At 66.7% G+C, this 56,904-nt stretch carries 53 protein-coding genes and 1 pseudogene (1 of these 54 cut by a window edge); 36 read left to right on the forward strand and 18 right to left on the reverse strand.

The genetic code is table 11. The features are described from left to right. The 15 genes and pseudogenes from TSH64_RS35930 to TSH64_RS18180 form a co-directional block, all read left to right on the forward strand. Positions 1-239, forward strand: a pseudogene (locus TSH64_RS35930) (HupU protein); the annotation flags it as partial. A gap of 52 nt (positions 240-291) precedes the next feature. Continuing rightward, positions 292-1,707, forward strand: coding sequence for a nickel-dependent hydrogenase large subunit (locus TSH64_RS18115; RefSeq protein ID WP_282188151.1), 1,416 nt, complete (start codon positions 292-294; stop codon positions 1,705-1,707). 623 nt (positions 1,708-2,330) lie between these two features. Further along, positions 2,331-3,626 carry a hypothetical protein gene (locus TSH64_RS18120; protein WP_247873012.1) on the forward strand — a complete coding sequence of 432 codons (1,296 nt, stop codon included), beginning with the start codon at positions 2,331-2,333 and terminating at the stop codon, positions 3,624-3,626. Between the two features lie 261 nt (positions 3,627-3,887). Beyond that, entirely contained in the window at positions 3,888-4,490 is a 603-nt protein-coding gene (locus TSH64_RS18125) for a HyaD/HybD family hydrogenase maturation endopeptidase (RefSeq protein WP_247873013.1), read from the forward strand. A gap of 19 nt (positions 4,491-4,509) precedes the next feature. Beyond that, positions 4,510-4,821: a HypC/HybG/HupF family hydrogenase formation chaperone gene (locus tag TSH64_RS18130; RefSeq protein ID WP_109447016.1), complete on the forward strand. Its 312-nt coding sequence runs from the start codon at positions 4,510-4,512 to the stop codon at positions 4,819-4,821. 4 nt (positions 4,822-4,825) lie between these two features. Continuing rightward, a complete protein-coding gene (locus TSH64_RS18135) occupies positions 4,826-5,254 on the forward strand; it encodes a hydrogenase (RefSeq protein WP_109447018.1) in 429 nt (142 codons plus the stop codon). Continuing rightward, positions 5,251-6,120 carry a hydrogenase expression/formation protein gene (locus tag TSH64_RS18140; RefSeq protein ID WP_109447020.1) on the forward strand — a complete coding sequence of 290 codons (870 nt, stop codon included), beginning with the start codon at positions 5,251-5,253 and terminating at the stop codon, positions 6,118-6,120. Before TSH64_RS18135 ends, TSH64_RS18140 begins: the two co-directional genes overlap by 4 nt. Beyond that, on the forward strand, positions 6,117-6,968 hold the full coding sequence (hybE, locus tag TSH64_RS18145; protein ID WP_109447022.1) for a [NiFe]-hydrogenase assembly chaperone HybE: 852 nt from the start codon (positions 6,117-6,119) through the stop codon (positions 6,966-6,968). Before TSH64_RS18140 ends, hybE begins: the two co-directional genes overlap by 4 nt. Beyond that, a complete protein-coding gene (gene hypA, locus TSH64_RS18150) occupies positions 6,961-7,302 on the forward strand; it encodes a hydrogenase maturation nickel metallochaperone HypA (RefSeq protein ID WP_109447024.1) in 342 nt (113 codons plus the stop codon). Before hybE ends, hypA begins: the two co-directional genes overlap by 8 nt. Positions 7,303-7,347: 45 nt before the next feature. Continuing rightward, on the forward strand, positions 7,348-8,835 hold the full coding sequence (locus tag TSH64_RS18155) for a sigma-54 dependent transcriptional regulator (protein ID WP_109447026.1): 1,488 nt from the start codon (positions 7,348-7,350) through the stop codon (positions 8,833-8,835). A 57-nt stretch (positions 8,836-8,892) separates the two neighbouring features. Then, a complete protein-coding gene (locus TSH64_RS18160; protein WP_109447028.1) occupies positions 8,893-9,441 on the forward strand; it encodes a HupE/UreJ family protein in 549 nt (182 codons plus the stop codon). A gap of 193 nt (positions 9,442-9,634) precedes the next feature. After that, positions 9,635-10,708 carry a hydrogenase small subunit gene (locus tag TSH64_RS18165; protein ID WP_199237598.1) on the forward strand — a complete coding sequence of 358 codons (1,074 nt, stop codon included), beginning with the start codon at positions 9,635-9,637 and terminating at the stop codon, positions 10,706-10,708. Positions 10,709-10,710: 2 nt separating this feature from the next. Beyond that, complete coding sequence (locus tag TSH64_RS18170; protein ID WP_109447030.1) at positions 10,711-12,525, forward strand: nickel-dependent hydrogenase large subunit; 1,815 nt, start codon at positions 10,711-10,713, stop codon at positions 12,523-12,525. Between the two features lie 25 nt (positions 12,526-12,550). Then, on the forward strand, positions 12,551-13,345 hold the full coding sequence (gene cybH, locus TSH64_RS18175; protein WP_109447032.1) for a Ni/Fe-hydrogenase, b-type cytochrome subunit: 795 nt from the start codon (positions 12,551-12,553) through the stop codon (positions 13,343-13,345). Positions 13,346-13,481: 136 nt separating this feature from the next. Beyond that, the gene (locus TSH64_RS18180; protein ID WP_146208048.1) at positions 13,482-13,844 is read left to right on the forward strand and encodes a hypothetical protein; all 363 of its coding nucleotides are present in this window, start codon (positions 13,482-13,484) and stop codon (positions 13,842-13,844) included. On the opposite strand, the gene hypF is transcribed toward TSH64_RS18180, so the two are convergent. Continuing rightward, on the reverse strand, positions 13,814-16,054 hold the full coding sequence (gene hypF / locus TSH64_RS18185) for a carbamoyltransferase HypF (protein WP_109447036.1): 2,241 nt from the start codon (positions 16,052-16,054) through the stop codon (positions 13,814-13,816). The two genes, TSH64_RS18180 and hypF, sit on opposite strands and share 31 nt — an antisense overlap. 140 nt (positions 16,055-16,194) lie before the next feature. On the opposite strand from hypF, the gene TSH64_RS18190 reads away from it, so the two are divergent. From TSH64_RS18190 to TSH64_RS18200, 3 genes are all read left to right on the forward strand, one after another. Then, complete coding sequence (locus TSH64_RS18190; RefSeq protein ID WP_109447038.1) at positions 16,195-16,428, forward strand: hypothetical protein; 234 nt, start codon at positions 16,195-16,197, stop codon at positions 16,426-16,428. Positions 16,429-16,762: 334 nt separating this feature from the next. Beyond that, positions 16,763-18,250 (forward strand): SulP family inorganic anion transporter, encoded by a 1,488-nt coding sequence (locus TSH64_RS18195; protein WP_109447040.1) that lies wholly within the window; start codon positions 16,763-16,765, stop codon positions 18,248-18,250. A 143-nt stretch (positions 18,251-18,393) separates the two neighbouring features. Continuing rightward, a complete protein-coding gene (locus TSH64_RS18200; RefSeq protein ID WP_109447042.1) occupies positions 18,394-19,413 on the forward strand; it encodes an SDR family oxidoreductase in 1,020 nt (339 codons plus the stop codon). 313 nt (positions 19,414-19,726) lie between these two features. On the opposite strand, the gene nirK is transcribed toward TSH64_RS18200, so the two are convergent. The 6 genes from nirK to TSH64_RS18230 all read right to left on the reverse strand — a co-directional run bounded on the left by nirK (position 19,727) and on the right by TSH64_RS18230 (position 26,147). Beyond that, positions 19,727-20,794, reverse strand: a complete 1,068-nt coding sequence (gene nirK / locus TSH64_RS18205) for a copper-containing nitrite reductase (RefSeq protein WP_109447044.1) — start codon at positions 20,792-20,794, stop codon at positions 19,727-19,729. A 147-nt stretch (positions 20,795-20,941) separates the two neighbouring features. Next, the gene (mog, locus tag TSH64_RS18210) at positions 20,942-21,490 is read right to left on the reverse strand and encodes a molybdopterin adenylyltransferase (protein ID WP_109447046.1); all 549 of its coding nucleotides are present in this window, start codon (positions 21,488-21,490) and stop codon (positions 20,942-20,944) included. A 19-nt stretch (positions 21,491-21,509) separates the two neighbouring features. After that, positions 21,510-23,426: a VWA domain-containing protein gene (locus TSH64_RS18215; protein WP_109447048.1), complete on the reverse strand. Its 1,917-nt coding sequence runs from the start codon at positions 23,424-23,426 to the stop codon at positions 21,510-21,512. A 25-nt stretch (positions 23,427-23,451) separates the two neighbouring features. Beyond that, positions 23,452-24,255, reverse strand: a complete 804-nt coding sequence (locus TSH64_RS18220) for an AAA family ATPase (protein ID WP_109447050.1) — start codon at positions 24,253-24,255, stop codon at positions 23,452-23,454. 76 nt (positions 24,256-24,331) lie between these two features. After that, positions 24,332-25,681: a cbb3-type cytochrome c oxidase subunit I gene (locus TSH64_RS18225; RefSeq protein WP_109447052.1), complete on the reverse strand. Its 1,350-nt coding sequence runs from the start codon at positions 25,679-25,681 to the stop codon at positions 24,332-24,334. 13 nt (positions 25,682-25,694) lie between these two features. Continuing rightward, entirely contained in the window at positions 25,695-26,147 is a 453-nt protein-coding gene (locus TSH64_RS18230) for a cytochrome c (RefSeq protein WP_109447054.1), read from the reverse strand. A gap of 230 nt (positions 26,148-26,377) precedes the next feature. On the opposite strand from TSH64_RS18230, the gene TSH64_RS18235 reads away from it, so the two are divergent. The 4 genes from TSH64_RS18235 to TSH64_RS18245 all read left to right on the forward strand — a co-directional run bounded on the left by TSH64_RS18235 (position 26,378) and on the right by TSH64_RS18245 (position 28,107). After that, on the forward strand, positions 26,378-26,992 hold the full coding sequence (locus tag TSH64_RS18235; protein WP_109447056.1) for a cytochrome c oxidase subunit 3: 615 nt from the start codon (positions 26,378-26,380) through the stop codon (positions 26,990-26,992). A gap of 11 nt (positions 26,993-27,003) precedes the next feature. Further along, positions 27,004-27,306, forward strand: coding sequence for a cytochrome C oxidase subunit IV family protein (locus tag TSH64_RS18240; protein WP_247873014.1), 303 nt, complete (start codon positions 27,004-27,006; stop codon positions 27,304-27,306). Positions 27,307-27,328: 22 nt separating this feature from the next. After that, on the forward strand, positions 27,329-27,484 hold the full coding sequence (locus TSH64_RS35935) for a hypothetical protein (RefSeq protein WP_199237599.1): 156 nt from the start codon (positions 27,329-27,331) through the stop codon (positions 27,482-27,484). Between the two features lie 92 nt (positions 27,485-27,576). Beyond that, a complete protein-coding gene (locus tag TSH64_RS18245) occupies positions 27,577-28,107 on the forward strand; it encodes an AAA family ATPase (RefSeq protein ID WP_247873015.1) in 531 nt (176 codons plus the stop codon). Between the two features lie 30 nt (positions 28,108-28,137). Here the strand turns inward: TSH64_RS18245 and TSH64_RS18250 are convergent, their stop codons facing one another. From TSH64_RS18250 to kynU, 3 genes are read right to left on the reverse strand one after another with little or no spacing between them, the layout of a single operon-like run. After that, positions 28,138-28,950 (reverse strand): alpha/beta hydrolase, encoded by an 813-nt coding sequence (locus tag TSH64_RS18250; RefSeq protein WP_247873016.1) that lies wholly within the window; start codon positions 28,948-28,950, stop codon positions 28,138-28,140. A 17-nt stretch (positions 28,951-28,967) separates the two neighbouring features. Next, a complete protein-coding gene (gene kynA / locus TSH64_RS18255) occupies positions 28,968-29,819 on the reverse strand; it encodes a tryptophan 2,3-dioxygenase (RefSeq protein ID WP_109447060.1) in 852 nt (283 codons plus the stop codon). Further along, a complete protein-coding gene (kynU, locus tag TSH64_RS18260; RefSeq protein ID WP_109447062.1) occupies positions 29,816-31,009 on the reverse strand; it encodes a kynureninase in 1,194 nt (397 codons plus the stop codon). Before kynU ends, kynA begins: the two co-directional genes overlap by 4 nt. Positions 31,010-31,203: 194 nt before the next feature. Here kynU and TSH64_RS18265 point away from each other — a divergent pair, with 194 nt between their 5' ends. Next, positions 31,204-32,376, forward strand: a complete 1,173-nt coding sequence (locus TSH64_RS18265) for an amino acid aminotransferase (RefSeq protein ID WP_109447064.1) — start codon at positions 31,204-31,206, stop codon at positions 32,374-32,376. A 31-nt stretch (positions 32,377-32,407) separates the two neighbouring features. Next, the gene (locus TSH64_RS18270) at positions 32,408-33,037 is read left to right on the forward strand and encodes a YitT family protein (RefSeq protein ID WP_109447066.1); all 630 of its coding nucleotides are present in this window, start codon (positions 32,408-32,410) and stop codon (positions 33,035-33,037) included. A gap of 23 nt (positions 33,038-33,060) precedes the next feature. Here the strand turns inward: TSH64_RS18270 and TSH64_RS18275 are convergent, their stop codons facing one another. Beyond that, positions 33,061-33,534, reverse strand: coding sequence for a YchJ family metal-binding protein (locus tag TSH64_RS18275; RefSeq protein ID WP_109447068.1), 474 nt, complete (start codon positions 33,532-33,534; stop codon positions 33,061-33,063). 33 nt (positions 33,535-33,567) lie between these two features. Beyond that, positions 33,568-34,209 (reverse strand): TetR/AcrR family transcriptional regulator, encoded by a 642-nt coding sequence (locus TSH64_RS18280; RefSeq protein WP_109447070.1) that lies wholly within the window; start codon positions 34,207-34,209, stop codon positions 33,568-33,570. 90 nt (positions 34,210-34,299) lie between these two features. On the opposite strand from TSH64_RS18280, the gene TSH64_RS18285 reads away from it, so the two are divergent. Both TSH64_RS18285 and TSH64_RS18290 read left to right on the forward strand, forming a co-directional pair. Further along, positions 34,300-35,418, forward strand: coding sequence for an efflux RND transporter periplasmic adaptor subunit (locus TSH64_RS18285; protein ID WP_109447072.1), 1,119 nt, complete (start codon positions 34,300-34,302; stop codon positions 35,416-35,418). Next, positions 35,415-38,537, forward strand: coding sequence for an efflux RND transporter permease subunit (locus TSH64_RS18290; protein WP_109447074.1), 3,123 nt, complete (start codon positions 35,415-35,417; stop codon positions 38,535-38,537). Before TSH64_RS18285 ends, TSH64_RS18290 begins: the two co-directional genes overlap by 4 nt. A 168-nt stretch (positions 38,538-38,705) precedes the next feature. Here the strand turns inward: TSH64_RS18290 and TSH64_RS18295 are convergent, their stop codons facing one another. The 5 genes from TSH64_RS18295 to TSH64_RS18315 form a co-directional block, all read right to left on the reverse strand. Continuing rightward, positions 38,706-39,860, reverse strand: coding sequence for an acyltransferase (locus TSH64_RS18295; RefSeq protein WP_109447076.1), 1,155 nt, complete (start codon positions 39,858-39,860; stop codon positions 38,706-38,708). A 265-nt stretch (positions 39,861-40,125) separates the two neighbouring features. Continuing rightward, entirely contained in the window at positions 40,126-41,559 is a 1,434-nt protein-coding gene (locus TSH64_RS18300) for a sodium:proton antiporter (RefSeq protein ID WP_247873017.1), read from the reverse strand. A 171-nt stretch (positions 41,560-41,730) separates the two neighbouring features. Continuing rightward, positions 41,731-42,108 carry a DUF1850 domain-containing protein gene (locus TSH64_RS18305; protein WP_109447080.1) on the reverse strand — a complete coding sequence of 126 codons (378 nt, stop codon included), beginning with the start codon at positions 42,106-42,108 and terminating at the stop codon, positions 41,731-41,733. A 1-nt stretch (position 42,109) separates the two neighbouring features. Continuing rightward, complete coding sequence (locus tag TSH64_RS18310) at positions 42,110-44,200, reverse strand: TRAP transporter permease (protein ID WP_109447082.1); 2,091 nt, start codon at positions 44,198-44,200, stop codon at positions 42,110-42,112. Positions 44,201-44,225: 25 nt separating this feature from the next. After that, the gene (locus TSH64_RS18315) at positions 44,226-45,200 is read right to left on the reverse strand and encodes a TAXI family TRAP transporter solute-binding subunit (RefSeq protein WP_109447084.1); all 975 of its coding nucleotides are present in this window, start codon (positions 45,198-45,200) and stop codon (positions 44,226-44,228) included. A gap of 345 nt (positions 45,201-45,545) precedes the next feature. Between TSH64_RS18315 and TSH64_RS18320 the strand changes: the two genes are divergently transcribed. From TSH64_RS18320 to TSH64_RS18355, 8 genes are all read left to right on the forward strand, one after another. Next, positions 45,546-46,046 (forward strand): (2Fe-2S)-binding protein, encoded by a 501-nt coding sequence (locus TSH64_RS18320; RefSeq protein ID WP_109447086.1) that lies wholly within the window; start codon positions 45,546-45,548, stop codon positions 46,044-46,046. Positions 46,047-46,125: 79 nt separating this feature from the next. Continuing rightward, the gene (locus tag TSH64_RS18325; RefSeq protein WP_109447088.1) at positions 46,126-48,522 is read left to right on the forward strand and encodes a xanthine dehydrogenase family protein molybdopterin-binding subunit; all 2,397 of its coding nucleotides are present in this window, start codon (positions 46,126-46,128) and stop codon (positions 48,520-48,522) included. A gap of 28 nt (positions 48,523-48,550) precedes the next feature. Further along, complete coding sequence (locus TSH64_RS18330) at positions 48,551-49,342, forward strand: xanthine dehydrogenase family protein subunit M (RefSeq protein ID WP_109447090.1); 792 nt, start codon at positions 48,551-48,553, stop codon at positions 49,340-49,342. A gap of 70 nt (positions 49,343-49,412) precedes the next feature. Beyond that, a complete protein-coding gene (locus tag TSH64_RS18335) occupies positions 49,413-50,336 on the forward strand; it encodes a MoxR family ATPase (protein ID WP_109447092.1) in 924 nt (307 codons plus the stop codon). Positions 50,337-50,343: 7 nt separating this feature from the next. Then, positions 50,344-51,561, forward strand: coding sequence for a VWA domain-containing protein (locus TSH64_RS18340; protein WP_109447094.1), 1,218 nt, complete (start codon positions 50,344-50,346; stop codon positions 51,559-51,561). After that, positions 51,558-51,887 carry an XdhC family protein gene (locus TSH64_RS18345; protein ID WP_174469352.1) on the forward strand — a complete coding sequence of 110 codons (330 nt, stop codon included), beginning with the start codon at positions 51,558-51,560 and terminating at the stop codon, positions 51,885-51,887. Before TSH64_RS18340 ends, TSH64_RS18345 begins: the two co-directional genes overlap by 4 nt. Further along, positions 51,884-52,600, forward strand: coding sequence for an XdhC family protein (locus TSH64_RS18350; RefSeq protein WP_109447096.1), 717 nt, complete (start codon positions 51,884-51,886; stop codon positions 52,598-52,600). Before TSH64_RS18345 ends, TSH64_RS18350 begins: the two co-directional genes overlap by 4 nt. A 126-nt stretch (positions 52,601-52,726) precedes the next feature. After that, positions 52,727-54,379: a molybdopterin-binding/glycosyltransferase family 2 protein gene (locus TSH64_RS18355; protein ID WP_109447098.1), complete on the forward strand. Its 1,653-nt coding sequence runs from the start codon at positions 52,727-52,729 to the stop codon at positions 54,377-54,379. Here the strand turns inward: TSH64_RS18355 and TSH64_RS18360 are convergent. Beyond that, positions 54,336-55,034, reverse strand: coding sequence for a type 1 glutamine amidotransferase (locus TSH64_RS18360; protein ID WP_109447100.1), 699 nt, complete (start codon positions 55,032-55,034; stop codon positions 54,336-54,338). The genes TSH64_RS18355 and TSH64_RS18360 overlap by 44 nt on opposite strands. Positions 55,035-55,214: 180 nt before the next feature. Between TSH64_RS18360 and TSH64_RS18365 the strand changes: the two genes are divergently transcribed. Together TSH64_RS18365 and TSH64_RS18370 are read left to right on the forward strand one after the other, a co-directional pair. Further along, positions 55,215-56,729, forward strand: coding sequence for a 5'-nucleotidase C-terminal domain-containing protein (locus TSH64_RS18365; RefSeq protein WP_109447102.1), 1,515 nt, complete (start codon positions 55,215-55,217; stop codon positions 56,727-56,729). 121 nt (positions 56,730-56,850) lie between these two features. Further along, positions 56,851-56,904: the beginning of a hypothetical protein gene (locus tag TSH64_RS18370; RefSeq protein WP_109447104.1), read on the forward strand. It continues 990 nt past the right edge of the window; only the first 54 of its 1,044 coding nucleotides appear in the window; it begins with the start codon at positions 56,851-56,853; its stop codon lies beyond the right edge, outside the window.

The following is a 56,904-nucleotide window of genomic DNA, read 5'->3' on the forward strand; positions in this document are numbered from 1 at the left end:
GTGGCGGGTACGCCTGCATCAATTGCACGGCACCGGGGTTCGAGGAGCCCGGACATCCGTTCCAGCAGACGCCAAAATTCGCAGGCATTCCCATCGGCCTGCCCACCGATATGCCGAAGGCGTGGTTCGTCGCGCTGGCCTCCCTGGCGAAGGCAGCGACGCCGGAGCGGGTGCGCCGGAACGCCGCCGCCGACCGCATCCTCGTCGCTCCCACCATCCGTCCCACCCGGAAAGGCTGATCGGGTGAGTGAAGCCCCAAACCGCCGTCTGATCGTCGGTCCTTTCAACAGAGTGGAAGGCGATCTTGAAGTCCGGCTTGAGATAAACGGCACAAGTGTCTCTGCCGCTTACGTAAATTCGCCGCTGTTCCGCGGGTTCGAGCGCATTCTGGAAGGGCGCGACCCAATGGATGCGCTGGTGGTCGCCCCGCGGATCTGCGGCATCTGCTCCGTCTCCCAGAGCCATGCGGCGGCGCTGGCGCTGGCCGGCGTCATGGGGCTGGAGGTGCCGCGCAACGGACTGCTCGCGACCAACCTGATGACGGCGACCGAGAATATCGCCGACCATCTGACCCATTTCCACCTGTTCTTCATGCCCGACTTCGCCCGCCCCGCCTACCAGGGCCGACCTTGGTTCGAGAGGGCGGAGGCGCGGTTCAAGGCCGCCCACGGCATTGCGGTGCGCAGTGCCACTGCGGCGCGGGCGGAGCTGTTCCATGTGCTGGGCATCCTGGGCGGCAAATGGCCGCACACCCTGACGCTCCAGCCCGGCGGCGTCACCCGTGCAGTGGATGCGCGTGACCGGGTGCGGCTGCTCGCCACCGTCCGCAGCTTCCGCCGCTTCCTGGAGGACAGCCTGTTCGGCGCGCCGCTCGACCGGGTGCTGGCCCTCGCAGGGCCGGAGGATCTGGAACGTTGGCGCATCTCCGGTCCGGCCGGCGACTTCCGTCTGTTCCTGGAGATCGCCGACGATCTGGAGCTTGCGGGCCTCGGCCGGGCCTATGGCCGGTTCCTCAGCCACGGCGCCTATGCCGAGCCGGAGGGCGGACATCTCTATCGCCGCGGCATCTTCGCCGACGGTCACGCCGGCCCCTTCGATCCGGATCGGGTGGCGGAGCATCACCGCTTCAGCTGCATGGCCGGGCAGGACCGCCCGCATCCGCCTTTCTCCGGTTCGACCGTTCCGGATGGCATGGACGAGACCGGCTACAGCTGGTGCAAGGCGCCGCGGCTGGATGGCATGCCCTATGAAACCGGTGCCATTGCCCGGCAACTGGTGGATGGCCATCCGTTGATCCGGGCGCTGACTGCACAGGATGGCGGTTCGGTGCGCAGCCGCGTGATCGCTCGTTTGCTGGAACTGGCCCGCACCACCGACGCGATGGAAGGCTGGCTGCGTGCCATCGATCCGTCCGCCTCATGGTGTGCGGCTTCGGAAATGCCGGACAGCGCGCAGGCGGTTGGGCTGACGGAGGCCGCGCGCGGCGCATTGGGCCATTGGCTGCGGGTTGAACGCGGGAAGATCGCCTCCTACCAGATCATCGCCCCGACCACCTGGAACTTTTCACCGCGTGATCTGGACGGAGTACCCGGTCCTTTGGAGAAGGCCCTTGTCGGAGCCCCAGTTAGGGAAGGAGAACGCACGCCGCTTTCTGTTCAGCACATCGTAAGATCTTTCGATCCTTGCATGGCATGTACCGTTCATTGATTATTTTTACTTAATTATACTATAGGTTCTAAGAATATCAGAAATCCGCATTGAGGTTTTTATTATGAGATGATGAAGGCAGCATAGGACATTACACTGACGAACATCAGCAGAGAGACCATCGGGGCCATTTTCAATCTCCTTGGGACCGGGGGTTCATTCCTTTCCAAAGGATCTACGCCTCGTCCGCATCGGGATAAACGCCCAGTTCCCGGATTCACCGTTCGGAGTTTTGGAACAATGAACGGTGCTTGCCGCCCGCCCCTGTCGACAGCGCGCCGACGATCCATCGCCCGCTGCGCCTCCCGCTCGCCGATGCCCAAAAAACGGGAAAAGAGCTAACCCTGCATCACGGCGACGGCGTCCCTGGAAGGTACAGGTTTTCACCTATGCTGACCGCGTCAGATTTTTAGAGGATTTCCTTCAACATTTGTTGGAACACTAAATCAGATGACGGATGAAGCGGACTTAGATCAGAAACAAAACCTCCTCTCCACACTTACATTATTCTAAATGATCGATGATAATTGTCATTATAAATCCTTGTTTTTTAAGAATCTGATTTAAAGTTTTGCATTGATCGGAAGCCCCGTTCCCGTGCGTCGATAAAAGGGGATGCTGCCATGACTGACCAGACATTCGCCGATCCCGCCCCATCGGTTGAAGAGACGCCGGCAATCCCGGAAAAGACGAAGGAACGCCTGCGGCACATTCTGGCTGGAGGACAGCGTCATTCGGCCGGTGCGGTCCAATTGATCGGACTGGGCACCCTGCGCGACCGGCTGGGCAAGCGCTGGGACATCGTCAAGGAGCGCATCTATGAGCAGACCGAACGACTGTTCGACCGCCATCTGCCTCCCACCGACGTCTGGCTGCGGGCCGACGAGGCGAACTATCTGGTGGTCTTCGCGACGCTCGACCGGCAGGCTGCCGAACTGATCTGCGGCAGGATCGTGTCGGAACTGCATCGGTTGATGCTGGGAAACAGCGACACGAGCCAGATAACCGTGCGCAGCATCGTGACCGAACTCGATGGCAACATCGCCGTCGAAGCGATGCAGCTCGATCAGTTGATTGCGAGAGCCGCCCTGCAGGGCGCCGCTTCTTTGCAAAACGAGGCGCCCGATGCCGGCGATGTTCGGACGGCTCCAGCCGCCAATGCGCACGAGGGCGGCAGTTTCCACCCAACCATCTGCTATCGCCCGGTGTTCGACACATCCCACAAGGTGCTGTCCACCTATGTGTGCCACGCCGATGAGGAAACGAAACGTATCCTGAATACCTTGTCGGCGGATGATGCGCGAAGCGAGGATTACAGATTCAGAATCGATATGGAGCTCCTGAGCCAGTCGATAGAAATTTATGAGGAGTTGTACAAAAACAGCTTCCGCTATATCCAGAATCTGACGGTGAGCCTTTCGACCCTCTCGATTGGCCGGCACCGGCGGAAATATCTCGCTCGCTGCCATTCGATCCCGTCGCATCTCATACCCTTCATCGTGTTCGTCATAGAAGGGGTTCCCTCCGGCGTCCCCTACAGCCGAATCTCCGAAGTCACGACGATCCTGAAGCCATATTCGCGTGCCGTCCTTGTTCTGCTCGACGACGGAGCGCCAAATCTCGCGGCGTTCGCCCAGGCGGGCGTTCGCGGCATGGGCATAACGGTTCATGCCGGAGAACCGGATGCACGGGCAACCAATCGCCTCCATAACTTTGGCATCCACGTGCAGCGCCATGGCATGATCTTCTTCGTCGATGGCATCCGGTCGGCGGCCATGCTGCGAATCGCCGAGGACGCCGGGGCGTCCTATGTGGCGGGACCGCTGATCGGCCAGGACACCGACGTGCCCGGCCATATGAAGCGCATGACCGAACGGGAACTGATCCAGAAATCCGCCAAGACCACCCGTCACCACTGACCGGCAAGCTTACAGCCATACTGGCAAGCTGGTTGCCAGCTTCCACGCATGCTGTAATGTTGATATCCACAATCGCTGCTATGTCGAGCGATGGCTGTGGAAATATTCAATCTGATCAATGGCCTGACCCGGCCGCCGATCCTGGCATGGAACTTGTACGAACGATGGTCCGGCGGCAGGACGCCGCATCATTGGACGGATGCCGGGGCACAAATGGAGTTGGCTGGAAACGAGGGCGGTCGGAGAACGGCGCGAATCCTGGTGCTGGGCATCGGCAACATCCTGTGGGCCGACGAGGGATTCGGTGTCCGCACAGTCGAGCGCCTGGCCGCCGATTGGCGCTTCCCCGACACCGTCACCGTGATGGATGGCGGGACCCAGGGCCTGTATCTGCTGCCGCATCTGGAATGCGCGGACGCGCTGATCGTGGTCGACGCCATCGACTATGGGCTGCCGCCCGGCACCAGCCGCGTCTTCCAGGGCGATGACGTGCCTGCGTTCCTTGGCGCCAAGAAGATGAGCTTGCATCAGACCGGTTTCCAGGAGGTGCTGGCGAGCGCCATGCTGCTGGGCCGCTGTCCGCAAACGCTGATCCTGGTCGGCGTTCAGCCGGAGTGCCTGGAGGATTACGGTGGCGGCCTGACCGACACCGTCGCCGCCCAGGTCGCTCCGACCATCGGGATCATCCTCACGCTTCTGCGCGACGAATTCGGGGTGGAGGGCACGCGCCGCGATGCCGCCGCCGATCTCGCTGCCCCGGCCATCGCCCGCGATGCCTATGAAGGCGGACGCCCGAGCGCCGATGAGGCCTGCCGCATCGGCGATCCCCGCATCCTGGCGGCGCTGTCCGCCAACCAGGCCTGAAACCGGGAGCGCCCAGAGCATGTGCATCGGCATTCCCCTGCGCCTCACCGGCGTCGACGGCGTGGTCGGCCGGGCGGAGAACGGCTCGGCCGTCGACCTGTCGCTGGTTCCGGAGGCCGCCGCCGGCGACTGGGTGCTCGGCTTCCTCGGCGCGGCTCGCCGTATGCTGGAGCCGGAGGAGGCCGCCCAGATCCTCGACGCGCTGGCGGCCATGGCCGCGGCATTGGATGGGGAAAGCCTCGACGGCGCCTTCGCTGACCTGACCGGCCGAGAGCCGACCCTTCCCCCCCACCTGGAGGCGGCCCGCGCGGCCGGCCTGACGGAGGCCTGACGCCATGACCGACCTTGCCCCTCCTCCCGCCAAGCAGCGGCTGCCCTTGCCGCCGCTGGTCGATCTGCTGACCGACGTGCATGGCTACCTGCGGCTCGACCATGCCGACGACCGGCCGTGGCTGGACGATGCGGCGAAGGATTGGGTGGTCTTCCTGCCCGGCCACGGCAAGGGCAATGCGGAGACCGCCGACGTGGCCGTCATCCTGCCGGAATTGGTCCGCGCGCTGCACCCGCGCTTGGTTCCGGCCGTGGCGGGCGAAGCAGCGGAGCGCGCGATCCTGGCGCTGGCCGGCATGATGAGCCTGCCGTCGCTGGTCTTCCTGCGCGGCGACCGGTTGCTGGGCAGCATCCCGCGCGTGCGTGACTGGGACGATTATCTGCAAAGGATCGGCGAGATCCTGGATGGCTCCTTGGAAGGCGGTGCGGCATGAGTTCCCTGTTCGGCATGACACATCCGCCGGTCGGCTTCGGCCCCGGCAGCCAGCCCGACGCCAGCGAGGAAGGGTTGGAGTATCTGCCGATGCCGTCCGGCATGCGCGTCTATGAACCGCACCTGCCGGAGGTCGTCGATCCCGCCTGTGCGGCAGCGGCCCGCGCGGTGCTCGTCCGCATCCAAAGGGCGCTTGCCGACTGGTCGCCCGGCGAGGAAATCCGCATTCCGGTCGATGATCTCGACTCTCCCGTCCTGGCCCTGGTCGACGAGGCGCTGGGCGAGGGCGAGGTCGCGGTCAAGGTGGAGCGGGCCGGCGACCGGCTGGAGATTCAGGAGGCGTCCCTCGCCGGCGTCTGGCGCGTGCGCGCCTTCGGCGATGGGCCGTCGCGGGAAAGCCTGCTGGTCGGCAGCTTCCCAAAGGTGGCGCTGAACCGCGCCTTCACTGCCGCCACCCCGGCTGCAACGGGCCCGGCGCCCGCCGGTCTGATGAACGGCCAGCCGATCCTGACCGAGCTTCTGGACCGCAGCGCCGCCTGGCGCCGCGGCGACGGCCCCCATGCGGTGAATTTCAGCCTGCTGCCCCACACGCCGGAGGATCTGGCCTTCGTCGAACAGCATCTGGGTGTCGGCGCCACCACCATCCTGTCGCGCGGCTACGGCAATTGCCGCGTCACCGCCACGGCGACGCCGAATGTCTGGTGGGTGCGCTATTACAATTCGGTTGACACACTGATCCTCGACACGGTTGAGATCGTCGACGTGCCGGCGGTGGTTTGCGCCGCGGTGGAGGACATCGCCGACAGCGCGGAACGGCTGGGCGAGATCCTAGACGCGCTGGCGACCGACCTGGAGCGGGTGCGATGAGCGCCGTTGCCTCCCGCTTCGAGGGCTCCTATCTCGGCGACGCCAGCCGCATCGGCGCTGCGACGCGGATGGAATGCAAGATCTGCTGGCATGTCTATGACCCGGCGGAGGGATGCGAGCAGTGGCAGGTGCCGCCCGGCACAGCCTTTGCCGCCCTGCCCGACCATTGGCGATGCCCGGTCTGCGACGGTGCCCGCGACCAGTTCATGGCGCTGGACGGCGAGCCGATGGCCACGGAAACCGCAACCCTGCCGGTTGCCGTTGCGCCGGTGACCGGCCCGGCCCTGCCGGCCGAGGCCATCGCTCGGCTGGAAGCGGCTTTCCGGGAAATCCACACGGCGCAGATGCGCGGCATGCCCATCGTCAACGACGCGCTTGCAGTGAAGGCCGTCGGCTTCCGCCGCCATGGCGAGCGTTGGCTCGGCGCCCTGGTGACCCCCTGGTTTCTCAACCTCGTCCTGCTGCCGGGCGAGGGCGACGAGTGGTCGAGGCTGGTGCCGGGGGCGAAGGAACTGATCGAGTTTCCGTCCGGCTGGTATGAGTTCGTTCATGCCAACCGCAAGGGCGTCGGCGCCTACAAGGCCTGTTCGCTCTTCTCGCCGATGTTCGAGTTCGCCTCGATGCTCCAGGCGACGGAAACGGCCTCGGCGGCTCTGGTCTCCCTCTTCGATCCCTCCATCCGCGAAGACGGCGCCCAGACCGCCGAGATCCGCCGCCGGCGCGAGGAGGAACTGGCGCCGCCCCCGGACGCCGCACCGGCCCCGGCCGAGCCGGCGCACCCGTCGCGCCGGGCACTGCTGGGAATGGGGACCGGAAATAGCGGGACCGGAGACTTGGCGGATGCATGAGATGGCGCTCTGCGAAAGCCTGCTCCAGGCGATGGAGGAGGCTGGGCGGGCGAATGGCTTCAGCCGCGTGACCAAGGTCCGCCTGGAGATCGGCCGCTTCGCCGGGGTGGAGGTGGAGGCTCTGCGCTTCGGCTTCGACGTGGTGACGCGGGGATCGCTGGCCGACGGGGCGGACTTGGTGGTGCTGGAGGTGCCGGGCCGCGGCTGGTGCTTCGATTGCAACGACACGGTGGATCTGGACGACCGGCTGTCGTCCTGCCCACACTGCGGCGGCAGCCGGCTGCATCCCAACGGCGGCACCGAAATGACGATCAAGGATCTCGAGGTTGAATGAGGCGAGCTCGAAAGAGGCAGGCCCGATGAGGAAGGACCCCGCGCGATGACCGATCCCGCCCGCCCCGGCATCCTGGTGGTGGATGACGAGCCGCGCTCCGTCGAGGTCATCGCCCGCCTGCTGGACGAGGAGTTCGAGGTCTTCACCGCCCTTTCGGCGGAAGAGGGGCTGCGCCTGCTGGAAACGGAATGGATTCAGGTGGTCTTCTCCGACCAGCGCATGCCGGAGGTCAGCGGGGTGGAATTCCTGACCCAGGTCCGCGAGCGCTGGCCCGACGTGGTGCGCATCGTCATCACCGGCTACATCGACCCCGAGGACATCATCGGCGCCATCAACACCGCCGGCATCCACCAGTTCATCACCAAGCCCTGGCACCCCGACCATCTGCTGCTGACCGCCCGCAACGCCGCGAGGCTCTACCGGCTCCAGCGCGAGCACGACCGCCTGACCAGCGAGTTGAAGCTGCTGCCACCGCTGGCAGAGACGCGGGTGGCGACCAGACGCGAGCGGGTCCGGAAGTCCTACCGCTTCGACGGATTGATCCGTGCCGAGGGCAGCCCGGTCGACGAGGTCTGCCGGCAGGCCGAACGGGTTTCAGGCTTCAACGTCCCGGTTCTGGTGCTGGGTGAGACGGGCACCGGCAAGGAGCTGCTGGCCCGCGCCATCCATTACGGCAGCCCGCGCTCCGACCAGCCGTTCTATTGCGAGAATTGCGGTGCCATCCCGGACGAGCTGCTGGAAAGCGAACTGTTCGGCCACAAGAAGGGTGCCTTCACCGGCGCCCACAGCAACCGCGTCGGCCTGCTGGAGCAGGCGGACGGCGGCACCATCTTTCTGGACGAGATCGGCGACATCAGCCCCGCCTTCCAGGTCCGGCTTCTGCGCTTCCTGCAGGAGGGCGAAATCCGGCCCGTCGGGTCCAACGAGACGCGGCGGGTCGATGTCCGCGTCGTCGCCGCCACCCACCGCGACCTGACCGCCGAGGTGAAGGCCGGCCGCTTCCGCGAGGATCTCTATTACCGTCTCAGCACCATGACGCTGACCATGCCGCCCCTGCGCGACCGGCCGGACGACATCCCGGTGCTGGCCCGCCACATCCTCGACCGGCTGTCGGCCGCCCACGGCAAGCCGGTGAGCGGCTTCGCCCCCGACACGCTGGCCTGCCTGGAATCCTATGGCTGGCCGGGCAACGTGCGCGAGTTGCAGAACGAGATCATGCGCATGCTGGTTCTGTGCGAAGGCGACACGTTAAGCGCCGACCTGCTGTCCGATCCTGTGCTGCGCGGTGCGGCGCTGAATGCCCGCCCGGCCTCGCCGGAGGATGGGCCGCTGCCGCCGCTCGACCTGATCGGCCAGGGTGGGCCGCTGAAGTCGCGGATCGAGCGGGTGGAAGCCGGCATCCTGATGGAAACGCTGGTCCGCTGCCGCTGGAACAAGAGCAAGGCCGCCGACGAGCTGGGGCTGTCGCGCATGGGACTGCGCGCCAAGCTGGAACGCTACGGCATCGAGCGTGGGCCTGCGCAGCGGCATTAGTCATCCTTTCCCGCCCAAATCACCAAAACCACAAGAATCCCCGAGGAGCCGTTCGATATGTCGAAATTCACCCGCCTTGCCGCGGTCACCGCGGCCATTGTGCTTGCCGCCACCCCTGCCCTTGCCCATCCCGGCCATCTCGCCGGGGCCGGCTTCCTCGACGGTGCCGCACATCCGCTGGGCGGGCTCGACCACCTGATTGCCATGGTCACGGTCGGCGTCTACGGCGCCACCATCGGCGGCCGTGCCGTTCTGGCGGTGCCGGGGGCCTTCCTGGCCGCCATGCTGGCCGGCGGGCTGTTCGCGCTGGCGGGCGGAGAATTGCCGCTGGTCGAGCCGGCCATCTATGCCTCCACCGTCGTGCTGGCGCTGCTGTGCGTCATGCCGATGTCGCGCAACAGCCTGATCGGTGTCGTCTTCGCCGCCGGCTTCGGCCTGTTCCACGGCTTCGCCCATGGCGCGGAGATGCCGGCCGATGCCGCGGCGCTCGGCTATGCCGCCGGCTTCCTCGCCAGCACCGCCGGGCTGCATGCAGCCGGCGTCGCAATCGGCTGGGCGCTCCACCGCCTGATCGGCCAGCCGGAAGAGGATGGCCGGACGGCCTGACCGATACCGGCAACGGACTTTCCACCCCGGCCGTCGTTTCGGCCGGCGAGTTGCCAGCGGCAAAGGAGCTTACACCTTCGTGACCGTTGGTTTGCCAAATGTTCGTACTACGGCACGATTGTTGCCTATGCCCGCGGGAGAAGCGCACCGGCCCCTCGCACGCCGGTGCTGCCCGACGGGAGAAAACAAACCGATGGCAACGCTGGAAACCTTCTACGAGGTGATGCGGCGGCAGGGGATCACACGCCGTTCGTTCCTGAAATACTGCTCGCTGACCGCCGCGGCCCTGGGGCTGGGGCCGGAACTGGTGCCGCAGATCGTCCACGCCATGGAAGCCAAGCCGCGCACCCCGGTGCTGTGGTTGCACGGGCTTGAGTGTACCTGCTGCTCCGAATCCTTCATCCGCTCGGCGCACCCGCTGGTGAAGGACGTGGTGCTGTCGATGATCTCGCTGGACTATGACGACACGCTGATGGCGTCGGCCGGCCACCATGCCGAGGCGATCCTCGACGAGGTGATGGAGAAGTACAAGGGCAACTACATCCTGGCGGTGGAAGGCAACCCGCCGCTGAATCAGGATGGCATGTCCTGCATCATCGGCGGCAAGCCCTTCACCGACCAGCTGCGCAAGGTCGCCAAGGACGCCAAGGCGATCATCTCCTGGGGCTCCTGCGCGTCCTTCGGCTGCGTCCAGGCGGCGCGCCCGAACCCGACCCGCGCCACCCCGGTGCATGAGGTCATCACCGACAAGCCGATCATCAAGGTTCCCGGCTGCCCGCCGATCGCCGAAGTGATGACAGGGGTCATCACCTACATGCTGACCTTCGACCGCATCCCGGAGCTTGACCGCCAGGGCCGGCCGAAGATGTTCTACAGCCAGCGCATCCACGACAAATGCTATCGCCGGCCGCATTTCGACGCCGGCCAGTTCGTCGAATCCTTCGACGATGAGGGCGCTCGCAAGGGCTATTGCCTCTACAAGGTCGGCTGCAAGGGCCCGACCACCTACAACGCCTGCTCCACCGTGCGTTGGAACGAAGGCACCAGCTTCCCCATCCAGTCCGGCCACGGCTGCATCGGCTGCTCGGAGGACGGCTTCTGGGACAAGGGGTCCTGGTACGCCCGCCAATCCGACATCCTCCAGTTCGGGATCGAGGCCAACGCCGACCAGATCGGCACCACCGCCGCCATCGGCGTCGGCAGCATCATCGCCGCCCATGCGGCGGTCAGCGCCCTGAAGCGCGCACAGCACAAGGGAGACGTCTGACCATGGGCATCGTCCAGACCCCGAACGGCTTCTCGCTCGACACCGGCGGCAAGCGCATCGTCGTCGATCCGGTTACCCGCATCGAAGGTCACATGCGCTGCGAGGTGAATGTCGACAGCGACAACATCATCCGCAACGCCGTCTCCACCGGCACCATGTGGCGCGGGCTCGAGGTGATCCTGAAGGGCCGCGACCCGCGCGACGCCTGGGCCTTCGTCGAGCGCATCTGCGGCGTCTGCACCGGCTGCCACGCACTGACCTCGGTCCGCGCGGTGGAGGATGCGCTCCAGATCCGCATCCCGAAGAACGCCCACCTGATCCGCGAGATCATGGCGAAGACGCTGCAGGTCCATGACCACATCGTCCATTTCTATCACCTGCACGCGCTGGACTGGGTCAACCCGGTCAATGCGCTGAAGGCCGACCCGCAGGCGACCTCGGCGCTCCAGCAAGCGGTGTCGCCGCGCCATGCCAAGTCCAGCCCCGGCTATTTCCGCGACGTCCAGACCCGCCTGAAGAAATTCGTGGAGAGCGGCCAGCTCGGCATCTTCAAGAACGGCTATTGGGACAACCCGGCCTACAAGCTGTCGCCGGAAGCCGACCTGATGGCGGTGACCCATTACCTGGAGGCCCTCGACCTCCAGAAGGACATCGTCAAGATCCACACCATCCTGGGCGGCAAGAACCCGCACCCGAACTACATGGTCGGCGGCGTTCCCTGCGCCATCAACATGGACGGCACGGGGTCGTCGGGCGCGCCGCTGAACATGGAGCGGCTGAACTTCATCCGCGCCCGCATCCAGGAAGCCACCGCCTTCGTCGAGAACGTCTATCTGCCGGACGTGCTGGCCATCGCCAGCTTCTACAAGGACTGGCTCTATGGCGGCGGCCTGTCGGCGACCAACGTCATGGACTATGGCGATTACGAGAAGGTACCGTACGACCATTCGACCTGCCAGCTCCCGGGCGGCGTCATCCTGAACGGCAACTGGAACGAGGTCCATCCCATCGACCCGCGCGACCCGGCGCAGGTGCAGGAGTTCGTCGCCCACAGCTGGTATCACTACGAGGACGAGAGCAAGGGCCTGCACCCGTGGGACGGTGTGACCCAGGCCAAGTTCGAGCTGGGCGCCAACACCAAGGGCACCCGCACCGACATCAAGGAGCTGGACGAGGCCGCCAAATATTCCTGGATCAAGGCCCCGCGCTGGCGCGGCCATGCGGTGGAGGTCGGCCCCCTGCCCCGCTACATCCTGGCCTATGCCCAGGGTGTCGGTTACGTGAAGGACCAGATCACCGAATCGCTGGGCGCCTTCAACGCGCTGGCCGGCACGAGCTTCACGCCGCAGCAGGCGCTGCCGACCACCATCGGCCGCACACTGGCCCGCGCGCTGGAATGCCAGTACTGCTGCACGATGATGATGGACGACTGGAACGCCCTGATCGCCAACATCAAGGCCGGCGATACCGCCACCGCCAATGTCGAGAAATGGGACCCGAAGACCTGGCCGAAGGAGGCCAAGGGTGTGGGCACCGTCGCGGCGCCGCGCGGCGGGCTCGGCCACTGGATCAAGATCAAGGACGGCAAGATCGACAATTACCAGTGCGTCGTGCCGACGACCTGGAACGGCAGCCCGCGCGATCCCAAGGGCAACATCGGGGCGTTCGAGGCGTCGCTGCTGAACACGCCGATGGCCCGCCCGGACGAGCCGGTGGAGATCCTGCGCACCCTGCACAGCTTCGACCCGTGCCTTGCCTGCTCCACCCACGTCATGGCGCCGGACGGCGCCGAACTGGCCCGCGTCACCGTACGCTGACCGGCAGCCGAGGAGGATTTAAGTCATGGCTCCTCTCGACGATGCGAAGCCGGTCGCGACACCGGACGAGGAAGGGACGGCCGCTCCGGCGGCCGGCCGTTTCCTGAAGGCGATCTATGTGTACGAGGTGCCGGTACGGGTCTGGCACTGGGTCAACGCGCTGGCGATCGTGGTTCTGTCGGTCACCGGCTACCTGATCGCCAATCCGCTGCCGACCATGCCGGGCGAGGCCAGCGCCAATTTCCTGATGGGCTACATCCGCTTCGTCCATTTCGCTGCGGCCTACATCTTCGCCATCGGCTTCATCGGCCGGCTCTATTGGGCTCTCGTCGGCAACCACCATGCCAAGCAGCTGTTCCGCTTTCCCTTCTGGGACCGTCACTGGTGGGGGGAGCTGTTCCTGGAAGCCCGCTGGTATCTGTTCCTGGAGCGCAAGCCGAAGCTGTATGTCGGCCATAACCCGCTGGCGCAATTCTCTATGTTCTGGGCCATCGCGGTGGGCAGCGTCTTCATGATCGTCACCGGCTTCGCGCTCTACAGCGAGGGAGCGGGCCAGGGCAGCTGGCAGGACACGCTGTTCGGCTGGGTCATCCCGCTGTTCGGCCAGAGCATGGACGTCCACACCTGGCACCATATGGGCATGTGGGCGATCCTGCTGTTCGTGATCGTCCATGTCTATGCCGCGGTGCGCGAGGACATCATGTCCCGCCAATCGATCATCTCCACCATGATCAGCGGCGTGCGCACCTTCAAGGACGCCGAAGCCCCGGCGGACGAGGAGCATGAGCGCCCGGTGAAGAAGGCGGCGCGGATGGGGTAGGATTACCTTACCCGGCACGCTGCCTCCCTTGAAAACCTTGAATAGTTCTTCTTACGTTCCCATCTCTGGGAGGTTCCGAAAACCACGGAGTCTCCCAGAGCGGCGCCGCCCCATGCGGGTGCGTCAGGAGGACGTCATGCCCTTTTTTCCGACCATCGACCTGACCCCGCAGGTGAAGATGCTGCTGGCCCGCGGGGCGCTGACGCTGAACCCAGGCCAATGGGTGCGGGGCGAGAAGGGACGCGGTCGGTTCCTGCGCACCGACCCGCGCACCGGCACCGCCCATGTCAGCTGGCTGCGGCCGGGCGACGATTGGAAAACCGCGTCGCAGCGGTTCCACCGTGCCTGTCGCAAAGGATATATCGGCAAGTATCGCGGCCTGTACGAATTCGACAAGACCAACTGCACCACAGCAATCCCTCCCCTGCGTTGGAAGGTCCGGGCGCCTGTGCAGATGCCGCTGTTCGGCTACAGGGCGAAGGACGCCGCCCACGCCTGACCGAGGCTGAGCCCGCCGTCGTTGGCGGGGGCCAGCCTCGGCAGCAGCGCCTCCACCCCGGCGGAACGGAAGCCGGCCACCAGTTCCTCCGCCAGCACCGCGTTCATCAGGCAACCGCCGGACAGCACCACCCGGCCCAGGCCATGGCCACGCAGCACCGGCAGCGTCCAGCCCACCAGCGCCGCCGCCAGCGTGCCGTGGAACAACTCCGCCCCCTCCACTGCATCGGCAACGGTCAGCAGCTGCTCCAACAAGGGGGTCAGATCCAGTTCGCCCCCTTCGATCCGCCACGCGCCGTCCGCAACGCGCGCTTGGCGCACGAGGGATTCCAGTGTCATCGGCGCCTCGCCCTCAAACCCGGCCACCGCGCGGACGCCCAGCAGGCCACAGGCGGCATCGAACCAGCGCCCGCAGGAACTGGTGAGCGGTGCATTGATGCCGCGCTCGATCATCCGCCGGACACCCTCGGCCGGGCCATGGGCGGCGAAACGGGAGGCGATCTCATCGGCACGTCCCATCCGCGCCAGGGCGGCGGCGGCCATGCGCCAGGGCTGGCGGGCCGCCACATCGCCGCCGGGCTGGGCCAGCGGCGCAAGGCTGCCGAGACGCTCGGACCTCAGCCCATCGACCAGCAGCATCTCGCCGCCCCAGGACCCGCCATCCTCTCCCAGGCCGAAGCCGTCCAGCGCCAGCCCGACGGCCGGCCCCTCGACCCGGTGTTCGGCCATCACGGCGGCGACATGGGCATGGTGATGCTGGACCGGCACGGCCGGCAGGCCGCTCATTTCGGCGAAATGGGTGGATTGGAAATCGGGATGCCGGTCATGGGCGACCGCAACCGGTTGGACCCCCAGGACGTGCAGCAGATGTGCGACGGTTTCCTCCAGAAAGGCCAGCGTCGCGGCGTTGTCGAGGTCGCCGATGTGCTGGGACAGGAAAGCCTCGTCGCCGCGGGTGACGCAGACCGTCGTCTTCAGATGGCCGCCCACCGCCAGGACCGGCGGCACCGGATGGGCCAGCCGGATCGGCTCCGGCACATGGCCGCGGCCGCGGCGCAGGAAGGCGGGGGCCCCGGCCAGCTTGCGCGCGACGCTGTCGTCGGCACGGATGACAATGTCGCGGTCATGGTCGACGATCAGGTCGGCGATGCCGGCCAGCCTCTCCCGCGCCTCCGCATTGCCGATGGCCAGCGGTTCGCCGCCGGGGTTGGCGGAGGTCATCACCAGCGTCAGATCCTGCGGCGCGTCCAGCCAGCCGGTACCGTCCGGCCGCCCCGCCGCTTCGTGGAACAGCAGGTAATGCAGCGGGGTATAGGGCAGCATGACGCCCAGCCAAACCAGACCGGGAGCGATCTCCGGTGCCAGTTCGGGCGCATCGTCCCGCCGCCGCAGCAGGACGATGGGGCGCGCCATCCCTTCCAGCAACGCCCGCTCTCCGCCGTCCATCCAGACATGGCGGATGGCGGATTCGGTGTTGGCGACCATCAGGGCGAAGGGCTTGCCGTTGCGCTGCTTGACCCGCCGCAACCGCTCCACCGCATCGTGGCGCGTGGCGTCACAGGCAAGATGGAAGCCGCCCAGACCCTTGATGGCAACGATCCTGCCGGCGCGGAGTGCAGCGACGATGTCTTCCGGCGGATGCGACAAACGGGGGCCGCAGGTCGGACAGGCCGTCGGCTGAGCATGGAAGCGCCGGTTCCCCGGGTCCTTATACTCGGCCAGACACTCCGGGCAGAGCGGGAAGCCGGCCATCGCCGTTTGCGGCCGGTCATAGGGAAGTTGCCGCGTGATGGTGTAGCGCGGGCCGCAATGGGTGCAGTTCAGGAAGGCATAGCGATGGCGGCGGTCGGTCGGATCGAACAGTTCACCCAGGCAGGCCGGACAGACCGCGGCGTCGGGTCCGATGCCGGTCGCGACGGCGCCGGCGGACAGGCTGTGGCGGATTGCGAAGGAGACCTCGGCGGGAACATGCGGAACAGCGTCGCACTCGACGGCATCGATGCGGGCCAATGGCGGCGCTTCGGCCGACAGGGCCGCCTGGAAAGCGGCGACGCCGCTGCCCTGCACCTCGATCAGCACACCCTGCGGGTCGTTCAGCACCCAGCCGGTCAGGCCGAAACGCCCGGCCAGCGCATGGACATGCGGGCGGAACCCCACCCCCTGCACCCGCCCGCGCACGCGGATCCGCAGACGTTCGCCTTTGTGTGACATGAGAGCCTGTCAAATGGTCTTCGGCTGCACCGATGTCCAACATCCTAACCATCTCCCCAAAAGGAAGAAGGGATTTCGCAACCATCCGGCACGGCGCCGGTTGACAGGGGGACATGCGGAACCGGAACGGAGATGCCGCCATGAGCGCGAGCAAGCACGAGAAGACCGACAAGCCGACCGATGCCGACCTGAAGGACAACCCGCAGATCGGCGGATCGAAGGGCGCCCGCGCCGCCGGCATGACGCCGGACGACCTGGATCTGGCCCAGGGCGAGACCACCTTCGAGGGCGACGTGGAAAACCAGACCAACGACAAGGGCGGCGTCGACAAGCCCTTCCGCGACGGCCCGCCGCTGCGGCCCCGTCAGGCCTGACGGTCGAGATCATCGGACGATGAGGGCGGCGCTCCACCGGGGCGCCGCCTTTTTCGTATCCGTGCCGGACAGCCATGCGAGGCGCTGCACGGCATGGTGTTGCCAAGACCTGCGACATTCTGTTACGCCTGCTTCCATGCTGCATCGCGTCACGCCGCCCTGACGGCCTGCCCTACGCATTGACCTGAAACCCGACCGCCCGGTCACCGGACGGCCGCCGTTTCGCAGCGACCCCAATTTCCGACTTTCATTCCTGATCATCGTCGACGGCGGCCTACCATCCGGCCTTTGCCGGTGCGCCCTGCCGCCGTCCCGGCTTGAGCTTGCGAGACCCATGACCATCGATTTGCAACGGCTCCGCCAGGAGTGGTTCGGCAACACGCGCAGCGATCTGCTGTCCGGGCTTGTCGTCGCACTTGCCCTGATTCCGGAAGCCATCGCCTTTTCCATCATCGCCGGGGTCGATCCGAAGATCGGCCTCTACGCCTCCTTCGCCATCGCCATGACAATCGCCATCGTCGGCGGCCGGCCCGGCATGATCTCCGCCGCGACGGCCGCCACCGCGGTGCTGATGGTCACGCTGGTCAAAGAGCACGGCCTGCAATATCTGCTGGCCGCCACCGTACTGGCCGGACTGCTGCAGGTTGGCGCCGGCTTCCTGCGGCTCGGGGCGCTGATGCGCTTCGTGTCGAAATCGGTGATGACCGGCTTCGTCAATTCGCTCGCCATCCTGATCTTTTTGGCCCAGCTGCCGGAACTGGTGGGGGTGCCGACCGTCACCTATGCGCTGGTCGCCGCCGGGCTGGCGATCATCTATCTGCTGCCGCGACTGACCAGGGCGGTGCCGTCGGCGCTGGTCAGCATCCTGGTGCTGACTGCAGTCACCATCGGCTTCGGGATCGACGTCCGCACGGTCGGCGACATGGGCGAACTGCCCAGCACCCTGCCCGTCTTCCTGCTTCCCGACATTCCGCTGACCCTGGACACGCTGCGGATCATCCTGCCCTATTCGGCCGGCATCGCCGTGGTCGGGCTTCTGGAATCGCTGATGACCGCAGCCATCGTCGACGACATGACCGAGACCGGCAGCGACAAGAACCGCGAGTGCGTCGGCCAGGGCATCGCCAACATGGTGTCCGGCTTCCTCGGCGGCATGGCCGGCTGCGCGATGATCGGACAATCGGTGATCAACGTGAAATCGGGCGGACGGGGCCGGCTGTCGACCTTCTGCGCCGGCCTGTTCCTGCTGTTCCTGATCGTCGTGCTGGGCGACTGGGTGAAGCGCATTCCGATGGCGGCATTGGTGGCGGTGATGATCATGGTGTCGGTCGGCACCTTCAACTGGCAATCCCTGAAAAGCCTGGTGACGCATCCGCGCAGTTCCAGCGCCGTGATGCTGGCGACGGTCGCCGGCGTCGTCCTCACCCACAACCTCGCCATCGGCGTGCTGATCGGCGTTCTGCTGTCCGGCATATTCTTCGCCGGCAAGGTCGCCCGGATGTTCCGCGTCACCTCCACCCTGTCGGAGGATGGCCGCACCCGCACCTATCGGGTCGAGGGGCAGCTTTTCTTCGCCTCCGCCGACGATTTTTCCGCGTCTTTCGATGTGCGGGAGGCTCTGGACACGGCGGTGATCGATGTTTCCGGCGCCCATATCTGGGACATCTCCAGCGTCGCGGCTCTCGACGGCGTCGTGCTGAAGTTCCGCCGCGCCGGGACCGAGGTGCGGCTCGCCGGCCTGAATGCGGCCAGCGAAACCATCGTCGACCGGCTGGCGACCCATGACAAGCCGGGAGCCGGGGATCGCGCTCCGGCCCACTGACCGACGACGCCCCTCGCCTTGCAGAGGGCGTCGTGAGGGAACGCGATGGAACCGCGAGCGGTGCCGGGGGTTGGACAGGATGGAGCAGCCGGCGCATCCCGCCGGCGGCCTGACGCCCGGATACCTGAGACAGGACCTTCGCCATGCAACCGACCAACGGCGTTCAGAAGTCTCCCGTCATCTGCATCACCGGCGCTTCCGCCGGGGTCGGCCGCGCAACGGCGCTGGCCTTCGCCGCCTATCGCAAAGCCTCCATCGGCCTGATCGCCAGATCGTCCGACGCGCTGGAAGAGGTGAAGGCGGAGGTCGAACGGCTAGGCGGCCGGGCGCTGGTCCTGCCGCTGGACGTCGCCGACCCCGACGCGCTGGAGGCGGCCGCCGACCAACTGGAGGACGCCTTCGGCCCCATCGACGTCTGGATCAACGTGGCGATGGTCACCGTCTTCGGGCCGGTCCATGCCGTGACGCCGGAGGAGTTGAGGCGGGTGACCGAGGTGACCTATCTCGGCTCCGCCTACGGCATCCAGACGGCCTTGCGGCGGATGCGGCTGCGGGACAGCGGCACGATCCTGCAGGTGGGCTCGGCACTGGCCTACCGGTCGATCCCGCTGCAGTCCGCCTATTGCGCGGCGAAGCATGCGATCACTGGCTTCATCGACAGCCTGCATTCCGAACTGATCCATGACAACAGCCGGATCGGGCTGACCACCGTGCATCTGCCGGCGGTCAATACCCCGCAATTCGACTGGGCACGCAGCCACATGCCGCGCCGGGCCCGGCCGATGGGGACCATCTTCCAGCCGGAGGACATCGCCCGTGCGATCCTGCACGCCGCCGAGACTCCCCGCCGGGAATATTGGCTGGGCGGATCGGCAATGCAGGCGATCCTCGGCAATTTTTTGGCGCCGGGCTTTGCCGACCGCTACCTCGCCAACACTGCGGTGGAGGGCCAGATGACGGAGGAGCAGGAAATCCCCGGCCGGCCCGACAATCTCTACCACCCCGTCTACGGTCTGCACCGCGCCCGCGGGCGCTTCGGACTGCCGCACAACAGCCTGCGCCTGACCGCACCCAGCGGCGCCGCGAGGGGGCTGGCAATGGCCGCCGGCCTGATCCTGGCAGGCGGGCTGGGCTTCATGATGAGCCGGGCAACTCACCGGTAAATGTCACAGCGGAGCGGTCAGGGGCGGCACTTGCGGCCTCCGCCTTGCCGCCTATATAGGGTGTCGTACGTCAACAACTGAAAGGAGGTGATCTCGTGTCTCATTGTCCGTCTCACTCGTCGTCGAGCGCCAAGGCCGAGGTCTCTTTCTTCGCGGAAGGGATTTCGGTCCGCTAAGGACTGCGCCGTGGTGTCGACGACACACGGATTGACAATGGAAGGGCTGCCGGAAACGGCGGCCCTTCTTTGTTTTTGGATATGCAAAGCCCCCCTCCCTCTCGGGAAAGGGGCTTTGTTTTAATCCATAGGCAGGATCAGTGCTGCATCTCGCCCAGTTTCTTGCGGCTGTCGCCGCTCTTGTCGAGGATGATGCTGTCGTCGGGCTTGCCTTCGACTTCCAGAATGCCGATCAGGCCCTTGGTTGCGCGGCTCAGCGCGTGGTCGACCAGGGCATATTTGCCGGGGTAATCGACCTTGAACTCCACCATGGTGGCGCCGCCGGGGGCGACGGTGACGGTCTGGATGCCCTTGGCCGGCTCGCTTTCCAGGCCGCCCAGATTATAGACCTTGTCGAAGATCTCGCCGATGACGTGGAAGGACGAGGTCAGGTTCGGACCGCCGACGCCGAAGAACAGGCGAACCGTCTCGCCGACCTTGGCCTTCAGCGGCTTGTCCTTGGTCAGGGCGCCGACCGTGCCGTTGAACACCAGATAGCTCGGACGCTCGTTGACGAGGCCGTCATAGTCGTCCTCGGCATTCGCCAGGTTCTTGGCCTTGGTGGCGTAGATTTCCTGCTGCATCACATAGAATTCGTGATCGACCGGCGGCAGGCCGGCTTCCGGCTCCACCACGATCAGGCCGTACATGCCCTTGGAGATGTGGTGGGCAACCATCGGCGTGGCGCAGTGATAGACATAGACGCCGGGGGTCAGGGCCTTGAAGCTGAAGGCCTTGGTCTGGCCGGGCTCCACCTGGGTGATCTGGCCGCCGCCGAGGAAGCCGGTCGCGGCGTGGAAGTCGACGGAGTGGTTCATCGTCGATTCCGGCGCGTTGGAGATCGAAACATCCACCGTATCGCCGACCCGCACCCGCACCATCGGCCCCGGAACCGTGTTGTTGAAGGTCCAGTAGGTGTAGGTGGTGCCATCGTCCAGCTTGGATTCGACCTCGGTCGTCATCAGCGAGACCTTGTGGGTCTTCGGCGCGCGCTTGCCGGCCTTCTCCGGAGCCGGCACGGCGGCGGGGTCCTGGACGACGCTGACCGTCGGCTGCTTGACCTTCGGGTCGGCATAGAGCGTGTCGGCGGCCGAGGCGGCACCGATACCGGACAGGATCATCAGGGCGGCGGTGCTGACGGTGACGAGAGAGAGCTTGGTCTTCATGGCGTCGTCTCGGTTGAATGTTTCTTGTGAGGTAATATTCCTCCCGCTTCCGAGATCGATGCTTGACCGCCGTCAAGTGTAACTACCGAACGCTATTTTGTCGCATGCTCATTTTTATTTCCACACTAAGTATAATGACTTTGGGCGTCATGATTTCGGACGGAAGGAAACGCAGATCTCGGGATCGGTTTCGATCCGGCCGGCACCGATCAAATCCAGGCAATAGGGGATCGCGGGAAACACCGCTTCCAGGCAATCATGGATGGCGGACGGCTTGCCCGGCAGATTGACGATCAGGCTGCTCCCGCGAATGCCGGCGGTCTGGCGCGACAGGATCGCAGTGGGCACCACCCGCAGGCTGACCGACCGCATCAGTTCGCCGAAACCCGGCATCATCTTGTCGCAGACCCGCTCCGTCGCCTCCGGCGTCACGTCACGCGGGGCGGGGCCGGTGCCGCCGGTGGTCACCACCAGACCGCAGCCGGCAACGTCGCACAGCTCGACCAGGGTGGAGGCGATCAGGTCCAACTCGTCCGGGATCACCCGCGCTTCCGCCACCCAGGGGGAGGAGATGATGCGTGACAGCTCCTCGTTGATCGCCGGGCCGCCCTTGTCCTCATAGACGCCGCGGCTGGCGCGGTCGGAGATGGTGACGATACCGATCTTCACGGGGTCGATCTTCGCCGGTGCGGTCATGTCTCAAGGTCCTTTTCGTTCAGGCGGCGCAGGTGACCTGCCGGTAGAGTGCCGGCAACGCCTTGGTCAGGTGGGAAACCTGCGGGAATATGGCATAGGCGCCGCGTCCGAACAGATACGGGATATAGTCGCGGGCCTGCGCATCGACGGTGATGGCGAAAACCGCCAGCCCGTCGCGCCGCGCTTCGCGGATCGCCTGCCGCGTGTCCTCGATGCCGTAACGGCCCTCGTAATGATCGACGTCGTTCGGCTTGCCGTCGGTCAGCAGAACCAGCAGCCGGTGCCGGTTCGGCCGGTCGGCAAGCTGCGCGGTCACATGGCGGATCGCCGCCCCCATGCGGGTGTAGTAGCCGGGCTTCAGCGCACCGACCCGGCGGGTGACGGGAGGCCCCAGCGGCTCCTCGAAGCCTTTCAGCGTCTGGACCCGCACCCAGTGGCGCCGCCGCGACGTGAAGGAATAGAGCGCGTGGTCGTCGCCGCAGGCGGTCAGCCCATGGCTCAGTGCCAGCAGCGCCTCCTTCTCGACATCCAGAACCCGTCGTCCCTCGATCCAGCCATCGGTCGACAAGGAGCCGTCGACCAGCACCGCCACCGCCAGATCGCGGGCGGCGCTGCGCACCTGCTGGTGCACACGGTCGCTGCCGCAACCGCCGGCCCGGAGATCGGCCCGGCTGCGCACCAGGGCGGCCAGATCCAGTTCGTCGCCGTCGGCTTGACCGGTGAACAGCATGCGGCGCGGGCGCAACGCCTCGAACTGGCGGCGCACCTGACGGATGCGGCGCAGGGCGGCGGCATCGGGCTGCCAAGAGTCGCCGTCGGCCGGTGCGGTTTCCGCGATCACCCGGCAGTGGTTGGGGAGATGGGCCTGCCGGCCATGATCCCATTCCGGATAGGTCAGCGTCGTCGCCAGCGGCGTGTCGTCGACCACCGGTGCGCCAAGGTCGAGGTCGAGCTTCAGCGTGGTCGATGCCTTGCGCTGGTGCGCGCCGACGGCGATCTCGTCCAGATCGTCGGCGGCCTTGCGGGCATTCTCCGCATCGTCGTCATCGACCGCACGCGGGATGTTCAGTGCCTCGGCAAGGCTCAGCATCTTCTCGAAGCGGTTGAGGATCAGCGGGTCGTTGCGCTGGATCTGGTCGGTCTGCCGACGCGTCGCGGCCCGGCGGCGCTGGTCGCCCTCGGCCGCCTGTCCGCCTTCGCCGGGACTTTCGACGGCAGCGGAAGCGTCACGGCCGACGCTTGGCGACACCAACCCCCACAGCGGCACCGGCAGCATGCGGGCATAACCGTAAGGGGCGGTGAAATCCGACAGCGGAACGTTGGGCGCCAGCATGCGTGCGCCGTCGCTGGTGACGGCACCGGCGCCGAGCAGCGCCAGGACGGCGCGCTCGACATCGGCCTCGACCGGCGGCGGGCGGCGGGCGGGGCGGATGGCGGCGACGGCGCGGGCCAGTTCCGCATGCATGCGGGACAGGCCGGGCCAGCGCGTCAGAACCCGCGCGGTGGTAGTGGCGGCGCTGCGGAGCGCCTGCACATCGGCCTGCAACGGGTCGGCGGGGGCTGGCTCGCCCTCGGCATTGGCAAAGAAGGCGGCCAGCCATTCATACAGCCGCTCGTTCAGGACGGGATCGGGGAACAGGTCGATGGCGGTGGGCAACTGGAGCACATTGCCGTCCAGTGCCGCCCGCTCCACCCGCTCTTCCCCCAGCCCGATGCGGCCGAGCAGCGACAGCCGGTGCCCCGACACCGAAGCGCTTCCGGCGGCAAGCCGCACGCCACGGTCGCCGCCCAGCGCCCGGAAGAACACCGCGAGCCGCGGGCGCATCGTCTCCAGCGTGACGGCTGCATCCGGATGGTGCGGATAGCTCGACCGCCCGCCGATGAGGCGGTGCCACAAACGGCCGACGGTCTCTTCCGGCTCGAAAAACTCCAGCATGGCGATAGCCCTCGGCCCTTTCAGATCAGCCCAGCGTGACCTCGGCGACGCGCAGCAGGGCGGCGCGGATGTCCGGGTCGTCGGTCAGCGGCTCGATCAGGGCGGCACGGATGGCGCGCTCGGGCTTCATGCCGGAGCGGATCAGCGTGGCGCAATAGATCAGCAGGCGGGTCGAAACGCCTTCCTCCAAATCCTGGCCCTTCAGGGCACGCAGGACGTTGGCGAGGCGGACCAGCGGGACGACGCGGTTCTCGGGCAGGCCGCTTTCGGTCGAGACGATGGGAATCTCGCGCTCCGGCGGCGGGAAGTCGAATTCGACGGCCAGGAAGCGCTGGCGGGTGCTGGGCTTCAGCGCCTTCAGCACATTCTGGTAACCGGGGTTGTAGGACACCACCAGCATGAACCCCGGCGGCGCTTCCAGCGTTTCGCCGGTGCGGTCCAGCGGCAGGATGCGGCGGTCGTCGGTCAGCGGGTGCAGCACGACGGTGACGTCCTTGCGTGCCTCCACCACCTCGTCGAGATAGCAGATGGCGCCCTCGCGCACGGCACGGGTCAGAGGCCCGTCCGCCCAGACGGTGTCCCCGCCCTTCAGCAGATAGCGGCCGGTCAGGTCGGCGGCGGTCAGGTCGTCGTGGCAGGACACGGTGTAGAGCGGCCGGCCCAGCCTGGCCGCCATATGGGCGACGAAGCGGGTCTTGCCACAGCCGGTCGGCCCCTTCAGCAGAAGCGGCAAGCGATGAGTGTAGGCATGCTCGAACAGCGCGCACTCGTCGGCGGTCGGCTGATAGAACGGCAGGGACGGCAGGATGGGGACGGCGCTGTCGGGCATCGCGATGGAACTCCGTGAATGGAACGGCCCCCGCAACGACCGGGCATCCGGTGGGTTGCGGGGGCCGAAGGTGACGTCACTCGGCCGGCTGGTAGCTGGCCGGGATCGAGGCGGGCCGTTCCTCGCGGGCCGGGCCGAAGACGGCGTAGAGGTAAAGCGCGACGCCCACCGCCACGGCGAAACCGGCGCCAAGCCGCATCCAGTAGAACAGCGCGATCTGCTCCTGGACCTCCATGTAGCTCATGCCCAGGACCCGTTGCAGATGGGTCTGAACGACGCCGGCCACGGTGAGCGCGAAGGTCATGAAGGCCATGCCGCCGCTCATCAGCCAGAAACTCCACATGTTGAGGATCTGGTTGTAGGGCTGCTTGCCGCGCAGGTAGGGCATGGCGTAGGTGATGATGGCAAGGTTGATCATCGCATAGGCGCCGTAGAAGGCGAGGTGCCCGTGCGCCGCGGTGACCTGGGTGCCGTGGGTGTAGTAGTTGATCGGCGCCAGCGTGTGCAGGAAGCCCCACAGCCCCGCGCCGAAGAAGGCGAAGACCGCGCAGCCCAGCGACCACAGCATCGCCGCCTTGTTCGGGTGACGGCGGCCGCTCTTCCACACCATCATGAAGGCGAAGACGACCATGGTGAAGAAGGGGGCGACTTCCAGCGTGGAGAACAGCGAGCCGATCCACTGCCAGTAACCGGGCGTGCCGATCCAGTAATAATGGTGGCCGGTACCGAGGATGCCGCTGAACAGGGCGAGACCGACCATGGCGTACAGCCACTTCTCGACGACCTCACGGTCGACGCCGGTCATCTTGATCATCAGGAAGGCGAGGATGGAGGCCAGGACCAGTTCCCACACGCCCTCGACCCACAGATGGACAACGTACCACCAGTACATCTTGTCCAGCGACAGGTTGGCCGGGTTGTAGAAGGAGAACAGGAAGAACAGAGCGATGCCCCACATGCCCACCAGCAGGATGTTGGTGATGACCGTGCGGCGGCCCTTCAGCACCGTCATCGTGATGTTGTAGAGGAACATCAGCGCGACGACGACGATGGCGGCCTTGATCCACAGCGGCTGTTCCAGGAACTCCCGCCCTTCATGGATGCGGAAGACATAGCCAACGACCGCCGCCAGCGCGCCGAAGACGAAAAGGCCGAGCTGGATCAGCGCCAGTTTCGGACTGTAAAGCTCGGTCTCCGCCTCCTCGGGCACGAGATAGTAGGCGGCGCCGAAGAAGCCGATCAGCAGCCAGACGATCAGCGAGTTGGTGTGGATCATCCGGATGATGTTGAAGGGCAGAAGCTCCGACAACGTGTTGGGCAGGACATAGACGGTACCGGCCAGGAGACCCACCAGGATCTGCACACCGAACAGCCCCATGGCGGCCGCGAAGTAATAGAGGGCGACTTTTTGCGATTCGTACTTCATAACGGAAATCTCCTCAGCCCGACAGCTTGGGCGGCCAGTTCTGGGTGTTGATCCGGCTGGTCCATTCCAGGAACGCGGCGAGATCCTCGACCTCGCCTTCGGTCAGGTGGAACTGCGGCATCTGGCGCCGGCCTTCAATTCCGGACGGCTGTGCCGCCATCCAGCCCTTCAGCGCCATCACGGCGCCCTCGGGGTCCTTGTCGCCGCCATAGCGCAGCCAGACATTGCCCAGTTCGGGGGCGAAATAGGCGCCCTCGCCCAGCAGCGTGTGGCAGTTGATGCAGGCGTTCTTCTCCCACACATGCTTGCCGCGGGCGACCGCATCGGTCAGCGTCTTCTTGTCGGTGCTGGTATTGACGATGTAATTGTGGCTGAGTGCGGTCAACGCGACGAAGGTCGCGAAGAAGAACAGCGATCCGCCATAGAAGATGTTTCGCGCGGCCGCCTTGGTGAAGCGTTCGGTCATCGCTTGGGATCCCTGGAAATCTCGATCTGTCGGTCGAGAGGGGGTCGGTTCGGAAGGGCGTCGGGTGCGCGAGGCCGGAGGCGGGAAGCCGGGCGTCGCAGCGTCCTATCGCCACGGGTCGGGCGAATAATTGACCGTGGAGGAAGGGCATTCCTTGACCGCGGTCAAGCCGGTCCGCGGATCGCCGCCTTATCATTCGCGTACATGATGACAAGCTTTGGATAGTAGATATGGCCGACGTTGAGATGACGGGCCTGGAGACCGGCGGTGCGGAAGCCGCGGGTCCGGTGGAGCGGGGAAGCGGCCTTGCCGCCCTGCCCGGCAACCTGATGATGTGGATCCTGATCTTCAGCGAACTGGCGGTGTTCGGCGTCGCCTTCCTGGGCTTCGCCATCGCCCGCGTGCTGGACCCGGCGATTTTTGCCGCCGGTCAGGCCCATTTGAACGGCACGGCCGGCGCGCTGAACACCATGGTTCTGGTGACCAGCGGCTATCTGGCCGCCAAGGGGGTTGCCGCCGGCCGGCGCGGTGCCGTGCCGCAGGCCCGCCGGGCGATGCTGATGGCGGCGGCCGTCGGGTCGGTGTTCCTGGCGGTGAAGGCGGTGGAATATTCGGCGACGTTGGGAGCCGGGCTGACCATCGACACCGACGGCTTCTTCACCCTCTATTTCCTGCTGACCGGTTTCCACGCCCTGCATGTGGTGCTGGGCATCGTCATTTTGCTGCTGGTCGGCCGCTCCGGCCCCGACACGCTGGTGGAGAATCTGGAGACGGGAGCGGCCTTCTGGCACATGGTCGATCTGGTCTGGGTGATCCTCTATCCGCTCGTCTATCTGATCCGCTGAGAGGACAGGCCATGACATTTCTCAAGACGATCGACCGGCTGGCGCTGTCCTGGCTGATCCTGATGGGGTTGACCGCCGTCACCTTGCTGTTCGCGCGCCATGGCGATGCGGGCGGCAATGTCGGCATCGCCGGGGCGGCGCTGCTGCTGGGGCTGGCGGTGACGAAGGGGCGGGAAATCCTGCTGCATTATCTGGAGTTGGACCATGCCGGTCCGGGCTGGCGGTTTCTGATGACCGGATGGCTGGTCCTGCTGTGCGGAGCCATCCTGCTGATCACCGCCGCCGGCACCCTGGGCTGGGTCGGCCCACACTGAAAAAAGACCGGGGGAAGCCGCCATGACCGAAGCCAAGCTCGGCCTGATCCTGACCAGCATCGCCGTCATCACCATGGCGGTGGCGCTCTATCGCCAGCGCGCGTTGGGACGCAATGGACTGGTGACGGTGATCGCCGCCACCGCCACCGTGTTCGCCGCGATGTTCTTTACCCAATAATCGGAGCCCGCCCGCCATCGACGCCGCTGGACCCGACGATCCGTATGCGTAAGATCGCCGGTTCGGATCGGCGTCGGGCGGGAAAAGCGGAAATGATGCAGCTTGAGGATTTGGGACAGCGCATCTGCATCCTGGGACCGTCCAACAGCGGCAAATCCACCCTTGCGTCGGCCATCGGGCGAAAGTGCGGCCTGACGGTCATTCACCTCGACCAGCTTTACCATCGGCCCGGCACCGATTGGGAGCCCCGCCCCAGGGAAGAGTTCGTCCGCCTGCACGATGACGCCATCGGCGGCGACCGGTGGGTGATGGATGGAAACTACTCCGTCTGCATGCAGCAGCGTTTCGTGCGGGCGACCGGGTTGATCATGCTGGACATCGCCATGCCGACCAGCCTGCTGCGGTATTTCCGCCGGACCTGGTTCGAGCGCGAGCGGCTTGGCGCCCTGAATGGCGGGCGCGACAGCGTCAAATGGGGAATGATCCATCACATCGCCGTCGTCACTCCGCGGAACCGAAGCCGCAATGCGGCCCGGTTCGATCAGGCCGATCTGCCGAAAATTCGCCTGCCGTCGATCCGCGCGATCAAGGACTGCTACCGGCTATGGGGCTTGGAGAGATAGCCCGGCTTCCCTCCGCCCCGGCGTAGCCCCCTAAGAATCGAGCAACGCCGCAACCAGATCGGACTCCGGGTCGGCAAGATCGTCGATGACATCGAAGTGATGCCGCCCCTCCGCCAACCGCAGCGCGGTCGCAGCGCCCAATCCAAGCCAGACATTGGCGAGCAGCTCCGTCTGGCGGACGAACTCCGGCCGCTCGTCCGCACCCACCCAGCAGGTAATGCCGATGCCGGGCTGCGGGCGCAGCAGCGCCGAGCTTTCTGCCGCGGACTCCGCCTCGTCCAGCCGCAGCGTGGCATTCATGCGGGTGTTCAGCAGCGGGCGCAGGTCGTGCAGGCCGCTGATGGAGACGACATGCTCCACCCGCACCCGGACATCGTCCGACAGCGGGGCGTCCGCGCAGACGAGCCGGCTGACCAGATGACCGCCAGCGGAATGGCCGGTCAGGCGCAGCGGTCCGGCCTCAGCCCTTGCGATGACCTCCACCGCCCGGGCCATCTGCCGGGTGATGCCGGCGATCCGGGTTTCGGGACACAGCGTGTAGCTGGGCATGGCGACCGCCCAGCCTCGTGCAAGCGGCCCGGCGGCCAGATGCGACCAGCGCGCCTTGTCGAAGGCCATCCAGTAGCCGCCATGGACGAAGACCACGGTGCCCTTGGCGGCTCCCTCCGGCCGGAACAGGTCGTAGCGCTCCCGCTCCCCCTCGCCATAGGGCAACTCCAGCTCCGCCCGTCCGGCGGCTGCGCGTTCGCTCCGGAAAGCTGCCGCCCGCTCAGCCCAGCGCGCGGGGTAGGCGTCGCCGCCGGGAATGTGGGCACCGTTGCTGTAGGCGTCGTCCCAATCCATGATCCTGTGCAGTTCCGTCACAGCACCGTCCTCACCCGCCAGAGTTCCGGGAAAAGCTCCACCGCCAGCATGTTGCGCAGGTAGGACACGCCGCCGGTCCCGCCGGTGCCGCGCTTGAAGCCGATCACCCGCTCCACCGTCGTGACATGGTTGAAGCGCCAGCGGCGGAAGTAATCCTCGAAATCGACCAGCTTCTCGGCAAGCTCGTAGAGCGGCCAATGGGCTTCGGGCGACTGATAGACGATCCGCCATGCCTCGGTCACGCCGTCATGGGGCTGGTGGGTCTGCGACACGTCGCGCTCCAGCACCTCGGCCGGAACCGGAATGCCGTTGCGGGCGAGCAGGCGCAGCGCCTCGTCATACAGGCTGGGCCGCGACAGTTCCTGTTCCAGCAGGGCATGGATGTCCGGCCGGTGGGCATGGGGGCGCAGCATCGCCGGGTTGCGGTTGCCCAGCAGGAACTCGATCTCCCGGTACTGGTAGGACTGGAAGCCGGAGGATTGGCCGAGATCGTCGCGGAAGCGGGTGTATTCGCTGGGCGTCATCGTGCGCAGCACGTCCCAGGCAGAATTCAGCTGCTCGAAGATGCGGGCGACGCGGGTCAGCATCTTGAAGGCGGGCGACAGCCGGTCCTCGCGGATCGCCTCGCGGGCGGCGCGGATCTCGTAGACGGCCAGCCGCATCCACAGCTCCGACGTCTGGTGCTGGACGATGAACAGCATCTCGTCATGGGCGGTGGAGCGTGGAGTCTGCGCACCCAGGATGCGGTCCAGCTGCAGATAGTCGCCATAGGACATCCGCCCATCGAAGGCCATTTCGGCCCCCTCCGCTGCCGAATCGTAGGGCTTCTTGGTATCCTGCCCGCTCATGTCACCATCGCCTTCCTGTGGTAGTCGGGCCGGTCCCAAAGCCCGTCATCCATCACCTGCTTGAGCACGGCGACCGCGCCGCGCACCTCCGCCTCGCCGATATAGAGCGGCGTGAAGCCAAAGCGCAGCACGTCCGGCGCCCGGAAATCGCCGATCACGCCGCGGTCGATCAGCGCCTGCATGATGGCGTAGCCCTGTGGATGGCGGAACGACACCTGGCTGCCGCGCCGGTTGCCGTCACGTGGGGAGACAAGCTCCAGCATCGGGCACTGCGCCTCGACCAGCCCGATGAACAGGTCGCACAGCGCGATGGAGGTGCGGCGGATATCGGCCATCTCGACCTCGTCCCACACATCCAGAGCCGCGTCGAGTGCCGCCAGCGCGATCACCGGCGGTGTGCCGACGCGCATGCGCTCCACCCCCGCACCGGGACGGTAGGAGGGATCGAAGGCGAAGGGCGCCTCATGCCCCATCCAGCCGGACAGGGCCGGCCGCGCCGTCTCCGCATGCTGCGGGGCGACATAGATGAAGGCTGGCGCTCCCGGTCCGCCATTCAGGTATTTGTACGTGCAGCCGACCGCGAAGTCCGCCCCGGCGCCGGCCAGATCGACCGGCAGCGCACCGGCGGAATGGGCGAGGTCCCACACCGTCACCACCCCCGCCGCATTGGCCTTGGCGGTCAGCGCCGCCATGTCGTGCAGCCGGCCGGTCCGGTAATCCACCTGGGTCAGCATCAGAACGGCGACTTCCTCGCCGATTGCCGCTTCAACCTCCTCCGGCGCCACGACTTTCAGGACATGGCCACGACCCAGCGTTTCGATCAGTCCTTCCGCCATGTAGAGGTCGGTTGGGAAGTTGCCGCTGTCGGACAGGATCACCCGGCGGTCGGGCCGCATCGCCAGGGCCGCGGCCAGCGCCTGATAGACCTTGATCGACAGGGTATCGCCGACCACCACGCTGCCGGACGGCGCGCCGATCAGCCGGGCGATGCGGTCGCCGACCTTGCCGGGCTGCACCATCCAGCCAGCGCTGTTCCAGCCGCGGATCAGTTGGCCGCCCCATTCCCGGGCGAGGGTACGGGCCACCCGCTCCTCCACCCCGATGGGCAGCGGTCCCAGCGAGTTGCCGTCGAGATAGATCACGCCATCCGGAATGCGGAAGCGGGCGCGGGTCTTCTGAAAATCGGTCATCGATCTGACTGCTCCTTCCCCGGCAAAGGATGCCGATCTATCGCTGGGATTGCAAATTGTTGCGACAATCAAGCGTATCAGACGATAGGAAATCGCCATTGTCCCGGAGGCCGCGAAAGTGGAGGATCGCACCGGCCGGGGCAACCGGCCAATATTGCTCCCTTCCCACTCACCCAAGGACCGGACGAACCGCCATGTTCAACGCGCTTTCCCGCCAGCCCGACGATGCCCTGCTCGCCCTGATCGGGCTTTACAAGCAGGATCCGCGTCCGGGCAAGGTCGATCTCGGCGTCGGGGTCTACCGGGACGAGGAGGGACGCACCCCGGTCTTCCGCGCGGTGAAGGCGGCGGAACGACTGCTGCTCGACGGGCAGGACAGCAAGGCCTATCTGGGGTTGGAAGGCGACGCCGGGTATCTGGAGCGGCTGTGGTCGCTGGTCGGCGGTGGCGCCGGCACCAAGGTCGCCACGGCCGGCGTGCAGACCCCCGGCGGGTCGGGCGCGCTGCGGCTGGCCGCCGACCTCGTCCTGCGCGGCGGGTCGAAACGGGTGCTGGTTGGCCAGCCGACCTGGCCCAACCATGTCGGCATCTTCGCCGCCGCCGGCCTTGAGGTCGTCAGCCATCCCTTCTTCGACACTGCCGGCCAGACCGTGCTGTTCGACCGCATGGTCGCGGCGTTCGAGGCGGCGCAGCCCGGCGACGTCGCCCTGCTGCACGCCAGCTGCCACAACCCCACCGGCGCGCCGCTGTCGCTCGACCAGTGGAAGGAACTGGCGGCGGTGCTGGAAAAGCGCGGCGTCCTGCCGCTGGTCGACCTTGCCTATCAGGGCTTCGGCCGCGGTCTGGACGAGGATGCCGAGGGGCTGCGCCACCTGATCGGCGTCGTGCCGGAAGCGCTGGTCGCCGTGTCGTCGTCGAAGTCCTTCGGTCTCTACCGCGAGCGCACCGGCGCCATCTTCGCCGTCGCCGCGGCACCGGCCGCCGCCGATCTCGCCAAGTCCAACCTGATGGCGCTGGCCCGCACCAGCTATTCGATGCCGCCCGACCATGGCGCCGCCGTCGTCCGCACCATCCTGAGTAACGCCGCGCTGACCGCCGACTGGACGGCGGAACTGGACGTCATGCGCGCCCGCATCACCGGCATCCGCCGCAAGCTGGCCGCCGGTCTGGCCGGCGCCTTCCCCACCCTGGCCGCGGTGGCGGAGCAGGAAGGCATGTTCTCGCTGCTGCCGCTGACCGAGGCGGAGGTGCTGCGGCTGCGCGCCGACCACGCCATCTACATGCCGACTTCCGGCCGCATCAACATCGCCGGCCTGAAGACGGCCGAGGTGGACGATGTGGTGGCGAAGTTCGCCGCTCTCCGTTGAGCCCTTTGGTTTGATCCGGGGAAAAACGACGATGGCCGCGACCCTCCAGGCTCCGCCCGCCGCGGTGGAGCGTCACCAGCTCTATGAAGACGCGCTTGCCATGCTGATGGGCACGCTGTTCATCGCGCTGGGCATGCTGATCTATTCCAAGACGATGCTGCTGACCGGCAGCACCGCCGGGCTGGCGCTGCTGCTGAGCTATGTCACCAAGGTCCAGTTCGGCATCATCTTCTTCGCGATCAACCTGCCCTTCTACTGGCTGGCCTGGAAGCGGCTGGGCTGGAAATTCACCGCCCGCACCTTCACCGCCGTGGCGCTGGTGACGCTGTTCTCGCGCCTGACCGACCAATGGGTGGGCTTCACCCATCTGGATCCGGTCTATGCCACCGTGGTGGGGAGCGGCCTGTGCGGCACCGGCCTCCTGATGCTGTTCCGCCACCGCACCGGTCTGGGCGGCGTCAACATCCTGGCGATCTACCTGCAGGAGACCTACGGCATCCGCGCCGGCTATTTCCAGCTGGGCGTCGATTTCGCGATCCTGGCCGGCGCCTTCTTCGTCCTGGCGCCGGACCGACTTCTGCTGTCGGTGCTGGGGGCGACCATCGTCAACGTCACGCTGGCGATCAACCACAAGCCGGGCCGCTATCTCGGCATCAGCTGAGAGGCGACCGCTGCGGGCGTCGGTCAGCGCCCGCAGCAGGCCTTGTGCTTTTTCCCCGAACCGCAGGGGCAGGGATCGTTGCGGCCGACCTTGACCACACGGCGCGGCGGGTCCTTCGGGTTCAAGACGCTGTCGACATAGAACCAGCGGCCGTCGACGCGGCGGAAGCGCGACCGCTCATGCAGCGGCCACTCCTCGCCATCGCGATGGAAGGTCAGGAAGAACTCAACCATCCCGTCGTCGCCGGCATCCTCCGCCTTCATGACGGTCAGCGGACCCCAGTCGCATTCGTCCGCCACCCGTTCCACATCGGCGCGGCTGAAGGTGGCGCGGGTTTCCGGCACGCAGCTCCGCTCGATATGGTCGATGTCGCGGCGGACGAAGGCAGTGTAGCGCGACCGCATCAGCGCTTCCGCGCTGGGCGCAGGCTCTCCCGCCAGGATCGGGCCGCAGCACTGGTCGAACTCGCGGCCGGAACCGCAGGGGCAGGCGGACATGGACAACTCTTCCATCGCAGACATCGGCAAAGGTCAGGGTTTAGCAGGCGCGATGCCGCGCAGGAAGAGATCCACCGCCTTGTCGACGAAGGCATGGCGCTCCTCCTCCGTCGGCGTGGGGCACAAGCCCAGCACGAGCTGGCAATAGGCCCCCCCCTGCATGGCGCCCAGGAACTGCCGAGCGACGAAGGCCGGATCGTCGGTGGCGATCGCACCGCGGTCGTTCAGCCGGGTGAACAGGGCGACGAAATTGGCGATTCCCTGCTCCGGACCGGCCTGGAAATAGAGCTGGGCTGCAACCGGCATCCGCGTCGCCTCCCCAACCACCGCCTGATGGACGCGGATCGCCGCATCCGACCACAGCAGGTCGGTGAAACGGCGGCCGACCTGGACCAAAACATCGCGCAGCGGCATCCCGTCGAACATCTCCGGCGCAAAACGCAGGCCGCGCCGCTCACACTCGGCGGAGATCACTGCGGTGTACAGCTCCTCCTTCGATGGGAAGCGGGTGTAGAGCGTCGTCTTGGATACCCGTGCCTGCTGCGCGACCTGATCCATCGACGCGGCTGCATAGCCGAGTTCCAGGAACACCTCCCGCGCTGCGGCGACAATCTGTTCCGCCTTCGCGTCGAGGGACGGGGCGGGGTGGGACGCTTTCTGCTCCGATGACTGCACTGAACTGTACCGTTCACTCTTGACGTTGGCTGGGGGCCGGAGTAGGACGGTAACTGTACGATACAGTCCAGTCCAGTGGGGAGACGTGGTATGGCCCTGTTCCGCGAAAGGCGGCTTGCGTCCGCCATCCTGGCGACAACGGCGCTTCTGACGGTGGCGGGCCTGCTTGCCGGCTGCAACGAAACGCACTCCGCCTCCACCCCGGCGGAAAGCGAGGTGCGGCCGGTCCGGATCGCCACCGTCACGCTGGAACCGCTGGTCGACAGCGTGCGCTATCCGGCGGTGATCCGCCCGCGCGTGGAGGCCGATGTCGGCTTCCGCATCGGCGGCAAGGTGACCGCGCGGCTGGTGGAGGTCGGCACCCGCGTCGAACCCGGCATGCCGCTGGCCCGCCTCGACCCCACCGATCTTCACTTGCAGATCCGTGCCTCCCGGGCGCAGCTCGCCTCCGCCCAGGCCGACGCAGCCAATGCCCGCAGCGATTTCCAGCGCTATGCCAGCCTGCGCCAGGGCGAATGGACGACCCGCCAGGAATACGACCGCCGCAAGACCACGCTGGACAAGGCGGAGTCCAAGGTGCGCGAGGTGGAGGCGCAGCTTCATGTCCTCGACAACTCTGCCCAATATGCCACGCTGGTGGCGGACGAGGCCGGCATCGTCACCGCGACTCTGGTCGAGCCGGGACAGGTCGTCGCCTCCGGACAGACCGCCCTGCGCGTCGCCCGGCTGGGCAGCCTGGAGGCGGTGGCGAACATCCCCGAACAAAGCGTCGCCGCCCTGCCCCGCCAGAAACTGGCGGTGGAGCTGTGGTCGCATCCGGGCCACAGCATCGCCGGCAGCCTGCGCGAGGTCTCGCCCAGCGCCGATGCAAACACCCGTACCTTCCAGGCGAAGATCACGCTGACCGATCCGCCGCCCACAGTCCAACTCGGCATGACCGCGACCGTCGTCGCCGCCGCCGACCATGGCGCGCCCGTCGCCCGCCTGCCGCTGAGCGCATTGGCCCAGCGGGAGCAGAAGCCGGCGGTGTGGGTGCTCTCCACGCCGGACGACCGGCTGGAGCTGCGCCCCGTCACCGTCGCCGCCTATGCCGGCGACCTCGCCCTGATCGGCGGCGGGCTGAAGGAGGGCGAGCGCGTCGTCACCGCCGGGGTGCACAAGCTCGACGCCGGCCAGAAGGTCCGCGTCTGGACGGAGCCGGCGCGATGAACCATTCCCGCATGAACCTGTCGGCCTGGGCGCTAGCCCACCGCACGCTGGTGCTGTTCATGATGCTCGCCAGCGTCCTGGCGGGTGCGCTGGCCTACAAGACCCTGGGCCGGGCGGAGGATCCGTCCTTCACCTTCAAGGTGATGGTGGTGCGCACCCAATGGCCGGGCGCCACGGCACGCGAGGTCGAACAGTTCGTCACCGACCGCATCGAGAAGAAGCTGGAGGAGGTGCCCTACTACGATGTCGCCCGCAGCTATTCCAAGCCCGGCGAGTCGGTGATCTTCGTCCAGCTGAAGGACTCCACCCCGCCCCGGCTGGTGGCGGACCTGTGGTATCAGGTGCGCAAGAAGATCGGCGACATCCGCTACACCCTGCCCGACGGCGTGGTCGGCCCCTTCTTCAATGACGAGTTCGGCGACGTCTATTCCGGCATTTACGCCTTCATGGGCGAGGATTTCACCCCTGCCCAGCTGAAGAAGGTGGCCGAACAGGCGCGCGCCCGCCTGCTGAAGCTGCCGGGTGTCGAGAAGATCGACCTGATCGCCCCGCAGGAGGAGCGCGTCTATGTCGAGATCTCCAGCCAGCGGCTCGCCAGCTTCGGCCTGCCTGTGGACTCCGTGATCCAGGCGCTCCAGCGCGAGAACGCCATCGCCGCGTCGGGTGACGTCGATACCGGATCGCAGCGCGTCTATGTCCGCCTCGACCTCGGCCTCGACACCACGGCGGCCGTGCGCGCGATCCCGGTGGAAAGCGGCGGCCGGCTGCTGACCATCGGCGACGTGGCGGAGGTCAAGCGCGGCTATGTCGAACCGCGGCGCTACACCCTGCGCTACAACGGCCGCGACGCCATCGGCCTGGGCGTGGTCATGGCGAAGGGCGGCAACGTCCTGAAGCTGGGTGAACAGCTCGACGTGGCGATGGAGAAGGTCCGCGCCGAACTGCCGGTCGGGCTGGAGGTGGCGCAGGTCGCCGACCAGCCGAAGGTGGTCGAACATTCCGTTGGCGAATTCATGGAATCGCTGGCCGAAGCGCTGGGCATCGTCATCCTGGTCAGCCTCGTCAGCCTGGGCTGGCGCACCGGCATCGTCGTGGCGCTGGCGGTGCCGCTGGTGCTGGCGATGACGCTGGTGGCGATGCAAATCCTGCACATCGACTTGCAGCGCATCTCGCTGGGCGCCCTCATCATCGCGCTCGGCCTGCTGGTCGACGACGCCATCATCGCGGTGGAGATGATGGTGGTGAAGATGGAACAGGGATGGGACCGGCTGAAGGCCGGCGCCTTCGCCTACACCTCCACCGCCTTCCCGATGTTGAGCGGCACCGTCGTCACCGCCGCCGGCTTCGTGCCGGTCGGCTTCGCGGCCTCGGCCGCCGGCGAATACACCAATTCGATCTTCTGGGTGGTGGCGCTGTCGCTGCTGCTGTCCTGGGTGGTTGCGGTGATCTTCACCCCCTATCTCGGCTGGCTCTTGCTGCCCAAGCCCAAGCATGTGGTGCCGGACGGGCACGAGCTGGACATCTACGACACCCGCACCTACCGCATCCTGCGCGGCATGATCGAGGCCTGCGTGCGGGCGCGCTGGGTCACCATCGGCGTGACTGTGGCGGCCTTCGTCACGGCACTCGTCGGCTTCGGCCATGTCCAGCAGCAATTCTTCCCATCGGCCAGCCGGCCGGAGCTGTTGATCGACATCCGGCTCGCGGAAGGCGCCTCCTTCGAGGCGACGGCCGCCGAGGTGAAGCGGATGGAGGCGGCTCTCGCCAAGGACCCGGACGTCGATTACTGGGTCGCCTACACCGGCGGCGGATCGCCGCGCTTCTACCTGCCGCTGGACCAACAGCTGGAGACCGCCAACTTCGCCCAGTTCATGGTGATGACCAAGGGGCTGGAGGAGCGCGAGCATTTCATGCAGCGGCTGGAGCCGACGCTGGAGTCCGATTTCCCGGCCGCCCGCGTCCGCATCAGCCGGCTGGAGAACGGCCCGCCGGTCGGCTACCCGGTTCAGTTCCGCGTCACCGGCGAGGACCCGGCGACCATCCGCAAGATCGCCTATCAGGTGCGCGACACCATGCGCGCCCATCCCAACACCGCCAATGTCCATCTGGACTGGGACGAGCTGTCCAAGCGCGTCCGGCTGGAGGTGGACACCGCCAAGGCCCGCGCGCTGGGCGTGTCGAAGCAGGATCTGTCCAACGCGCTGCAACTGCTGCTGAACGGCATGTCCGTCACCCAGTACCGCGAGGGCACCGAGCTGATCGGCGTCCTGCTGCGCACCACGCCGGAAGAGCGGATGGACCTGTCCCGCCTGGGCGAGCTGAACATCCGCACCAGCCGCGGCACCACCGTGCCGCTGAGCCAGGTCGCCACCGTGCGCTACGAGCTGGAGGAACCGGTGCTGTGGCGCCGGGCGCGCGAGACGACGATGACGGTCAAGGGCGACGTGACCGGCGGCTTGCAGGCCCCGGTGGTCAGCACCCAGCTGAACGGGCAGTTCGATGCCCTGCGCGCCACCCTGCCCGACGGCTACGCCATCACCATGGGCGGCGCCATCGAGGAGAGCGCCAAGGGCCAGGATTCCATCAACGCCATGATGCCGGTGATGCTGCTGATCATGGTCACCACGCTGATGCTGCAATTGCAGAGCTTCTCGCGCGTGTTCATGGTCCTGCTGACGGCGCCGCTGGGGCTGATCGGCGTCACCGCCTCGCTTCTGCTGTTCAACCTGCCCTTCGGCTTCGTCGCCATGCTGGGCGTCATCGCGCTGGCCGGCATCATCATGCGAAACTCGGTCATCCTGGTCGACCAGATCGAGCAGGACATCCGCAGCGGCCGGTCACGCTGGGAGAGCATCATCGAGGCGACCGTGCGCCGTGCCCGCCCCATCGCCCTGACGGCGGCCGCGGCGATCCTCGCCATGATCCCGCTGACGCAGAGCGTGTTCTGGGGTCCGATGGCGGTCGCCATCATGGGCGGTCTGGCCGGTGCGACCGTGCTGACGATCTTCTTCCTGCCGGCCCTCTACGCAGCATGCTTCCGCGTGCCCCGGCCGGAGAGGGAGGAGGTGGAGGAGAACGGCATGGCCGGCGCGCTGCCGAAGCCGGCGTTGGGAGACTGATGCCCCACTCTTTTTCTCAGGCTTGACCGCGGTCAAGGGGGGCGCGCACGAGCAGTGACAGGGTGGCGCCACAATCGATCTCCCGATTGCATCACCACTGCTGATGATCCTCTTTCGTACTGTGCCTTTGCGCCCGGCGGCCTCGGCCCCCGGGCGCTTTTTTCTGCTTCAGTTCGCCCGGCGCCCTGCCGTCGCCAGCGTCAACCGGCCGAAGCGCGGACCATCCCGCAGAAATTGGCGCCCGCCGACTTCGATCCGGCGATAGGCCGGGCCGGCCATCAGCAGGCAGGCCGTGACCATCACAAGAAGCAGCGCCATCGACCAGCTTTCCGGCAGTGCCTTGCGGTCATGGATGCCGAGCCCCAGTCCCAGCAGCCGCGTGGTCGCATATTCGACGAAGCCATGGATCAGGTAGAGCGAATAGGACACGTCGCCCAGCCAGACCAGCGGCCGGACATTCAGCATCCGCGCGGCCCGGCCGTGGTTGGCGACGGCCGCCAGGATCAGCAGGGCGAACAGGGGTACGGCCAGCAGGTCCGGCCCGCCGGTGTGCAGAAGCAGCAGGATCGCCACCACCACCCCGGCCATCGTCAGGTCGCTCGACAGCACCGACGCGGCCAGCCCGCTGCGGAAGGCGCTGTAGAGCAGGGTGCCCAACAGGAATTCCGGCAGGCAGCGCAGCAGGGTCTGCGGCCCGTCCCATTGGTTCAGATTGTCCTGCGTCGCCCAGGCCAGCGCAAAGAGCGTCGCCAATGCACCGACCGCCAGCAGGGCCTGCGTCCGGCCGCTCGACCGCCAGACCCAGGGCAGCGCGAAGGGGAAGACCAGATAGGCCATGAACTCCAGGCTGATCGACCAGGCCGGGTAATTCCAGCTCAGCATGCTGGCATAGAGGCCTTGGAGCATGAACAGGTTGGCGACCAGCGCCCAGACCGATTCAGCCCCTTTCAGCGGGATTGCCGGGAAGCTGCCGGTGGCGGCGTATTCCACCGCGCGGACGGCCAGCGCCGTCGCCACGAACAGCAGCAGGACCGCCAGATGCAGCGGATAGAGCCGGGCGATGCGCGCCCGCAGGAAGCTCCAGTATTTGTCGCCGACCGAGTCCGTGAAGGTGCCGTGATAGACATGGGTCAGCACGAAGCCGCTGAGCATGAAGAACAGATCGACGGCCAGATAGCCTTTCTGCACCAGATGCGTGTAGCTGTCGGGATGCAGGTTGGGGAAATACTGGAAGCAGTAGTGGTACAGCACCACCCACAAGGCCGCGATGCCGCGCAGCGGGGTCAGGGAGTGGAGGTGGCGGGGATTGGTCTGCGTGCTCATGGCGCAGGCTCCGGCCGATCAGGCCGATGGACCCTGCCCGCTCAGTGGGACTTGATCCGAGCAGGATTGCCTGGGCGCGGCCATCGGCCGCCCCGCCTTGAAGCCCGCACCCGTGTTCCAGCCGAGACCCATCGAAACCACGTCATCCTCCAGCCGTTACGCCGCGCGACACCCGTCCGATATCGGACGGAAAGGCGGCCCCAGTGCGGGTTAACGGCGGAGGTGACGATTGGTTTCGATGGAGGCTGTTACAGATTGGGGACCGTTACAGGAAGAAGACCAGCGTGGTCAGGCCCAGCAGCGGCACCAGGATACCGAAGGACCAGGCCATATAGCCGAAGAAGCTGGGCATGGCGACGCCGCGCTCCTCGGCGATTGCCTTGACCATGAAGTTGGGAGCATTGCCGATATAGCTGTTGGCGCCCATGAACACCGCACCGGCCGAGATCGCGGCCAGCGTCAGCGACAGATCGGACATCAGCACCTTCGCGTCGCCGCCGGCGGTGTTGAAGAAGATCAGGTAGGTCGGCGCATTGTCCAGGAAGCTGGACAGGATACCGGTGGCCCAGAAATAGGCGGCGGGGTTCGGCTTCCCGCCTTCGTTCACCGCGGAGATGATGGCGCCCAGTGCGCCGTCGGTGCCGGCTTTCAGGATGGCGATCGCCGGGATGATGGTCAGGAAGATCGCAGCGAACAGCTTCGCCACCTCCAGGATCGGCCCCCAGCTGAAGCCGTTCAGGCGGCGGCTCTGCTTGCTGGTGAGAGCCAGCGACAGGCCGGTGATGCCCAGCAGCAGCAGGTTCGACACGATGGTCTCCAGCGATACCGTCACATGGTACAGCGTGACGCCCGTCCCCGGATGCCAGATGCCGCTGAGCAGCACCGCGCCGACGATGGCGATCAGCAGCAGCAGGTTGACGCTGCCCTCGATTCGGATCGGTTCGCGTTCGTGCACGCCCTCGATCAGCGGGTGCTTGCCCGGGTCGCGGGTGTGCAGGAAGAGGTCGAGTACGAAATAGATCGCCAGCAGCAGGCCAGACAGGAAGGCCATCGGCGCCAGCAAATGGACCGTCGGCCAGAAGAAATCGACGCCCTTCAGGAATCCCAGGAACAGCGGCGGGTCGCCCAGCGGGGTCAGCGACCCGCCGACATTCGACACCAGGAAGATGAAGAAGACGACCGTGTGGACCTTGTGGCGCCGATGTTCGTTGGCGCGCAGCAGCGGGCGGATCAGCAGCATCGAGGCGCCGGTGGTCCCCATCAGGCTGGCCAGCACGGTGCCCAGCGCCAGCCCGACCGTGTTGGCCATCGGCGTCCCCACCAGAGACCCGGTCAGCCGCACGCCGCCCGCCACCGTGAACAGCGCGGTCAGCAGCACGATGAAGGGGATATATTCCAGCAGGACCGTGTGCAGCAGTTCGTAGGTGGCGAGGTCAACCCCGAAGGTTGCGGCGAACGGGACCAGGAAGGCCAAGGCCCAGGCCGCGGAGATCTTGCCGAAATGATGGTGCCAGACCATCGGCGCCAACAGCGGGAACAGCGCGATCGACAGCAGGATACCCGCAAAGGGCACCACCCACGCCGCACTCAGCAGCCGTCCATCCAGATGCGGGACGCCGGCATGAGCGACCTTCGCCGCCACCTCTGCGGCGTGCACCCCATGCGTGCCCAGCAGCACGCCGCCGACGGCGAGTGTCACGCCGACGGCGGTCGGAAGGATGGATGGGCGGCGTCGGTGCGTGGGAGAATTGATCATCGGTCCGGAAAATAGGCTGACGAAAGGAACGGGAGTATGCGGACTGACGCAGCCTAAGCCAAGCCGGAAGGGGCGGCGGCGCCATGAACTTTCGTAATCGGGTATGCGCCGGCCCTATGGGCAGGCCCGCAGGGTGATTGCCCGGTCCGCCATCCCCGTCCAGTCCGACAGCGGCCGGCATTCGCTGCCCGCACACAACCGATGGTCTGCGGTGAAGCCGGATGCGGCCAGCGTGACGCTGTCCTGCGGTGGCAGTTCCGGCGTCCAGGCCATCCAGCCATCTTCGGTCATCCGGGCATCCGGGCCGGGCTCCATGCCAGCGCCGGTACCGCGGATGCGGGCCTCGACCAGGCGCAACCGTCCCGAGTCTACGCTCCATTGCTCCCGCCACTCCGTCTTCTCGATGGAGTGGGTCCAGGACAGGGTGAACGCCGCCCCCGGCAGCGACGCCAGCAGCGCACCGCCGAGAGCGAACAGGCAGAGACCGCCCACCTCAGGCTGCAGCGGCGGTCGGCACGCTCCGGCGCCGGTGCTGCCACAGCAGGAACAGAACGGTCATGACGAAGGCGGCCTCGTCCGTCAGGGGCAGCGCCACGATGAACAGGAAGGACGCTGCCGCGGCATAGAGGCGGGCGACCAGCGACAGCGGCGTCCAGAAGAAGCCGATGGTGGCGGCCCCCCACAGGGCGATGGCGACGCAGGCCTTGACGAACACATAGGCGACCGCCAGCCAGCTCCCGCCTTGCAGGACCAGGGCCGGGTCGTAGACTGCCATGAAGGGCACGACATAGCCCGCCATCGCCACCCGCGTGGCGATCCAGCCGATCTCCATATGGTCGGCCTTGCAGATCGACGAGGCCGCCAGCGCCGCCAGGGCGACCGGCGGGGTCAGGTCGGCCATGATGCCGAAATAGAAGACGAACATGTGGCTGACCATCAGCGGCACGCCCATGGTCAGCAGGGCCGGCGCCGCGATCGACGCGGTGATGATGTAGTTGGCCGTCGTCGGCAGACCGGTGCCCAGCACGATGCAGGCGATCATCGTCAGCACCAGCGCCGCCAGCAGATTGCCGCCCGACCAGTCGACGATGGTGGACGCGAAGCTGGAAGCAAGCCCGGTCAACGTCATCATGCCGATCAGCACGCCGACCAGCGCGCAGGCGACGCCGACGCCGACCGCGTTCTTGGCACCGTCGGCGATGCTGTTGACCACCAGCACCAGGGTCTGCCGGCCGCCCTTGAACAGCAGGCAGGGGATGATGAGCAGCACCACCATGGTGAAGGCCAGATGCTCGGTCCGGAAGCCCAGCTTCCAGAGTCCGGCGGCGACAAGGCCGACCGCGACCCAGAAGGCGACGCGCAACACCATCGGCCCGATGGTGCCGACGATGGTGGTGCCGAGGATCAGCGCCGCCGTCGCCGCGATGCCGATCACCCCGGCGAACAGCGGCGTGAAGCCGGAGAACAGCAGGTAGATCAGCGCCGCCAGCGGCAGGATGAGGTACCAGCCCTCCACCACGGCGCGCAGCGCGCTGGGGCACTGGTCCTTGGGCAGGCCGACGAGGTTGCGCATGCCCGCCTCCAGATGGACCATCCAGAAGGCGCTGCCGAAATAGAGGATGGCGGGGATCGCCGCGGCGATGGCGACCTCGCTGTAAGGCACGCCGATGGTCTCCGCCATGATGAAGGCGGCCGCCCCCATCACCGGCGGCATCAGCTGCCCGCCCATGCTGGCCGTCGCCTCCACCGCGCCGGCGAAGGCCGGGCGATAGCCGAAGCGCATCATCAGCGGGATGGTGAACTGGCCGGTGGTCAGGACATTGGCGACGCCCGACCCGTTGATGGTGCCCATCAGGCCGGACGAGATCACCGCCACCTTGGCCGGACCGCCCTTGGCATGGCCGACGAGGCCGAGCGACACGTCGTTGAACAGCTTGATCATGCCGGCGCGCTCAAGGAAGGCGCCGAACAGGATGAACAGGAAGATGTAGCTGGCCGATACGAAGGTCGGCGTGCCGTAAAGCCCCTCCGTCGACAGGTAGAGATTGTCGATCACCTGATCGATGTCGTAACCGCGGTGGGCGAGCCCGAAGGGCAGATGCCGGCCGAACAGGGCGTAGGGGATGAACACCCCGCACATGATCGGCAGAGCCAGCCCCATGATGCGCCGCGCCGCCTCGAACACCAGCGCCACGGCGATGGTGCCGACGATCAGGTCGGTGGTGTTGGGGTCGCCCGCCCGCTGGATCAGGTCGACCTCGAACACGTAATGGTAGAGGCCGACGCCGAAGGCGGTCAGGCCCAGCAGCCAGTCGTACCAGGGAACCCGCCGGCGCTCCGCCGTCTGGCGGAAGCCGAACAGGGTGAAGGTCATCAGCAGGAGGAAACCGACATGGACCGCCCGCACCACCATGGTGGAAACCGGGTTGAAGGCGGCGGTCCAGATCTGGAAGGCGGAGAAGGCGACGGCGATGGCGAAGACCGCCCGCCCGTCGAATCCTTCAAATGCGGCCACGGTCGCCGGATTTTCCCGGTCGATGGCCTGGCGGATCTCGGAGTCCGCCTGATTTTTCTGTGCGTTCACCACGGCTTCTCCGCCCGTCGGATTCTTACATCAGCCCCTTTTCCTTGAAATACTTGATGGCGCCCGGATGCAGCGGCACCGGCGACTGGGTGGCGGTCTGGTCGAGCTTGATCTGCTTGGCGGCGACATGGGCGGCGGCCAGCGCGTCGAGATTCTCGAACAGCGTCTTGGTCATCGCATAGGCGGCATCGTCCGACACGCCGGAATGGCTGACCAGCAGGTTGCGCACCGCGGCGGTCGGCACGGCTTCCGTCTGGCCGGGATAGGTGCCGGCCGGGATCGTTTCGGTGATGTAGGCGGCGTCGCCGACCTTCTGCACCAGCTCGGCCGGAATGCTGACGACGGTGATCTCCTGCGACGAGGACAGATCCTTGATCGCCGCCACGCCGAGGCCGGCCGAGATCAGCGTCGCATCGAGCTGGCGGTTCTTGATCAGATCGACCGACTCGCCGAAGGGCAGATATTCCGTCTTGGCGAAATCCTTGTAGGCCAATCCGGCGGCGCCGAAGATGGCCCGCGCGTTCAGCTCCGTCCCCGACTTCGGCGCGCCGACCGACACCCGCTTGCCCTTCAGGTCGGCCAGCGTCTTGATGCCCGATTCCTTGGCGGCGACGACCTGGATGTAGTTGGGATAGATGGCGGCGATGGTGCGCAGCTTGTCCAGCTTCTGCTTGAAGCCGACCTCCTCGTTGCCTTTCCAGGCATCGCTCAGCGAATCGCCCAGAGTGAAGCCGATTTCGCCGCGGCCGGCCTGGAGCAGGTTCAGGTTCTCGACCGACGCCTTCGTCGCCTGCGCCGTCACCTTCGCCCCTGGCAGCGCCTTGCCGTACACGTTCGACAGAGCCACGCCGAGGGGATAATAGACACCGCTGGTGCCGCCGGTCAGAACGGTGATGAAGGCCTCCGCCTGCGCCGGAAGTGCGGCGAAGCCAAGACCGATGCCGAAGCCCGCGGCCGTGCACAGGGCCAGGACGCGACACTTCACAGATGGGCGATTCATGGTGGCTCTCCCCGTCATCATTGCCGTGCCCGGATCGTTGCCGGGCGGATTTATTTTGGGCCCACAGAGCGTGGGCAGCCCCAACCCACTGTAACGCGCCACAAAATTGCGCGCCAGTACGTACAATCCGACATAACGATGGTTGCAATGCCATTCTTTCGGCCAAGCCATGCACAGGCTCCTTGACCTCGAAGGGCAGACACCCCCTATCCTTGTGGCACAAGACCGCCGGCCGAAGCGGACATCCCCATGGCTTCGGCCAACGGCGCGTCAATCGACAGTGATAAGTCCCAACTGCACGCCATACGACTGCAAGCCAGACTTCAGCCAGCGGGAGGAAAATCGATGTCCTGTACCGTTTCGATGACCGTCAATGGCAAGACGGTCTCGCGCGAGGTGGAGGAGCGCACGCTGCTCGTCGCCTTCCTGCGCGAGCATCTTGGCCTGACGGGCACCCATGTCGGCTGCGACACCAGCCAGTGCGGCGCCTGCGTCGTCCATGTCGACGGCCGGTCGGTCAAGTCCTGCACCACGCTGGCCGTCCAGGCCAACGGGGCGGAGGTCATGACCATCGAAGGTCTGGCGGCGGCGGATGGTACGCTGCACCCGATGCAGGCCGCCTTCCGCGAGCATCACGGACTGCAATGCGGCTTCTGCACGCCGGGCATGGTGATGAGCGCGGTCGATCTGGTCCGCGACAACCCCAACCCGACCGAGGCCGAAATCCGCGAAGGGCTGGAGGGCAACATCTGCCGCTGCACCGGCTATCACAACATCGTCAAGGCGGTGAAGGCGGGGGCGGAAGCCATGGCTGGAGCACAGGCAACGCCGGTCGCAGCCGAGTAAGGGCGAAACGCCCAGAGCAGAAAAGATTGCAGTTCAGGCATTTCCGCATCTTCAGCGTTCCTGTGGGAGGAAACACGAGATGGCGAACCCCAATGGCATCGGCGCCTCGGTGCGCCGGCGCGAAGATCAGCGTTTTCTGACCGGCCGCGGCAATTACACCGACGATTTCAAGCGCCTGAACATGACCCATGCGGTCCATGTGCGCTCGCCCTACGCCCATGCCCGCATCCTGGGCATCGACTTCACGGACGCGGCGGCGATGCCGGGCGTGGTCGCCGTGCTGACCGGGGCCGACATGGAGGCCGACAAGGTCGGCAGCCTGCCCTGCGGCTGGCAGATCCACTCCAAGGACGGCTCGCCGATGAAGGAGCCGCCGCATTATCCGCTGGCGCGCGACCGCGTGCGCTATGTCGGCGATGCGGTGGCGGTGGTCATCGCCGAGACCCGCGAGCAGGCGCGCGACGCCGCCGAGATGGTGGTGGTCGATTACGAGGAACTGCCGGCGGTCGGGTCCTCAACCCGCGCGGTCGCCGGCGGTGCGCCGCTGGTCCATGACGATGCGCCGGACAATGTCTGCTACGACTGGCATCTCGGCGACAAGGCCGCGACGGATGCCGCCTTCGCCAATGCGGCCCATATCGCGAAGATCGATCTGGTCAACCAGCGCCTGGTCCCCAACGCGATGGAACCGCGGGCGGCGATGGGCGAATACGACCAGTCCAACGGCGAATACACCCTGACCACCACCAGCCAGAACCCGCACGTCACCCGCCTGTTGATGGGCGCCTTCGTGCTGGGCATTCCCGAACATAAGCTTCGCGTGGTGGCCCCCGACGTCGGCGGCGGCTTCGGGTCGAAGATTTTCCATTACGGCGAGGAGGCTGTCGTCACCTGGGCGGCACGCAAGGTCGGCCGGCCGGTGAAATGGACCGCCGACCGTTCGGAAAGCTTCCTGACCGACGCCCATGGCCGCGACCATGTCAGCCATGCCGAGTTGGCAATGGACGCCGACGGTAATTTCCTGGCGCTGCGCGTCTCGACGCTGGCCAATCTCGGCGCCTATCTGTCGACCTTCGCGCCGTCGATCCCGACCTACCTCTACGCCACGCTGCTGGCCGGCCAGTACAAGACCCCGGCGATCTATGCCGAGGTGAAGGCGGTCTTCACCAACACCTCTCCCGTAGACGCCTATCGCGGCGCCGGCCGGCCGGAAGCCTGCTACCTGATCGAACGGCTGGTCGATGTCGCGGCCGGTGTGATGGGCATGGACAAGACCGAGATCCGCCGCCGCAACTTTGTGCCGAAGGAGGCGATGCCCTACCAGACGCCGGTGGCGCTGCAATACGACACCGGCGACTTCGCCAAGAATCTCGACATCGCCCTGCCGCTGGTCGATTACCCCGGCTTCCAGCAGCGCCGTGCCGAATCGAAGGCGCGCGGCAAGCTGCGCGGCATCGGATTCGCGACCTATATCGAAGCCTGCGGCATCGCGCCTAGCAATGTCGCCGGTGCGCTCGGCGCTCGCGCAGGACTTTATGAATGCGCGGAAGTCCGTTTCCATCCAACGGGTTCGGTGACGGTCTTCACCGGCGCTCACAGCCACGGCCAGGGCCATGAGACCACTTTCGCCCAGATCGTGGCGGAGCGGTTCGGCATCCCGATCGAGAATGTCGAGATCGTCCACGGCGACACCAACAAGATCCCGTTCGGCATGGGCACCTACGGTTCGCGTTCGCTCGCGGTCGGCGGCTCGGCCCTGGTGAAGGCGATGGACAAGGTGGAGCGCAAGGCGAGGAAGATCGCCGCCCACATGCTGGAAGCCGCCGAGACCGACATCGAGGTCAAAGAAGGCCGTTTCACCGTCGCCGGCACCGACAAGAGCCTGGGTATCGGCGACATCGCCCTCCAAGCCTATGTCCCGCACAACTTCCCGCTCGACGAGCTGGAGCCGGGTCTGGACGAGCAGGCCTTCTACGATCCGAAGAACTTCACCTACCCCAACGGCTGCCATGTCTGCGAGCTGGAGATCGATCCGGACACCGGCGTCACCACCATCGTCAGCTTCGCCGCGGTGGACGATTTCGGCAACGTCATCAACCCGCTGATCGTCGAGGGGCAGGTGCATGGCGGCCTAGTCCAGGGCATCGGCCAGGCGCTATACGAGAACTGCGTCTATGACGAGGAGTCGGGCCAGCTCGTCACCGGCTCCTACATGGACTATTGCATGCCGCGGGCGGACGATGTCCCATCCTTCACCGTGCGCTATCACGAGGACCAGCCCTGCACCCACAACCCGCTGGGCGTGAAGGGTTGTGGCGAGGCCGGGACCATCGGCGCCGCCGCCGCCGTGATGAACGCGGTGGTGGATGCGCTGTCTGACTACGGCGTCACCCACATGGACATGCCGGCGACGCCGGAAAAGGTGTGGCGGACCATCCGCGACGCTGCCCCTGCTCCGGCAATGGCGGCGGAATAAGACGGCCGAAGAAGAAGGAGGCTGGAGAATGTACGCTTTCAACTACCAACGGCCGACATCGCTCGCCGACGCGGCGACAGCCATCCAGGCGGAAGAGGCGAAGCTGCTGGGTGGCGGCCAGACCCTGCTGCCGACGCTGAAACAGCGCCTCGCCCGCCCGACCGACCTGATCGACCTCGGCGCCATTCCGGAACTCAAGGGCATCCGTGAGGCCGATGGTGGGCTGGAGATCGGCGCCTTCACCCGTCACGCCGAGGTCGCCCATTCCGACCTCGTCAAGCGGGTGATCCCGGCGCTCGCCAGCCTCGCCGAGGGCATCGGCGACCGTCAGGTCCGCAACATGGGCACGATGGGCGGCTCCATCGCCAACGCCGATCCGTCGGCCGACTACCCGTCGGCCGTGGTGGCGCTCAAGGCCACGGTGACCACCGACCGCCGGACCATCTCCGGCGACGATTTCTTCACCGGCATGTTCGAAACCGCGTTGGAGCCGGGCGAAATCCTCAAGTCGGTCCGCTACTCCCGGCCGGACAAGGCGGCCTACGCCAAGTTCCGCAACCCGGCCAGCCGCTATGCCATCGTCGGCGTCTTCGTCGCGAAGTTCGGCGCCGACGTGCGGGTGGCGGTGACCGGTGCCGCCGGTTCCGTCTTCCGCGCCGAGGCGTTCGAGGCGGCGCTGGCCGCCGACTTCCGTGCCGAAGCGCTGAACGGCCTGTCGGTGGACGCCGACGGCCTGAACGCCGACATCCACGCCAGCGCCGACTACCGCGCCCACCTCGTCACCGTGATGGCGAAGCGCGCGGTGGAAGCGGCGGGGTGATCCAGTTCCCTCTCGCTCTCCTTCCGCAGGAGAGCGAGAGGGTATTCCTTGTCCATCTCCAAGGCCGTCCATGACCGCAGCCATCCCCGCCTCCGTCGATGACACGCTGGCGCTTCTCACCCGCGGCAATTACGTCGCGGACCGCTCCCTGGCGACGGCACTCTTCCTGGCGCTGAAGTTGAAGCGCCCGCTGTTCCTGGAGGGCGAGGCCGGTGTCGGCAAGACGGAGATCGCCAAGGTCCTGTCGGCAACGCTCGGCCGCAAGCTGCTGCGGCTGCAATGCTATGAGGGGTTGGACGCCTCGTCGGCCGTCTATGAATGGAACTATGCCCGCCAGATGATGGAAATCCGGCTGGCGGAGGCGTCCGGCGGGCAGGACCGCAACTCGCTGGCCTCCGACCTGTTCTCCGAGCGCTTCCTGGTTAAGCGGCCGCTGCTCCAGGCGCTGGAGTCGGACATTGCCGGACCGCCGGTGCTGCTGATCGACGAGCTGGACCGCACCGACGAGCCGTTCGAGGCCTATCTGCTGGAAATCCTGTCCGACTATCAGGTCTCGATTCCGGAATTCGGCACCGTCCATGCACCGGAACCGCCCGTCGTCATCCTCACCTCCAACCGTACGCGCGAGATCCACGACGCGTTGAAGCGGCGCTGCTTCTACCATTGGGTCGATTACCCCGGCGCCGCGCGGGAGCGGGAGATCCTGTCGGTCAAGGCGCCGCAGGCCGATGCCCGGCTGGCGGCCCAGGTGGTCGGCTTCGTCCAGACATTGCGCGGCATGGACCTCTACAAGGCGCCGGGTGTGGCGGAAACGCTGGACTGGGCGCAAGCCCTGGTCGAGCTAAACCAGCTGGAGCTTGAGCCCTCCGTCATCAACGACACGCTGGGCACGCTGCTGAAATACCAGGACGACATCGCCCGCATCCAGGGCAGCGAGGCGGCGCGCATCCTGACCCAGGTCAAGACCGAGTTGGCCGCCACCACCGCCCGGTGAGCGCGTCATGACGGACCCCGTTCCGGCCGGGCGCCTCACCCTCAACCTGATGCATTTCGCCCGCGCGCTCCGCGCCGCCGGACTGCCGGTCGGACCGGGCAAGGTCTTGCAGGCGGTGGAGGCGGTGGAGGCGGTCGGGCTGTCAAACCGCACCGACTTCTATTGGGCGCTGCACGCCATCTTCGTGAACCGCCACGACCAGAGCGAGCTGTTCGACCAGGCTTTCCACGTCTTCTGGCGCAATCCGGACATCCTGAAGAAGATGATGTCGCTGATGCTGCCGAAGGTGCGGACGGAGGCGCCGCCCGACCAGCCGGAAATGGCCCAGCGGCTTGCCGAGGCCCTGCACGGCAGCGGCACCGGACAGGAGGAGCCGGAAAAGACGGAGATCGAGATCGATGCCTCCTTCACCGTCTCCGCCGCCGAGCGTTTGCAGGACAAGGATTTCGAGAAGATGACGGGGGAGGAGATGGCGCAGGCCAAGCGCCTGCTGACCCGCCTCTCCCTGCCGCTGGCGGAGGTCACCACACGGCGCCACCGTCCGGACCCGGTGGGACCGCGGGTGGACCCGCGCGCCACGCTGCGGCGGATGCTGCGCAGCGGCGGCGATCTGTCGGATCTTGCCCGAAAGCGCCGCCGCACCCGGCCGCCGCCGCTGGTGGTGCTGTGCGACATCTCCGGTTCGATGACCCGCTATTCGCGGATGCTGCTGCATTTCATGCATGCGGTCACCAACGACCGCGACCGGGTCTACAGCTTCGTCTTCGGCACGCGGCTGACCAACATCACTCGCCACCTGAGGCACAAGGACGTCGATGTGGCGCTGGACGCCGTGTCGGGAGCGGTCGCCGACTGGTCGGGAGGCACCAGGATCGGCACCGCGCTGCACGCCTTCAACCGGACCTGGGCACGCCGGGTGTTGGGCCAGGGCGCGGTGGTTCTTCTCATTACCGACGGGCTGGACAGGGATGCAGGGGAAGGGCTTGCGGCAGAAGCAGAACGGTTGCACAAAAGCTGTCGGCGGCTCGTCTGGCTGAATCCTTTGTTGCGCTGGGAAGGCTTCGCGCCGAAGTCCTCAGGCATCCGGGCGTTGCTGCCGCATGTGGACGATTTTCTCGCGGCCCACAGCCTGAACAGCCTCGCGGATCTGGCCGGCGTCCTGTCGGCCGACGGTCCGCGTCGTAGCCCGGGCTTGCGCCGCTGGTTGAAGGAGGCGGCGGGATGAACGACACCCTGATGGCGGACAACATCGTGGAGCAGGCAGCCGCATGGCGGACAGCCGGCCGCAGGGTGGCCCTGGCGACCGTCGTGTCGACCTGGGGCTCTTCGCCGCGGCCGGTCGGCAGCCAGATGGCGGTCGACGACCGCGGGTCCATGGCCGGCTCCGTGTCCGGCGGCTGCATCGAAAGCGCCGTGGCGCATGAGGCGGCCAAGACGATGGAGGACGGCGAACCGCGTCTGCTGTCCTTCGGCATCACCAACGAAATGGCCTGGGAAGTCGGGCTGGCCTGTGGCGGACAGGTGCAGGTCTATGTCGAGGCCGTGGAATGAAACGCGAAATTCTGGACCGGCTGCTTGCGGCGAAGGCCGACGCAATTCCGGCTGCCCTGGTGACCGATCTTAACAGCGGCCTCCAGACGCTTGTTTTCGAAGACACCGTGCATGGCAGCTTCGGGCTGGAGCCCGACCTGCTGGACGAGGTGCGCCGGCGCATCCGCCAGGATCGTTCCGGCCTGCTGGTCGATCCGCAGGACGAGGACGGCTTCCGGCTGTTCGTCCATGTCCACAATCCGGCCATGAGGCTGTTGATCGTCGGCGCCGTGCACATCGCCCAGGCTCTGGCCCCGGTGGCGGCGCTGACCGGCTATGACGTGACGGTGATCGACCCGCGCGGCGCCTTCGCCACCGAGGCGCGCTTTCCCGGCGTGAAGCTGAACCATCTTTGGCCGGACGAGGCGCTGGCCGAGCTGAAGCCCGACGTCCGCACCGCCGTGGTCACGCTGACGCACGATCCGAAGCTGGACGACCCGGCGCTGATCGCCGCCTTGCGGTCCCCCGCTTTCTATGTCGGCGCGCTGGGCAGCAAGCGCACCCACGCCCTGCGCCTCGACCGTCTGCGCGACGAGGGGCTGAGCGAAGCCGAGGTCAAGCGCATCCGCGGTCCCGTCGGCCTCTCCATCGGCGCGGTCACCCCGGCGGAGATCGCCATAGCGATCATGGGCCAGATCACCTGCGTGCGGCGGGGAGAGAACCATCCCTGCTGAGGGCTGAGGACCGGGGTGGAGGAGCCATAAACGCCTCCCCCACCCCACACCTTCCGCCCATTGCCCCGCTCCGGCCCGGTCGCCATATCCGTCGGTGAACACCGACCGCGCCCATCCGGAGCCCCCATGTTCTTCGGCCCGCTTCCCCTGTCCGACGCCGAAGGCGCGACTCTCGCCCATTCCCTGCGTCTGGGCTCCATCGCCTTCAAGAAGGGCCGCCGGCTGTCGACCGATGACGTCGAAGCCCTGCGCGAGGCCGGCATCGCCGAGGTGATCGCCGCCAAGCTGTCCGACAGCGACATCGGCGAGGATGCCGCCGCCAGCCGCATCGCTGCCGCCGTGGCGGGCGGCGCCGTCCAGGTCGCCGCCGCTTTCACCGGCCGGGTCAACCTGTTCGCCGAATCGCACGGCCTGCTGCGGCTTGCCCCATCCCGCATCGACGCGATCAACGAGATCGACGAGAGCGTCACCATCGCCACCTTGCCCGACTTCGCCCCGGTCGAGCCCGGACAGATGCTGGCCACCGTCAAGATCATCCCCTTCGCCGCCCCCGCCGGCGCGGTGGAGCAGGCGGAGCGGATCGCCATGGACGGACCGTCCCCGCTGGCCGTCCTGCCCTACCGTCCGCTGTCGGTGGCGCTGATCCAGACACGGCTTCCGGGGGTGAAAGAGAGCGTTCTCGACAAGACCGTCGCCGTGACGCGGGAGCGGGTCGAAGCCATCGGCGGCACGCTGATCCACGACTCGCGCTGCGCCCATGACGAGGCGGAATTGGCGGCGCAGATCGCCGGGGCACCGACCGCCGACCTGCTGCTGATTGCCGGCGCCTCCGCCATCACCGACCGCCGCGACGTGCTGCCTGCCGCCATCGGGCGGGCCGGCGGCGTGGTGGAACATTTCGGCATGCCCGTCGATCCCGGAAACCTGCTGCTGCTGGCGCGGCGCGACGGTAAACCGGTACTGGGGCTGCCGGGCTGTGCGCGCTCGCCCAAGCTGAACGGTTTCGACTGGGTGTTGCAGCGCATCGCCGCCGGCATTCCGCCCAGCCGGGCCGAGGTGATGCGGATGGGTGTCGGCGGGCTGCTTGCGGAGATCCCGACACGCCCGCTGCCGCGCGCCGGCGTGGCGACGGAAGCGCCACGGGCGCCGCGCGTCACGGCGCTGGTGCTGGCCGCCGGCCGTTCCAGCCGCATGGGACAGACCAACAAACTGCTGGCGGAGGTCAACGGCGCTCCGCTGGTCGCCCGCGCCGTCGATGCGGCCCTCGCCTCGCAGGCCGCCACCGTGATCGTGGTCACCGGTCATCAGGGGGAGCGTGTGGCGCGGGCGCTGGCCGACCGCCCGGTCACCTTCGTTCACAACCCCGCCTTCGCCGAGGGACTCAGCAGCTCCCTGCGTGCCGGTTTGGCGGCGGTACCGGGCGACTCTGACGCGGTGGTCGTCTGCCTGGGCGACATGCCGCGGGTGGCGTCCGCCGTGATCGACCGGCTGATCGCCGCCTACAGCCCGCTGGAAGGCCGCGCGATCTGCATCCCGACCACCCACGGCAAGCAGGGCAATCCGGTGCTGTGGGACCGGGCCTTCTTCACCGAAATGGCGGGGCTGAGCGGCGACGCCGGTGCCAAGCGGTTGATCGGCCAGCATGCCGACCGGCTGTGCGAGGTGCCGGTCGACGATGCCGGCATCCTCTACGACGTGGACACCCCCGATCTGCTGGCCCGCTTCGCGGAAACCGTCAGCGCGCCAGATCCAGCCAGCGCCGGGTCATCTCCCGGGTGAATTGCTCCGCCACCGGCAGATGGGTGACGATCGAGTCTTCCAGCCCGTGCAGCATCTCCGCATTGGTCTGCCGCGCCTCTTCCCTGATCCGCGAGGCCCAGCCGCGCAGGATGTCGCCGGTGGCCTCGGGGTGGAACTGGAAGGCATAGGTGGCGCGGCCGAGGCGGAAGGCCTGGCGGTCGCAGGCTTCGCTGTAGGCCAGCGGCACGGCGCCCTCGGGAAACTCGAAGGTGTCGTAATGCCACTGGGCGAGATTCAGTTCGGAACCGAAGCCGCCAAGCAGCGGGTCGTCCTGCGCGCCGTCGGTCAGGCTGACGCGGTGGATGCCCAGTTCCGGAATGGTGTGGCGGTAGACCTTGGCGCCATAGGCGCGGGCCGCCAGCTGCGCGCCCAGGCAGATGCCCATCACCGGCCGGTCGGCTTCGGTGAAGTCGCGGATTGTCTCGATCACCCGGCCGAAATGCGGCCCCTTCTCATCGTCCCAGGCGTCCTGCGGACCGCCCAGCACCACCAGTCCGGCATAGCCGTCCTTGTCGGGGATCGCCTCCCCCTCGTTGGCGGCGATGGTGACGAGGGTGGCGCCGTTGTCGGTCAGCGCATCGCCCACCAGACCGATGGGGGCGGTACGGCTGTTCTGGACGACCAGAATGCGCATGGGTCTGCTCGGCTCGCGTCGTTGGTAAGGCTGTCATGAAGTTGTGAGACCGTTGCGGGCAGAGTTCAAGACACAGCCTTTCCCAACCGCATGCCCCGATGTGCAAAGCCGCTATGCGCCACGATAAAAAGCTGATCTAGAGTGCGTCAGGCACCCTCTTTCCGCCGGAGGTTCGTTCAGATGCTGTCCCGCACCCGTCTCGTCGCAGCACCGCTGTTCGCCATCATGCTCGGCACCGCACTGCCCGCCTGGTCGCAAAGCGGCACGCTGACCTTCCTGCACGTCAACGACGTGTATGAAATCGCGCCGGTGAAGGGACAGGGCGGGTTCGGGCCGCTTATGACGCTGCTGAAGCGCGAACGCGCCGCCGCCCCCGATGCGATCACCACGGTCGGCGGCGATTTCCTGTCGCCGTCACTACTGTCCGGCACGACGCGCGGTGAGCAGATGATCGCGCTGTTCAATGCCATCGGCGTCGATGCAGTGACCTTCGGCAACCATGAATTCGACTTCGGTCCCGACCTGCTGAAGCAGCGCATGGCCGAATCGAAGTTTCCCTGGATCGGCACCAATGTGCGGTCGGCCGACGGCTCCGCCTTCGCCAGCACGGTGCCGAGCTGGACCCGGACCATAGACGGCATCACCGTCGGCTTCCTCGGCCTGATCACCCCCGACACCGCCCGCCTGTCGAGCGCCGGTCCGAGCCTCGACTTCCCGCCGGTGCTGGAGACGGCGGCGGCGGCGGTGAAGGAGTTGCGAGCCAAGGGAGCCTCGGTCGTGGTGGCGCTGACCCACCTGACCATCGAGGAGGACCGCGAACTGGCGTCCAAGGTCAAGGGCATCGACCTGATCCTGGGCGGCCACGACCATGACCCGATCAGCTTCTATGAGGGGTCCACCCTGATCCTGAAGGCCGGGCACGATGCACAGTATCTCGGCGTCGTGAAGCTGGCCGTCGAAACCAAGGATGCCGGCAAGGGTCCGGCGACCACCACCGTTCCGACCGAATGGCGCTTCGTCACCACCGCCGGCGTCGCTCCCGACCCGGAGGTCGAGACAGTGGTGGAGGGCTATACCAAGCGCCTGGACAGCGACTTGGCGGTGGTGATCGGCACGACGACGACGGAACTCGACAGCCGCAAGGACGTCGTGCGCAGCCGCGAAGCCAGCATGGGCAACCTGATCGCCGACGCCCTGCGCGACACGCTGAAGGCCGACGTCGCCATCACCAACGGCGGCGGCATCCGCGCCGACGCGCTGCATCCCGCCGGGTCCAAGCTGACCCGCAAGGACATCTTCGCCGAATTGCCCTTCGGCAATGTCGGCGTGCTGGTTGACATGTCGGGGCAGGATCTGATCTCCACCCTCGAACACGGCGTCAGCAAGGTGGAGGAGAAGGCCGGCAGATTCCCGCAGGTTTCCGGCCTGACCATGACCTACGACCCGAAGGCGCCGGCCGGGCGGCGGGTGACGTCGATCATGGTCGGCGGCAAGCCGGTGGACCCGCAGGCGACCTACCGCGTCGCCACCAACGATTACATGTTGAAGGGCGGCGACGGCTATGCCGCCTTCCCGCATTCCAAAGTCATCGTCGATGCGTCGGGCGCGGTGCTGCTGGCAACCATCGTGATGAACTACGTCGAGGCCAAGAAAACGGTGGCCCCGGCGGTGGATGGCAGGATCGTGGCAAAATAACGCAGCAGCCGGGACATTATAGTGCCCTGGGCCGTCACTCCGTTGCGCGTGGCGGCCATTTCCCTTTAGGGTAGCCCGTCCGCCCCGGATCCGCCCTCAGACCAGCGCCCAAGGCCGCCGCATGTCCGATACCCTGACCGCCCGTTCCAACGACTTCGCCCTGACCTTCAACACC

It is taken from the genome of Azospirillum sp. TSH64 (genome assembly GCF_003116035.1).
Taxonomy (GTDB): Bacteria; Pseudomonadota; Alphaproteobacteria; order Azospirillales; family Azospirillaceae; genus Azospirillum.

Excerpts from the sequence above, each read along its gene's own strand:
- TSH64_RS18135 (WP_109447018.1), top strand. The coding sequence starts at position 4,826 with ATGACCGACCTTGCCCCTCCTCCCGCCAAGCAGCGGCTGCCCTTGCCG.
- hybE (WP_109447022.1), top strand. The coding sequence starts at position 6,117 with ATGAGCGCCGTTGCCTCCCGCTTCGAGGGCTCCTATCTCGGCGACGCC.
- TSH64_RS18120 (WP_247873012.1), top strand. The coding sequence starts at position 2,331 with ATGACTGACCAGACATTCGCCGATCCCGCCCCATCGGTTGAAGAGACG.
- TSH64_RS18130 (WP_109447016.1), top strand. The coding sequence starts at position 4,510 with ATGTGCATCGGCATTCCCCTGCGCCTCACCGGCGTCGACGGCGTGGTC.
- nirK (WP_109447044.1), bottom strand. The coding sequence starts at position 20,794 with ATGAAGACCAAGCTCTCTCTCGTCACCGTCAGCACCGCCGCCCTGATG.
- TSH64_RS18345 (WP_174469352.1), top strand. The coding sequence starts at position 51,558 with ATGAACGACACCCTGATGGCGGACAACATCGTGGAGCAGGCAGCCGCA.
- TSH64_RS18265 (WP_109447064.1), top strand. The coding sequence starts at position 31,204 with ATGTTCAACGCGCTTTCCCGCCAGCCCGACGATGCCCTGCTCGCCCTG.
- TSH64_RS18215 (WP_109447048.1), bottom strand. The coding sequence starts at position 23,426 with ATGCTGGAGTTTTTCGAGCCGGAAGAGACCGTCGGCCGTTTGTGGCAC.
- TSH64_RS18155 (WP_109447026.1), top strand. The coding sequence starts at position 7,348 with ATGACCGATCCCGCCCGCCCCGGCATCCTGGTGGTGGATGACGAGCCG.
- TSH64_RS18340 (WP_109447094.1), top strand. The coding sequence starts at position 50,344 with ATGACGGACCCCGTTCCGGCCGGGCGCCTCACCCTCAACCTGATGCAT.
- TSH64_RS18275 (WP_109447068.1), bottom strand. The coding sequence starts at position 33,534 with ATGTCCGCCTGCCCCTGCGGTTCCGGCCGCGAGTTCGACCAGTGCTGC.
- TSH64_RS35935 (WP_199237599.1), top strand. The coding sequence starts at position 27,329 with ATGACCGAAGCCAAGCTCGGCCTGATCCTGACCAGCATCGCCGTCATC.
- TSH64_RS18245 (WP_247873015.1), top strand. The coding sequence starts at position 27,577 with ATGATGCAGCTTGAGGATTTGGGACAGCGCATCTGCATCCTGGGACCG.
- hypA (WP_109447024.1), top strand. The coding sequence starts at position 6,961 with ATGCATGAGATGGCGCTCTGCGAAAGCCTGCTCCAGGCGATGGAGGAG.
- TSH64_RS18180 (WP_146208048.1), top strand. The coding sequence starts at position 13,482 with ATGCCCTTTTTTCCGACCATCGACCTGACCCCGCAGGTGAAGATGCTG.
- TSH64_RS18335 (WP_109447092.1), top strand. The coding sequence starts at position 49,413 with ATGACCGCAGCCATCCCCGCCTCCGTCGATGACACGCTGGCGCTTCTC.
- TSH64_RS18325 (WP_109447088.1), top strand. The coding sequence starts at position 46,126 with ATGGCGAACCCCAATGGCATCGGCGCCTCGGTGCGCCGGCGCGAAGAT.
- TSH64_RS18190 (WP_109447038.1), top strand. The coding sequence starts at position 16,195 with ATGAGCGCGAGCAAGCACGAGAAGACCGACAAGCCGACCGATGCCGAC.
- TSH64_RS18250 (WP_247873016.1), bottom strand. The coding sequence starts at position 28,950 with ATGGATTGGGACGACGCCTACAGCAACGGTGCCCACATTCCCGGCGGC.
- TSH64_RS18365 (WP_109447102.1), top strand. The coding sequence starts at position 55,215 with ATGCTGTCCCGCACCCGTCTCGTCGCAGCACCGCTGTTCGCCATCATG.
- TSH64_RS18285 (WP_109447072.1), top strand. The coding sequence starts at position 34,300 with ATGGCCCTGTTCCGCGAAAGGCGGCTTGCGTCCGCCATCCTGGCGACA.
- TSH64_RS18230 (WP_109447054.1), bottom strand. The coding sequence starts at position 26,147 with ATGACCGAACGCTTCACCAAGGCGGCCGCGCGAAACATCTTCTATGGC.
- TSH64_RS18195 (WP_109447040.1), top strand. The coding sequence starts at position 16,763 with ATGACCATCGATTTGCAACGGCTCCGCCAGGAGTGGTTCGGCAACACG.
- TSH64_RS18160 (WP_109447028.1), top strand. The coding sequence starts at position 8,893 with ATGTCGAAATTCACCCGCCTTGCCGCGGTCACCGCGGCCATTGTGCTT.
- TSH64_RS18355 (WP_109447098.1), top strand. The coding sequence starts at position 52,727 with ATGTTCTTCGGCCCGCTTCCCCTGTCCGACGCCGAAGGCGCGACTCTC.
- TSH64_RS18350 (WP_109447096.1), top strand. The coding sequence starts at position 51,884 with ATGAAACGCGAAATTCTGGACCGGCTGCTTGCGGCGAAGGCCGACGCA.
- TSH64_RS18225 (WP_109447052.1), bottom strand. The coding sequence starts at position 25,681 with ATGAAGTACGAATCGCAAAAAGTCGCCCTCTATTACTTCGCGGCCGCC.
- TSH64_RS18140 (WP_109447020.1), top strand. The coding sequence starts at position 5,251 with ATGAGTTCCCTGTTCGGCATGACACATCCGCCGGTCGGCTTCGGCCCC.
- TSH64_RS18360 (WP_109447100.1), bottom strand. The coding sequence starts at position 55,034 with ATGCGCATTCTGGTCGTCCAGAACAGCCGTACCGCCCCCATCGGTCTG.
- hypF (WP_109447036.1), bottom strand. The coding sequence starts at position 16,054 with ATGTCACACAAAGGCGAACGTCTGCGGATCCGCGTGCGCGGGCGGGTG.
- TSH64_RS18220 (WP_109447050.1), bottom strand. The coding sequence starts at position 24,255 with ATGCCCGACAGCGCCGTCCCCATCCTGCCGTCCCTGCCGTTCTATCAG.
- TSH64_RS18290 (WP_109447074.1), top strand. The coding sequence starts at position 35,415 with ATGAACCATTCCCGCATGAACCTGTCGGCCTGGGCGCTAGCCCACCGC.
- TSH64_RS18165 (WP_199237598.1), top strand. The coding sequence starts at position 9,635 with ATGGCAACGCTGGAAACCTTCTACGAGGTGATGCGGCGGCAGGGGATC.
- TSH64_RS18270 (WP_109447066.1), top strand. The coding sequence starts at position 32,408 with ATGGCCGCGACCCTCCAGGCTCCGCCCGCCGCGGTGGAGCGTCACCAG.
- mog (WP_109447046.1), bottom strand. The coding sequence starts at position 21,490 with ATGACCGCACCGGCGAAGATCGACCCCGTGAAGATCGGTATCGTCACC.
- TSH64_RS18170 (WP_109447030.1), top strand. The coding sequence starts at position 10,711 with ATGGGCATCGTCCAGACCCCGAACGGCTTCTCGCTCGACACCGGCGGC.
- TSH64_RS18240 (WP_247873014.1), top strand. The coding sequence starts at position 27,004 with ATGACATTTCTCAAGACGATCGACCGGCTGGCGCTGTCCTGGCTGATC.
- cybH (WP_109447032.1), top strand. The coding sequence starts at position 12,551 with ATGGCTCCTCTCGACGATGCGAAGCCGGTCGCGACACCGGACGAGGAA.
- kynA (WP_109447060.1), bottom strand. The coding sequence starts at position 29,819 with ATGAGCGGGCAGGATACCAAGAAGCCCTACGATTCGGCAGCGGAGGGG.
- TSH64_RS18330 (WP_109447090.1), top strand. The coding sequence starts at position 48,551 with ATGTACGCTTTCAACTACCAACGGCCGACATCGCTCGCCGACGCGGCG.
- TSH64_RS18315 (WP_109447084.1), bottom strand. The coding sequence starts at position 45,200 with ATGAATCGCCCATCTGTGAAGTGTCGCGTCCTGGCCCTGTGCACGGCC.
- kynU (WP_109447062.1), bottom strand. The coding sequence starts at position 31,009 with ATGACCGATTTTCAGAAGACCCGCGCCCGCTTCCGCATTCCGGATGGC.
- TSH64_RS18295 (WP_109447076.1), bottom strand. The coding sequence starts at position 39,860 with ATGAGCACGCAGACCAATCCCCGCCACCTCCACTCCCTGACCCCGCTG.
- TSH64_RS18200 (WP_109447042.1), top strand. The coding sequence starts at position 18,394 with ATGCAACCGACCAACGGCGTTCAGAAGTCTCCCGTCATCTGCATCACC.
- TSH64_RS18320 (WP_109447086.1), top strand. The coding sequence starts at position 45,546 with ATGTCCTGTACCGTTTCGATGACCGTCAATGGCAAGACGGTCTCGCGC.
- TSH64_RS18235 (WP_109447056.1), top strand. The coding sequence starts at position 26,378 with ATGGCCGACGTTGAGATGACGGGCCTGGAGACCGGCGGTGCGGAAGCC.